The 57671-nt window shown below is 52.1% G+C and carries 49 protein-coding genes, 3 tRNA genes and 3 rRNA genes (2 of these 55 cut by a window edge); 32 read left to right on the top strand and 23 right to left on the bottom strand.

What is annotated here, in order from left to right:
• The 12 genes from atpD to asnC form a co-directional block, all read right to left on the bottom strand.
• Positions 1-233: the start of a F0F1 ATP synthase subunit beta gene (gene atpD, locus HV302_RS25845; RefSeq protein ID WP_003023806.1), read on the bottom strand. It extends 1150 nt beyond the left edge of the window; 233 of the gene's 1383 nt are visible here — the first part of the coding sequence; it begins with the start codon at positions 231-233; its stop codon lies beyond the left edge, outside the window.
• A gap of 26 nt (positions 234-259) precedes the next feature.
• Positions 260-1123: a F0F1 ATP synthase subunit gamma gene (gene atpG, locus HV302_RS25840; RefSeq protein WP_016155083.1), complete on the bottom strand. Its 864-nt coding sequence runs from the start codon at positions 1121-1123 to the stop codon at positions 260-262.
• Between the two features lie 50 nt (positions 1124-1173).
• Positions 1174-2715, bottom strand: coding sequence for a F0F1 ATP synthase subunit alpha (gene atpA / locus HV302_RS25835; RefSeq protein ID WP_003023802.1), 1542 nt, complete (start codon positions 2713-2715; stop codon positions 1174-1176).
• A 12-nt stretch (positions 2716-2727) separates the two neighbouring features.
• Positions 2728-3261 (bottom strand): F0F1 ATP synthase subunit delta, encoded by a 534-nt coding sequence (gene atpH / locus HV302_RS25830; protein WP_006687767.1) that lies wholly within the window; start codon positions 3259-3261, stop codon positions 2728-2730.
• A gap of 14 nt (positions 3262-3275) precedes the next feature.
• A complete protein-coding gene (gene atpF, locus HV302_RS25825; protein WP_003827022.1) occupies positions 3276-3746 on the bottom strand; it encodes a F0F1 ATP synthase subunit B in 471 nt (156 codons plus the stop codon).
• Between the two features lie 59 nt (positions 3747-3805).
• Entirely contained in the window at positions 3806-4045 is a 240-nt protein-coding gene (gene atpE, locus HV302_RS25820) for a F0F1 ATP synthase subunit C (RefSeq protein WP_003023794.1), read from the bottom strand.
• A gap of 46 nt (positions 4046-4091) precedes the next feature.
• The gene (atpB, locus tag HV302_RS25815; protein ID WP_003023792.1) at positions 4092-4907 is read right to left on the bottom strand and encodes a F0F1 ATP synthase subunit A; all 816 of its coding nucleotides are present in this window, start codon (positions 4905-4907) and stop codon (positions 4092-4094) included.
• Between the two features lie 7 nt (positions 4908-4914).
• Positions 4915-5295: a F0F1 ATP synthase subunit I gene (gene atpI / locus HV302_RS25810; RefSeq protein WP_003023790.1), complete on the bottom strand. Its 381-nt coding sequence runs from the start codon at positions 5293-5295 to the stop codon at positions 4915-4917.
• A gap of 614 nt (positions 5296-5909) precedes the next feature.
• Complete coding sequence (gene rsmG / locus HV302_RS25805; RefSeq protein ID WP_047358453.1) at positions 5910-6533, bottom strand: 16S rRNA (guanine(527)-N(7))-methyltransferase RsmG; 624 nt, start codon at positions 6531-6533, stop codon at positions 5910-5912.
• Between the two features lie 103 nt (positions 6534-6636).
• Entirely contained in the window at positions 6637-8526 is a 1890-nt protein-coding gene (gene mnmG / locus HV302_RS25800; protein ID WP_181626754.1) for a tRNA uridine-5-carboxymethylaminomethyl(34) synthesis enzyme MnmG, read from the bottom strand.
• Positions 8527-8898: 372 nt separating this feature from the next.
• Positions 8899-9348 carry an FMN-binding protein MioC gene (gene mioC, locus HV302_RS25795; RefSeq protein WP_016155086.1) on the bottom strand — a complete coding sequence of 150 codons (450 nt, stop codon included), beginning with the start codon at positions 9346-9348 and terminating at the stop codon, positions 8899-8901.
• Between the two features lie 88 nt (positions 9349-9436).
• On the bottom strand, positions 9437-9895 hold the full coding sequence (asnC, locus tag HV302_RS25790; protein WP_003023780.1) for a transcriptional regulator AsnC: 459 nt from the start codon (positions 9893-9895) through the stop codon (positions 9437-9439).
• A 151-nt stretch (positions 9896-10046) separates the two neighbouring features.
• Here asnC and asnA point away from each other — a divergent pair, with 151 nt between their 5' ends.
• On the top strand, positions 10047-11039 hold the full coding sequence (gene asnA, locus HV302_RS25785) for an aspartate--ammonia ligase (RefSeq protein WP_016155087.1): 993 nt from the start codon (positions 10047-10049) through the stop codon (positions 11037-11039).
• A gap of 3 nt (positions 11040-11042) precedes the next feature.
• On the opposite strand, the gene viaA is transcribed toward asnA, so the two are convergent.
• Both viaA and ravA read right to left on the bottom strand, forming a co-directional pair.
• Complete coding sequence (viaA, locus tag HV302_RS25780; protein WP_181598716.1) at positions 11043-12494, bottom strand: ATPase RavA stimulator ViaA; 1452 nt, start codon at positions 12492-12494, stop codon at positions 11043-11045.
• Positions 12488-13984 carry an ATPase RavA gene (gene ravA, locus HV302_RS25775; protein ID WP_181626753.1) on the bottom strand — a complete coding sequence of 499 codons (1497 nt, stop codon included), beginning with the start codon at positions 13982-13984 and terminating at the stop codon, positions 12488-12490. Before ravA ends, viaA begins: the two co-directional genes overlap by 7 nt.
• 330 nt (positions 13985-14314) lie before the next feature.
• On the opposite strand from ravA, the gene kup reads away from it, so the two are divergent.
• The 7 genes from kup to rbsR all read left to right on the top strand — a co-directional run bounded on the left by kup (position 14315) and on the right by rbsR (position 22261).
• On the top strand, positions 14315-16183 hold the full coding sequence (gene kup, locus HV302_RS25770) for a low affinity potassium transporter Kup (protein WP_003023768.1): 1869 nt from the start codon (positions 14315-14317) through the stop codon (positions 16181-16183).
• Between the two features lie 192 nt (positions 16184-16375).
• Entirely contained in the window at positions 16376-16795 is a 420-nt protein-coding gene (gene rbsD / locus HV302_RS25765) for a D-ribose pyranase (protein ID WP_181626752.1), read from the top strand.
• 7 nt (positions 16796-16802) lie between these two features.
• Positions 16803-18308, top strand: a complete 1506-nt coding sequence (gene rbsA, locus HV302_RS25760) for a ribose ABC transporter ATP-binding protein RbsA (protein ID WP_003023764.1) — start codon at positions 16803-16805, stop codon at positions 18306-18308.
• 5 nt (positions 18309-18313) lie between these two features.
• Complete coding sequence (gene rbsC / locus HV302_RS25755; protein ID WP_003023762.1) at positions 18314-19279, top strand: ribose ABC transporter permease; 966 nt, start codon at positions 18314-18316, stop codon at positions 19277-19279.
• Between the two features lie 24 nt (positions 19280-19303).
• The gene (gene rbsB, locus HV302_RS25750) at positions 19304-20194 is read left to right on the top strand and encodes a ribose ABC transporter substrate-binding protein RbsB (protein WP_016155091.1); all 891 of its coding nucleotides are present in this window, start codon (positions 19304-19306) and stop codon (positions 20192-20194) included.
• A gap of 141 nt (positions 20195-20335) precedes the next feature.
• Positions 20336-21265 carry a ribokinase gene (gene rbsK / locus HV302_RS25745; protein ID WP_131380387.1) on the top strand — a complete coding sequence of 310 codons (930 nt, stop codon included), beginning with the start codon at positions 20336-20338 and terminating at the stop codon, positions 21263-21265.
• Positions 21266-21268: 3 nt separating this feature from the next.
• Positions 21269-22261 carry a ribose operon transcriptional repressor RbsR gene (rbsR, locus tag HV302_RS25740; protein ID WP_016155093.1) on the top strand — a complete coding sequence of 331 codons (993 nt, stop codon included), beginning with the start codon at positions 21269-21271 and terminating at the stop codon, positions 22259-22261.
• Here rbsR and mdtD read toward each other — a convergent pair.
• Together mdtD and HV302_RS25730 are read right to left on the bottom strand one after the other, a co-directional pair.
• The gene (mdtD, locus tag HV302_RS25735) at positions 22227-23654 is read right to left on the bottom strand and encodes a multidrug transporter subunit MdtD (protein WP_016157827.1); all 1428 of its coding nucleotides are present in this window, start codon (positions 23652-23654) and stop codon (positions 22227-22229) included. The two genes, rbsR and mdtD, sit on opposite strands and share 35 nt — an antisense overlap.
• A 1-nt stretch (position 23655) precedes the next feature.
• Positions 23656-24360, bottom strand: coding sequence for a FadR/GntR family transcriptional regulator (locus HV302_RS25730; protein WP_016155095.1), 705 nt, complete (start codon positions 24358-24360; stop codon positions 23656-23658).
• Positions 24361-24837: 477 nt separating this feature from the next.
• Between HV302_RS25730 and HV302_RS25725 the strand changes: the two genes are divergently transcribed.
• The 6 genes from HV302_RS25725 (at position 24838) to HV302_RS25700 (ending at position 30137) form a co-directional block, all read left to right on the top strand.
• Positions 24838-26379: ribosomal RNA gene (locus tag HV302_RS25725) — 16S ribosomal RNA — on the top strand.
• Positions 26380-26464: 85 nt separating this feature from the next.
• A tRNA-Glu gene (locus HV302_RS25720) sits at positions 26465-26540 on the top strand.
• A 220-nt stretch (positions 26541-26760) separates the two neighbouring features.
• Positions 26761-29667 (top strand): 23S ribosomal RNA (locus HV302_RS25715).
• Between the two features lie 94 nt (positions 29668-29761).
• Positions 29762-29877, top strand: a 5S ribosomal RNA gene (gene rrf / locus HV302_RS25710).
• Together the 16S, 23S and 5S rRNA genes with 3 tRNA genes alongside form the textbook arrangement of a ribosomal RNA operon.
• Before the next feature lie 55 nt (positions 29878-29932).
• Positions 29933-30009 (top strand) — tRNA-Asp (locus tag HV302_RS25705).
• A 52-nt stretch (positions 30010-30061) separates the two neighbouring features.
• Positions 30062-30137: transfer RNA gene (locus HV302_RS25700), tRNA-Trp, on the top strand.
• Between the two features lie 99 nt (positions 30138-30236).
• Here HV302_RS25700 and hdfR read toward each other — a convergent pair.
• Positions 30237-31082, bottom strand: coding sequence for an HTH-type transcriptional regulator HdfR (hdfR, locus tag HV302_RS25695; RefSeq protein WP_085951100.1), 846 nt, complete (start codon positions 31080-31082; stop codon positions 30237-30239).
• 106 nt (positions 31083-31188) lie between these two features.
• Here hdfR and maoP point away from each other — a divergent pair, with 106 nt between their 5' ends.
• A complete protein-coding gene (gene maoP, locus HV302_RS25690) occupies positions 31189-31527 on the top strand; it encodes a macrodomain Ori organization protein MaoP (protein ID WP_003018025.1) in 339 nt (112 codons plus the stop codon).
• Positions 31528-31552: 25 nt separating this feature from the next.
• Here maoP and HV302_RS25685 read toward each other — a convergent pair whose 3' ends face one another.
• Positions 31553-33073 carry a YifB family Mg chelatase-like AAA ATPase gene (locus tag HV302_RS25685; RefSeq protein ID WP_181626751.1) on the bottom strand — a complete coding sequence of 507 codons (1521 nt, stop codon included), beginning with the start codon at positions 33071-33073 and terminating at the stop codon, positions 31553-31555.
• A gap of 353 nt (positions 33074-33426) precedes the next feature.
• Between HV302_RS25685 and ilvL the strand changes: the two genes are divergently transcribed.
• The 6 genes from ilvL to ilvA all read left to right on the top strand — a co-directional run bounded on the left by ilvL (position 33427) and on the right by ilvA (position 40075).
• Positions 33427-33525, top strand: coding sequence for an ilv operon leader peptide (gene ilvL / locus HV302_RS25680; RefSeq protein ID WP_001311244.1), 99 nt, complete (start codon positions 33427-33429; stop codon positions 33523-33525).
• A 139-nt stretch (positions 33526-33664) separates the two neighbouring features.
• Positions 33665-35311 (top strand): acetolactate synthase 2 catalytic subunit, encoded by a 1647-nt coding sequence (gene ilvG, locus HV302_RS25675; RefSeq protein ID WP_016157831.1) that lies wholly within the window; start codon positions 33665-33667, stop codon positions 35309-35311.
• Complete coding sequence (gene ilvM, locus HV302_RS25670; protein ID WP_003018017.1) at positions 35308-35571, top strand: acetolactate synthase 2 small subunit; 264 nt, start codon at positions 35308-35310, stop codon at positions 35569-35571. Before ilvG ends, ilvM begins: the two co-directional genes overlap by 4 nt.
• A 17-nt stretch (positions 35572-35588) precedes the next feature.
• On the top strand, positions 35589-36518 hold the full coding sequence (locus HV302_RS25665; protein WP_003829030.1) for a branched-chain amino acid transaminase: 930 nt from the start codon (positions 35589-35591) through the stop codon (positions 36516-36518).
• Between the two features lie 156 nt (positions 36519-36674).
• Positions 36675-38525 (top strand): dihydroxy-acid dehydratase, encoded by a 1851-nt coding sequence (gene ilvD, locus HV302_RS25660; protein WP_016157832.1) that lies wholly within the window; start codon positions 36675-36677, stop codon positions 38523-38525.
• Positions 38526-38530: 5 nt separating this feature from the next.
• Positions 38531-40075, top strand: coding sequence for a threonine ammonia-lyase, biosynthetic (ilvA, locus tag HV302_RS25655; RefSeq protein WP_181626750.1), 1545 nt, complete (start codon positions 38531-38533; stop codon positions 40073-40075).
• Between the two features lie 63 nt (positions 40076-40138).
• On the opposite strand, the gene fabV is transcribed toward ilvA, so the two are convergent.
• On the bottom strand, positions 40139-41332 hold the full coding sequence (gene fabV / locus HV302_RS25650) for an enoyl-ACP reductase FabV (RefSeq protein WP_016155101.1): 1194 nt from the start codon (positions 41330-41332) through the stop codon (positions 40139-40141).
• Positions 41333-41507: 175 nt separating this feature from the next.
• On the bottom strand, positions 41508-42410 hold the full coding sequence (gene ilvY, locus HV302_RS25645; RefSeq protein WP_016155102.1) for an HTH-type transcriptional activator IlvY: 903 nt from the start codon (positions 42408-42410) through the stop codon (positions 41508-41510).
• Between the two features lie 152 nt (positions 42411-42562).
• Here ilvY and ilvC point away from each other — a divergent pair, with 152 nt between their 5' ends.
• Complete coding sequence (gene ilvC / locus HV302_RS25640) at positions 42563-44038, top strand: ketol-acid reductoisomerase (protein ID WP_016157835.1); 1476 nt, start codon at positions 42563-42565, stop codon at positions 44036-44038.
• 53 nt (positions 44039-44091) lie between these two features.
• Here the strand turns inward: ilvC and ppiC are convergent, their stop codons facing one another.
• Complete coding sequence (gene ppiC, locus HV302_RS25635) at positions 44092-44373, bottom strand: peptidylprolyl isomerase PpiC (RefSeq protein ID WP_016155104.1); 282 nt, start codon at positions 44371-44373, stop codon at positions 44092-44094.
• A gap of 145 nt (positions 44374-44518) precedes the next feature.
• Here ppiC and rep point away from each other — a divergent pair, with 145 nt between their 5' ends.
• Entirely contained in the window at positions 44519-46540 is a 2022-nt protein-coding gene (gene rep, locus HV302_RS25630; protein WP_046274877.1) for a DNA helicase Rep, read from the top strand.
• Positions 46541-46587: 47 nt separating this feature from the next.
• On the opposite strand, the gene gppA is transcribed toward rep, so the two are convergent.
• Positions 46588-48072 carry a guanosine-5'-triphosphate,3'-diphosphate diphosphatase gene (gene gppA / locus HV302_RS25625; protein WP_016157837.1) on the bottom strand — a complete coding sequence of 495 codons (1485 nt, stop codon included), beginning with the start codon at positions 48070-48072 and terminating at the stop codon, positions 46588-46590.
• Positions 48073-48080: 8 nt separating this feature from the next.
• Entirely contained in the window at positions 48081-49349 is a 1269-nt protein-coding gene (rhlB, locus tag HV302_RS25620; protein WP_003829013.1) for an ATP-dependent RNA helicase RhlB, read from the bottom strand.
• 143 nt (positions 49350-49492) lie between these two features.
• On the opposite strand from rhlB, the gene trxA reads away from it, so the two are divergent.
• The 9 genes from trxA to rfbA form a co-directional block, all read left to right on the top strand.
• A complete protein-coding gene (trxA, locus tag HV302_RS25615; RefSeq protein ID WP_001280776.1) occupies positions 49493-49822 on the top strand; it encodes a thioredoxin TrxA in 330 nt (109 codons plus the stop codon).
• 130 nt (positions 49823-49952) lie between these two features.
• On the top strand, positions 49953-50072 hold the full coding sequence (locus HV302_RS25610) for a rho operon leader peptide (RefSeq protein WP_049259789.1): 120 nt from the start codon (positions 49953-49955) through the stop codon (positions 50070-50072).
• A gap of 87 nt (positions 50073-50159) precedes the next feature.
• Positions 50160-51419, top strand: a complete 1260-nt coding sequence (gene rho, locus HV302_RS25605; RefSeq protein WP_002437993.1) for a transcription termination factor Rho — start codon at positions 50160-50162, stop codon at positions 51417-51419.
• Positions 51420-51658: 239 nt separating this feature from the next.
• Positions 51659-52762, top strand: coding sequence for a UDP-N-acetylglucosamine--undecaprenyl-phosphate N-acetylglucosaminephosphotransferase (wecA, locus tag HV302_RS25600; protein WP_016155107.1), 1104 nt, complete (start codon positions 51659-51661; stop codon positions 52760-52762).
• Between the two features lie 12 nt (positions 52763-52774).
• Positions 52775-53821: an ECA polysaccharide chain length modulation protein gene (gene wzzE, locus HV302_RS25595; RefSeq protein ID WP_016155108.1), complete on the top strand. Its 1047-nt coding sequence runs from the start codon at positions 52775-52777 to the stop codon at positions 53819-53821.
• A 55-nt stretch (positions 53822-53876) separates the two neighbouring features.
• Complete coding sequence (gene wecB, locus HV302_RS25590) at positions 53877-55007, top strand: non-hydrolyzing UDP-N-acetylglucosamine 2-epimerase (protein WP_181626749.1); 1131 nt, start codon at positions 53877-53879, stop codon at positions 55005-55007.
• The gene (gene wecC, locus HV302_RS25585) at positions 55004-56266 is read left to right on the top strand and encodes a UDP-N-acetyl-D-mannosamine dehydrogenase (protein ID WP_181221004.1); all 1263 of its coding nucleotides are present in this window, start codon (positions 55004-55006) and stop codon (positions 56264-56266) included. The genes wecB and wecC overlap by 4 nt, the downstream gene beginning before the upstream one ends.
• Complete coding sequence (rffG, locus tag HV302_RS25580) at positions 56266-57333, top strand: dTDP-glucose 4,6-dehydratase (protein ID WP_181626748.1); 1068 nt, start codon at positions 56266-56268, stop codon at positions 57331-57333. Before wecC ends, rffG begins: the two co-directional genes overlap by 1 nt.
• Before the next feature lie 28 nt (positions 57334-57361).
• Positions 57362-57671, top strand: the start of a protein-coding gene (gene rfbA, locus HV302_RS25575) for a glucose-1-phosphate thymidylyltransferase RfbA (RefSeq protein WP_016155112.1). The gene runs 572 nt beyond the window's last position; 310 of the gene's 882 nt are visible here — the first part of the coding sequence; the start codon lies at positions 57362-57364; its stop codon lies off the right edge, out of view.

Here is a 57671-nt window from a genome sequence, read left to right as displayed (position 1 = left end):
ACTTCGATCGGGTGCTCGAGATCTTTGACTTCCAGACCACGACGCAGACCGTCGGAAGAACCCATGGCGATGGTACGTACGATACCGCCGCCGAGCTGCTGCTGAACTTCCAGCACCAGGCTCTCTTTACCATTCATAACCTCAAGAGCATCGTACACGCGCGGTACGGCATCCTGAGGGAATTCGACGTCAACCACGGCGCCGATTACCTGGACAATTTTTCCAGTAGCCATCTTGAATCCTCTACGAATTAACCTGGTTATACCGCGGATGCACCACCGACGATTTCGGTGAGTTCCTGAGTAATGCTGGCCTGACGAGCTTTGTTGTATACCAACTGCAGCTCTTTAATCAGGCTGCCGCCATTGTCGGTCGCGGCTTTCATCGCCACCATACGTGCGGCCTGCTCGCTGGCCAGGTTTTCTACCACGCCCTGATAAACCTGAGACTCGACATAACGACGCAGCAGGGTATCCAGCAGCGCTTTCGGGTCTGGCTCATACAGGTAATCCCAGGATTTACGCTTCAATTCATCATCATCTGATGCCGGCAGAGGCAGCAGTTGGGTGATGGTTGGCGTCTGAGACATGGTGTTAATAAATTTGTTGCTGACAACGTACAGTCTGTCCAGACGACCTTCATCGTAGGCCTGCAGCATCACTTTAACCGGACCGATCAGTTCGGACAGGGAAGGGTTATCCCCCATGCCGGTTACCTGAGCAATCACATTACCGCCAACGGAGTTAAAGAAAGACACGCCCTTAGAGCCGATCATTGCGATATCGCACTGAACGCCTTTATCGGACCATGCTTTCATATCCGCCAGCAGCTTTTTGAACAGGTTAATGTTCAAGCCACCGCACAGACCACGGTCGGTCGACACCACCAGGTAGCCCACGCGCTTAACGTCGCGTTCTTCCAGGTAAGGGTGCTTATATTCCAGATTACCATTCGCAAGGTGACCAATCACTTTGCGCATGGTCTCTGCATAAGGACGGCTGGCCGCCATGCGATCCTGCGATTTACGCATTTTGGAAGCGGCGACCATCTCCATCGCTTTAGTGATCTTCTGCGTGTTCTGGACGCTTGCGATCTTACTACGTATCTCTTTTGCGCCGGCCATGAGCTTCTCCTCAATGCCTTGCGGTCCGCCCTAAAGCAGACCGCCAGACGTTACCAGGACTGGGTTGCCTTGAAGGAATCGAGGATAGCTTTCAGCTTGCCTTCGATTTCATCGTTATAGCCACCGGACTGGTTGATCTCTTGCATCAGCGGAGCGTGGTCACGGTCAACGTAAGCCAGCAGAGCGGCTTCAAAGCTACCGATTTTCGCCAGTTCCACATCTTCGAGGTAACCGCGTTCAGCCGCAAACAGCACCACACCCTGCTGTGCTACAGACATTGGGGCGTACTGTTTCTGCTTCAGCAGTTCAGTTACTTTCTGACCGTGGCTCAGCTGCTTACGAGTAGCTTCATCCAGGTCGGAAGCGAACTGAGAAAACGCTGCCAGTTCACGATACTGCGCCAGTGCGGTACGAATACCACCGGACAGTTTCTTGATGATCTTGGTCTGCGCTGCACCACCTACACGAGATACGGAGATACCCGGGTTAACTGCCGGACGAATACCGGAGTTGAACAGGTTGGTTTCCAGGAAGATCTGACCATCTGTAATGGAAATTACGTTGGTCGGAACGAACGCAGAAACGTCACCCGCCTGGGTTTCGATAATCGGCAGAGCGGTCAGGGAGCCGGTTTTACCTTTAACTTCACCATTGGTGAACTTCTCAACGTATTCCGCGTTTACGCGGGATGCGCGCTCCAGCAGACGGGAGTGGAGGTAAAATACGTCGCCCGGGAATGCTTCACGTCCTGGTGGACGACGGAGCAGCAGGGAAACCTGACGGTAAGCAACAGCCTGTTTAGACAGGTCATCGTAAACGATCAGCGCGTCTTCACCGCGGTCACGGAAGTATTCGCCCATTGCGCAACCGGCATATGGCGCCAGGTATTGCAGAGCAGCAGATTCAGACGCGGTCGCCACAACAACGATGGTGTTGGACAGTGCGCCGTGTTCTTCCAGTTTACGAACCACGTTAGAAATGGTGGACGCTTTCTGGCCGATAGCCACGTACACACATTTGATACCGGAATCACGCTGGTTGATGATGGCATCGATTGCCATCGCAGTTTTACCTGTCTGACGGTCACCGATGATCAGCTCACGCTGGCCACGACCGATTGGGATCATGGCATCAACAGATTTATAACCTGTCTGTACTGGCTGGTCGACGGACTGACGTTCGATTACGCCTGGTGCGATAACTTCGATTGGCGAGAAGCCATCGTTATCAACCGGACCTTTACCGTCAATTGGGGAACCCAGAGTATTCACCACACGACCCAGCAGGCCACGGCCAACCGGAACTTCCAGAATACGACCCGTACACTTAACCTTCATGCCTTCGGCGAGGTCAGCGTATGGACCCATCACAACGGCACCTACGGAGTCGCGCTCCAGGTTCAGTGCGATAGCGTAACGGTTACCCGGCAGGGAAATCATCTCACCCTGCATACAATCGGCCAGGCCGTGAATGCGGATAACACCGTCACTTACAGAAACAATAGTACCTTCGTTGTGAGCTTCGCTCACAACATTGAACTGAGCAATGCGCTGCTTGATCAGTTCGCTGATTTCGGTGGAATTCAGTTGCATGCTCCAGTCCCCTTAAGACTGCAAGACGTCTGCAAGGCGCTCAAGACGGCCGCGTACGCTGCCATCAATGACCATATCACCCGCTCGGATGATTACGCCTGCCATTACAGACTTATCGATTTTGCAATTCAGCTTAACTTTGCGTGACAGACGTTTTTCCATCGCTGCACTAATCTTCGTAAGCTGTTCATCACTCAGTGCATTGGCAGAAGTGACTTCTACCTCAGAGATAGCCTCACTGGCTGCACGCAGATGAATAAACTGCTCAAGAACATCCGGGAGCGCATTCAGACGGTTATTTTCAGCCATTACCCTAATCAGGTTTTGGCCGCTTTCGTCCAGCTGCTCACCGCACACGGCGATAAACGACTCAGCGAGCGTTTCCGGCGCCAGCGCGCCAGAGAGAAGCTCTGCCATTTGTTCGTTTTTCGTCACCTCAGCGGCAAACGTCAGCATATCCTGCCAACGGTCAACGCTTTGGTGCTCAACGGCAAAGTCAAAAGCTGCTTTGGCGTAGGGGCGAGCTACCGTAATAAATTCAGACATCAGCCCCTCCCTCCTTACAGTTCAGCGACAAGTTTGTCCACGATGTCGCTATTAGCAGCTTCATCCACGGAACGTTCGATGATCTTCTCGGCGCCAGCAACAGCCAGGATAGCAACTTGCTTACGCAGTTCTTCGCGAGCACGTTTACGCTCGGCGTCAATTTCCGCCTGCGCCTGTGCCACGATTTTAGTACGTTCCTGCTCTGCTTCAGTTTTAGCTTCGTCCAGGATCTGAGCACGGCGTTTGTTCGCCTGCTCAATGATTACCTGAGCTTCCGCCTTCGCTTTTTTCAGCTGGTCGGTCGCGCTGGCCTTTGCAAGGTCAAGATCCTTATGTGCTCGTTCTGCAGAAGCAAGGCCGTCAGCAATTTCTTTTTGACGTTTTTCGATGGCAGCCATTAAAGGCGGCCATACGTACTTCATGCAGAACAGAACGAACAGGACAAACGCGATGGCCTGGCCGAGGATTGTTGCGTTAAGATTCACAGCACAATGCCTCTATCTAGTTAACGTTCTGATATTGCTCTTAATTCAAGCAACGCTTACTACGCGACAGCAAACATCACGTACAGACCCAGACCTACAGCGATCATTGGGATTGCATCCACCAGACCCATAACGATAAAGAACTGAGTACGCAGCAGAGGAATCAGATCCGGTTGACGCGCTGCGCCTTCCAGGAATTTACCCCCGAGGATGCCGATACCGATCGCAGCACCGATTGCCGCCAGACCCATCATCACAGCGGCAGCAATGTACAGCAGATCCATATTCAGGTTTTCCATGACAGTCTCCAGTTTGTTTCAGTTAAAACGTAGTAGTGTTGGTAAATTAATGCTCTTCAGATGCCATCGACAGATAGACAATCGTCAGAACCATAAATATGAAGGCTTGCAGCGTGATAATCAGTATGTGGAAAATGGCCCATGGCACATTCAGGATCCACTGTGACCACCACGGCAACAGACCAGCAATCAGAATGAAAATCAGCTCACCGGCATACATGTTGCCGAACAGTCGCAGACCAAGAGAAATTGGTTTGGACAGCAGGCTTACCCCTTCAAGGATTAAGTTGACAGGGATGAACGCCCAGTGATTGAACGGCTGCAGCGTCAACTCTTTCGCGAAGCCGCCGATGCCTTTCATTTTGATGCTGTAGAACAGAATAAGGATAAATACGCCCAGCGCCATCGACAGGGTGATGTTTACGTCAGCAGACGGAACCACACGCAGAGCCGGCAGGCCAAAGATATGCTCACCGATGTACGGCAGCAGGTCGATAGGCAGTAAATCCATCAAGTTCATCAGGAATACCCAGACGAAAATCGTCAGGGCCAGCGGAGCAATCAGCTTGCTTTTGCCATGGTACATGTCTTTCACGCTACCATGCACAAAGCCGATTACCAGCTCAATCGCGGTCTGAAATTTACCTGGTACGCCGCTGGTCGCCTTTTTAGCTACGCTACGGAACATAAGCAGGAACAACAGACCCAGAACCACCGAGAAGAAAATGGAGTCAATATTGAGCGTCCAGAAGGTGGCTGGGGGGTTGTGCGGATCCACCAGCGAGAATGTACGTAGGTCCAACTGAAGGTTATTCAGATGGTGTCCTATGTAATCCTGCGGCGTCATATTTTCTGAAGCCATGATGCCTTTACCCTTTGTTGTTAATTACAGCCGGCGCCAGTATCTGAACCACCAGCACCAAAACCCACGTAACGATCAGCGGCATGAATACCGCTTTCAAAACAGCCAACGCCACCACCAGCAAAACCAGCATAGCTAACACCTTGAAGGCTTCGCCGAAGGCGAACGTCCAGGCTACTCGGCCTTTAGCTGGTGTATGCGCCTGGTGACGCCAGGCAAATATCATAAACAACACATTAGGCAGTAACACTGCCAATCCACCGCACAATGCGGAGATGCCCCAGAAAGGGTCTTTGAGGCTAAACAGCAATCCACTTGCTATTACCGCCAGAAACTGTGTGAGCAAAAGCTTACGAGCAACGTTTCGACTCAAGAGCGACATAGACATCACGTTTTTACTCCTGCTCCCTTCGAGGTATGCCGCGTGTCGTATAAAACGTTCTTTATGGCTTAGAGTCAAGCATCAAAAAGCGGTCAAATTATACGGTGCGCCTTCGTGATTTCAAACAATAAGTAGCTAAAAAGTGAATAAATGTTTAAATATTTTTCGCTACCCCACATTTATCACTTTTAAGCAAACTGTGAACGATCATGCAAAACTGCAAATGCCGCGTAAATACTGGCGGCAAAGCGTGCACCAGATCACATATTGAACATATTCACCTTCGCATAATTTATTTACGTGGCAAATGATGCCTTTTCATCTTTTTGATATTTAAGCGTAAAAATAGCCACTATTTCAAAAACAACAGCTAACAACAAAAAAACCACGCATTGACATTTATAATAAAAAATTAACACAACGGGTGGTTCTTACGTTCTATTTTTAGCAGACTGATATTTTCACAGCTGACTTGTTTCGCTTTTAACAAAAAACGGTACGTTATAGTTATGATGCAAAACCGTAAGGCGCTAGTGAATTGTAACGACATTTAACCACACTATTCCCTATGACTTTTAACACCTGAATAGCCGTTTTTTTTCTATTTTTTTTGATAAAAATTAAATTTTGTTTGGCTTAATAACCACCAGATGACGTTCACCATCCAGTTGCGGAACGCGTAATTTTTCGACCGACTCGACGCTGAATTCTGCAGGCAACGAAGCAATTTCATCTTCAGGCAACTGCCCTTTTAGCGCATAAAAACGCCCATCCATGCCAGGCAAATGATGGCACCAACTCACCATATCAGTAAGTGACGCGAACGCACGGCTAATGACCCCATCGAACGGCGGCTCTGAAGGGAATTCTTCAACGCGACTTTGCACAGGAGTGATGTTAGTAAGCGCAAGCTCATGCTGCACCTGACGCAAGAAACGGACGCGTTTTCCCAGACTATCCAGCAGTGTGAAATGCGCTTCAGGGCGCACGATAGAGAGAGGAATACCCGGCAGGCCCGGTCCCGTACCCACGTCAATAAAACGCTCCCCCTTCAGATACGGCGCGACGACAATACTGTCCAGAATATGGCGCACCAGCATTTCGTTGGGATCCCGTACCGACGTCAAGTTGTACGCTTTGTTCCATTTGTGCAGCATATCGACATACGCAATCAGCTGATTTTTCTGGTGATCGGTAAGAGAAATACCAGCATCAGCCAGCAGACGAGAGAGTTTGTTGAGCACGGTCGTTACCTGTTCATAATCAATTTCCCGATGCGCTATAGCTTATCGGGACTACAAATTTGTAGGGCGGGCAGGCGAAGCGCCCACCGCCAAAATAGTGTTATCAAGCGCTGCGGCGCAGCATACCTTGTTTCTTCAGCCATACCAGCAGAATGGAAATGGCGGCAGGCGTTACGCCAGAAATACGCGATGCCTGGCCGATCGATACCGGTTTGTGATCGTTCAGCTTGGCGATAACTTCATTCGACAAGCCTGAGACCTGACGATAATCCAGCGTTGCAGGCAACAGGGTGTTCTCATTACGCTGTTGTCTTTCGATTTCTTCCTGCTGACGGGCGATATACCCTTCGTATTTCACCTGAATCTCAACCTGTTCCGCGGCCTGAGCATCGTCGAGCGCTGGTGCGAACGCAGATAAAGAGGTCAACTGAGCATAGGTCATATCCGGGCGGCGCAGAAGATCTTCACCGCTGGCTTCACGTGACAAAGGCGTAGCCAGGTGAGCATTCACTTCTGCTGCAGATTCCGCTAACGGATTTACCCAGGTTGATTTGAGACGCTGACGTTCCTGTTCGATACGCTCCAGCTTCTCGTTGAAACGAGCCCAGCGCTCGTCGTCCACCAGACCCAGTTCACGACCAATTTCGGTCAGACGCAGGTCGGCGTTATCTTCGCGCAGCATCAAACGGTATTCTGCGCGTGAGGTGAACATACGGTACGGTTCTTTGGTGCCAAGCGTACACAGATCGTCCACCAGTACACCAAGATAAGCCTGATCGCGACGCGGTGCCCAACCGTCTTTCTCAGCAGACAAGCGCGCGGCGTTCAGACCCGCCAACATCCCTTGCGCGGCAGCTTCTTCGTAACCGGTAGTACCGTTAATCTGGCCCGCAAAGAACAGACCCTGGATGAATTTGCTTTCCAGAGTGGGTTTCAGGTCGCGCGGATCGAAGAAATCATACTCAATCGCGTAGCCAGGACGGACGATTCTGGCATTTTCCATTCCCTGCATGGAGCGGACAATTTGCATCTGCACATCGAACGGCAAGCTGGTGGAGATACCATTCGGATAAATTTCGTTAGACGTCAGTCCTTCCGGTTCGAGGAAGATCTGATGCTGATTACGATCGGCAAAGCGCATCACTTTGTCTTCGATCGACGGGCAGTAGCGCGGACCGATACCTTCGATCACGCCTGCGTACATCGGGCTACGATCGAGGTTATTGCGGATCACGTCATGGGTTCTCTCATTGGTATGCGTGATGTAACACGGCATCTGACGCGGATGTTGAGAAGCATCGCCCAGGAATGAGAAGACCGGCATCGGGTTATCGCTGTTTTGCTGGCCGAGCACGCTGAAATCAATAGTGCGTGCATCGATACGCGGCGGCGTACCGGTTTTCAGGCGGCTGACGCGTAACGGCAGTTCACGCAGACGGCGTGACAGCGGGATAGACGGCGGATCGCCAGCACGGCCGCCGCTGTAGTTGTCCAGACCAATATGAATTTTGCCGTCAAGAAAAGTCCCTACGGTTAACACAACCGCTTTGGCACGGAACTTCAGTCCCATTTGGGTCACTGCACCCACAACACGATCGTTTTCAACAATCAGATCTTCAACTGCCTGTTGGAAGATCATCAGATTGGGTTGATTCTCGAGTGCGGTGCGTACAGCCTGGCGATAGAGCACACGGTCGGCCTGAGCTCGGGTAGCACGAACGGCTGGCCCTTTGCTGGCGTTTAGTATCCTAAACTGGATACCTGCATGGTCGATCGCTTTTGCCATCAACCCACCAAGCGCATCCACTTCTTTTACCAGGTGTCCCTTCCCAATACCGCCGATCGCCGGGTTGCAGCTCATCTGTCCCAGTGTGTCGATATTGTGTGTCAAAAGCAGAGTCTGTTGACCCATTCGCGCCGCGGCCATTGCGGCCTCGGTGCCTGCATGACCCCCGCCAATGATGAGGACGTCAAAAGGATCCTGATAAAACATGGTAATTGCCTCGCATAACGCGGTGTGAAAGTGGATTGAAGCCCGGGCCGTGGATTCTACTCAACTTTAGTCGATCGAGAAAGCCCTGGGATCCTGGGTATTAAAAAGAAGATCTTTTTATTTAGAGATCTGTTTTATTGTGATCTCTTATTAGGATCGCAACTTTCTGTGGATAAGGGCGATCCTTTGAATAAGATCAACAGGTTGTTGAGGATCATTAGCTGTGAATGATCGGTGATCCTGGCCCGTATAAGCTGGGAACAGAATGAAGGGTTATACACAACTCAAAAACTGAACAACGGTTGTTCTTGGGATAACTACCGGTTGATCCAAGCTTTTAACCAGAGTTATCCACATAAAAAAGTACGATCTTTACAAATCTCTGAGCAATGGATGCCAGGATCCCAGCCAAATTTCAGCCGGATCTTCCGGAATTTCATGTTCCAGTACGTTGATCCTGAGCGTTTCGCCGATCTGTTTTGCCCCGCAGGCTTTCAGTTCGGCTTCCAGCTTGTCGATTGCGCCGCAAAAGGTGTCATATTCACGACTGCCGATCCCGATTGCACCAAAGTGCACTTGTGAAAGGTCCGGTTTTTGCTCGCATAAGGCATCATATAAAGGCTGCAGGTTGTCAGGGATGTCTCCCGCACCGTGCGTGGAGCTAATAATCAGCCAGATCCCATCAGTCGGGACCTCTTCAAGCATTGGCCCATGCAGTATTTCGCTGGAAAAACCCGCGTCGTCCAGTTTTTCAGCCAGATGCTCTGCTACATATTCCGCACTGCCAAGCGTGCTGCCGCTGATAAGAGTGATTTCTGCCATGATCGCCCACCTTTATAAAGAGGGCGTATTGTACGCTGTGAGCGAGCTGGGATCTACCTGTGGAAAAATAGGGGATTAAAAAAAGCGATCATGGCTTGATGGTACGCATGATCGGGTTTTGCAGGACGATCAGGGTCTCCGTGGACTGAATTTCATCAATTGTTTGGATCTTGTTGATAAGTACCTGCTGTAACGCGTCGATCGACTTGCACATCACCTTTATAAAGATGCTGTAGTGCCCGGTGGTGTAATACGCTTCGGTCACCTCATCGAGGCTTTCCAGTCTGGCCAACGCTGACGGATAGTCTTTCGCACTTTTCAGGATGATGCCGATAAAGCAGCCGACGTCATAGCCCAACTGTTTGGGACTAACATCAATCCGTGCGCCGGTAATAATCCCGGCCTGCTTCATCTTCTCTACGCGAACGTGAATTGTCCCCGGGCTCACGCCGAACTGTTTGGCCAATTCGGCATAGGCCGTTCGGGCATTTTCCATCAGGGCGTCAAGAATGCCGCGGTCCAGATTGTCGATCTGATAATTTTCCATAGGTTTTTCTTATGTAGATTAATGATTCCCTCTATTTTAGACGTTAATTTTAACGAATCAAAATCGAAGTCGGCTTTTTGTTTGTTGATTATTGAATATTACCTACATTCTGTTGCTTAATCATAGGCAACAGGACACAGGAGTACACATAATGAAAACCGCTTACATTGCCAAACAACGTCAAATTAGCTTCGTAAAATCTCATTTTTCTCGTCAGCTGGAAGAGCGTTTAGGTCTGATCGAAGTTCAGGCTCCGATCCTCAGCCGCGTAGGAGATGGCACGCAAGATAACTTGTCGGGCTGTGAAAAAGCGGTGCAGGTGAAGGTTAAAGCATTGCCAGACGCTCAATTCGAAGTGGTTCATTCACTGGCGAAGTGGAAGCGTCAAACATTAGGACAACACGACTTTAGCGCAGGCGAAGGGCTGTACACGCATATGAAGGCCCTGCGTCCTGATGAAGACCGCCTTTCCCCGCTGCACTCAGTGTATGTTGACCAGTGGGACTGGGAGCGCGTGATGGGCGACGGCGAGCGTCAATTCTCCACTCTGAAAAGCACGGTAGAGGCTATCTGGGCGGGAATTAAGGCTACCGAAGCTGCGGTGAGCAAAGAGTTTGGTCTGGCACCGTTCCTGCCAGAGCAGATCCACTTTGTTCATAGCCAGGAACTGTTATCTCGTTATCCTGGTCTTGACGCAAAAGGTCGTGAACGTGCGATCGCTAAGGAGCTGGGCGCGGTATTCCTGGTGGGGATCGGCGGCAAGCTCAGCGACGGTCACCGCCATGATGTACGTGCGCCGGATTATGATGACTGGAGTTCAGCGTCCGAGCTGGGTCACGCCGGTCTGAACGGTGATATTCTGGTCTGGAACCCGGTACTGGAAGATGCGTTTGAGCTGTCTTCTATGGGGATCCGTGTGGATGCTGACGCTCTGAAACATCAGCTTTCTCTGACCGGAGATGAAGATCGTCTGAGTCTGGAATGGCACCAGGCGCTGCTGCGCGGTGAAATGCCACAGACGATTGGTGGAGGAATTGGGCAGTCGCGTCTGACCATGCTGTTGCTGCAATTACCACACATTGGTCAGGTTCAGTGTGGCGTATGGCCGGCACAGGTACGTGAAAGCGTCGCCTCTCTGTTGTAAGAATTAACGCCGCCAGCGTCTGAGCAGGCGGCTTCGCATCCCGGTATCAAAGCGCCAGATATGATCGAAAATGCGCATGATACTGGGTTTACCATGTGCTGACATCGCCACCGCGTGAAAACGGTGCTGGTGCACCCGCTGTAATTCCCCCACTTTGCTGACAACCTCATCGGGCAATCGCTGAGCGATAAAATCTGAGATCACCACCGCATCAGCATCAAACCATTCCCGACCCTGCATGCGCTCAGTAATGGCGCGAAAACAGCTGGCAATATCGGTACCACCGCGAAAGCGCTGACTTAAAAAACGGATCGCCTGTTCAATGCCCTCCGGGCCGGATAGCTCATAGCGCACTACTTCTGTTGAAAACAGCATGATGAAACAGCGTCGGTTATCGGCAAGGGCGACGCGCATTAGCGCCAGGCAAAAGGCTTTCGCACACTGCTCATTAAAGCCGCCCATCGATCCCGAAGTATCAACGCAGACGATAAACGGTCCGCGCGGTTGCTCGTCAAAATCCTGATGCACCACGGGGCGTTCCGTGACTTTCTCACGCCATGCTTCGCCGTGCAGGCGATAGGTCAACAGCTGCTTTTCCACCAGTCGTCGGTAGAACTCGTATTCCAGTTCGGTAATGCCCAGCGTGGCCAGTTCCGGCGGCAGCAGGCGCAGGATATCGTCGCTTTGCTGGATGCCATCTACTTGCTCCGGGACGGTTGCCGGTTCGCGCACCAGGGTGCGGAAGGTTTCCATTGGCGCATCTTTACGCGGTACGGATTTCGCTTCTCTGGAACGGCCTAACTGCTCAGCCAGACGCTGGAGTTCAGGTTGTTGCGTCAGGAATTCGCCATATTTCACCATCAACTGATAATCACCGCGCTTGATTTGACCTGCGCTCATATCCCACAACCGGCCTGCTGCGTTGTCATTTTCTGCCAGTACGGGTTCCAGTTGCCCGCTGAGGGTCATCCGTTCCTGTACTTCACTGAGCAAATGCTCGCGCTCTTCTTCCAGCAGTTGCTGATTCAGCGTTGTGGTTTGCACCACCAGGCTCAGGCGCCAGCGCTGGAGAAAAAGCGTATGTAGGGCAGGCGTAAACGCGCTGTTGTCATTGACCAGTTGCTGCGCTTGTCCGGCCCATGGCGAATGGAGGTGGTGCAATAGCGACAATATTTGCGGTAGCTGGACGATAAACTGCGCATGAGAGAGGAGCTGGCTTTGTTGATAGCATATAACCTCTTCCGCTAACTCCGGCGGTACATGGGTATCTTTGAGGCGGCTACGCAAAGATTCACGCCAGCGGGGAATATCGTCAGTGATCGCTTTTTTAAGACGAGGGAATTTGTTAAAAAATACCACCATCTTCGGAGAAGCCAGTAGGGCGACGATCATCTCTTCGATCATCGCTTCTTCACTGACCGCCAGCATGATGTTGAGTGTATCAAGGGTCAGCATTGTTGCGCCTGGCGGATTTGTGCCCCGACATCCTGCAGACTGGCCTCAATGCGGCCTAACCAGTCGCTATGAATAAACAGACATTTTTGCTGCTCGCTAAATGCGCTGTGCTGCTGATGCCACTCGTTATCGAGCGCTTCAAGCTCCTGTTTTATTTCAGCGGGCATACTCTCTTGTGATGTTCCGGGCAATGCCAGGCGAGAGCCTTGTAAGCTGACGTCGCGTACAACCAGGTGCTGCGCGCTATCCACTTCCATGTTCAGCGTCTGGGCAAAACCGATGCCGTTTAATTTTCCGCGGATCTCACCGCCTTTGGTTAACCACAGTTCCAGCGCGCTACGTTCGAAAGCAATATGGATTACTTCCATATCATGCAGCTTTAAGGGCTTTTGCAGTAGTAATGTCACGACGGAAGACGTGGCCTCCGGCGGTAAATCATAATGAGGACGACGGCTGAACATGCCGCCCTGACGGATCACGGTGAATGCTGTTTTATCGCTTTGCTGCTGCTGGAGCTGAATGCGGCGCTGCACAATACTGCCCAGACGGGTCAGCATGGCTTGCTGTTGCCATGCGTGTCCGGTCATCAATATTTCCAGCTGCTGCTGCATCAGATTCAGGCTTTGTGCGTCGTACCACAGGCAGTCTTTCAGCAGGATCAGGTCGATGGGAACTACCGCATCACGTCCGCTAAAGAAGGCGCTGGCCTGGAGCAAGCGAATGGCTTTTTTCCAGCGACGATCGGACACGTAGGGGGCATTCGGTAGCGTGTCCAACTGCTGGCGCAGCATGAAAATAAGCTCAAACACGCGATCGGGAAGCGTGATGGCGCCAATGTCCTTTTGCCACTGGTAATACTCTTCATCCATCACCTGTAACGATGCCGGGACCGGATTGTCGCTTTCATCCTGCTGACTTAACAGCATCGAGCGGAAGTTGGCCTTGTCCTGGACTTTATCCAGCCACAGACGAATCAGCATACGGTCGTACAGCGCTTCCAGGCTGCTGTCTGCTTCAGGCAGTTCGTTGGAGGCTGCCACCAGCAGGCGCATCGGGATTTTCTCTTCATGCGCGCCGTTGCGGAAGTGGCGTTCGTTGATGGCGGTCAGCAGGGTGTTAAGAATCGCCGGTCCCGCCTTCCAGATTTCATCGAGAAAGACGATTTCAGCTTCAGGCAGATAGCCTGCCGTTAAGCGTTCATAGCGACCTTCGTCTTTTAACGCCTGAATGGACAGCGGGCCGAAAACCTCTTCCGGCGTAGAGAAGCGCGTCATCAGATATTCGAAGGCGCGAGCATTTTGAAAGGCAAATTTCAGTCTGCGGGCAATTAAGCTTTTCGCGATCCCGGGAGGACCTAATAAGAAAACGCTCTCGCCGCTAAGTGCAGCCAGCAGACACAGACGAATGGCGTGGCTACGTTCATAAAGTCCCTTTTCCAGCGCATTGCTCAGACGGGAAATTCTTTCCGCTAATAAATGTGGGTGAGCCATAATGAAGTGGCGTCCTTTCGCCAAATGTACTGCATAAACAGCGAGTATAGATGCTTCACACCAGTGCAGTAATAGACTGAAGGTGCGCTTATTTTTCTTTGAGCCAGATTAATCTGGTCTCATTTAGGGGTACGATTTTGCGATTAATCGTGCATACTGTGCGCCTTTTTGTGGGCCAAGGGACGACGCACACATTTCTTATATATACACCAAATCAATCAAGCTGCACCAAGGCGGCAATGGAGTTTTCTTCTGGGATGGGGGGAATAACGAATGCAGCCCACGCGGAGGTGGCTTGAAAGATGATGTGTATAAACGAAAGACGAGTCTATGAGCACTGATAATAAACAATCATTGTCTGCGATTACCCTTGCGGCCATTGGGGTTGTCTACGGTGATATTGGTACCAGCCCACTTTATACGCTTCGTGAATGTTTGTCCGGCCAGTTTGGTTTTGGCGTTGAACGTGACGCCGTATTTGGCTTTCTCTCGCTGATTTTCTGGCTGCTGATCTTTGTTGTCTCCATTAAATACCTGACGTTTGTCATGCGCGCGGATAACGCCGGAGAAGGCGGGATCCTGACGCTGATGTCATTGGCCGGGCGTAATACTTCAGCACGAACAACCTCCATGCTGGTGATTATGGGGTTGATTGGCGGCAGCTTCTTCTATGGAGAAGTGGTGATAACGCCTGCTATCTCTGTGATGTCGGCGATTGAAGGTCTGGAGATCATTGCCCCGCAACTGGATACCTGGATTGTTCCGCTCTCGATAATCGTACTGACCCTGCTGTTTTTGATTCAAAAACACGGTACCGGCATGGTCGGTAAGCTGTTTGCGCCGATTATGCTGTTGTGGTTCCTGACGCTGGCGGTGTTAGGCGTGCGCAGTATTATTGGCAATCCGGAAGTGCTGCAGGCGCTCAATCCATATTGGGCGGTGCATTTCTTCCTCGAATTCAAAACGTTGTCCTTTATTGCGCTGGGTGCGGTGGTGTTGTCGATTACCGGTGTTGAAGCGCTGTATGCGGATATGGGCCACTTCGGTAAGTTGCCGATTCGCCTGGCATGGTTCTCCGTGGTATTGCCTTCGCTGGTACTCAACTATTTTGGTCAGGGGGCGTTGCTGTTAAAGCATCCTGAAGCGATTAAAAACCCGTTCTTCCTGCTGGCGCCGGACTGGGCGTTGATACCGCTCCTGATCCTCGCCGCGCTGGCAACGGTTATCGCTTCACAGGCGGTTATCTCCGGCGTCTTCTCACTGACGCGTCAGGCCGTGCGTCTGGGGTATTTATCGCCGATGCGTATCATCCATACCTCGGAAATGGAATCGGGCCAGATCTACATTCCTTTCGTTAACTGGATGCTCTATTTCGCAGTGGTTATTGTGATTGTGAGCTTTGAACACTCCAGCAATCTGGCTGCGGCGTACGGGATTGCGGTGACGGGGACGATGGTGCTGACCTCAATTCTGTCGACCACCGTGGCGCGCAAAAACTGGCACTGGAATAAATACTTCGTCTTCCTGATCCTGGTGGCGTTCTTGTGCGTCGATGTTCCGCTGTTCTCCGCGAACCTCGATAAACTGATTTCCGGCGGTTGGCTGCCTCTGACGCTGGGTCTGGTGATGTTCACCATCATGACCACCTGGAAAAGCGAGCGTTTCCGTCTGCTGCGTCGCATGCATGAGCACGGCAACTCTCTGGAGGCGATGATTGCCTCTCTGGAGAAATCACCACCGGTACGCGTGCCGGGAACGGCGGTGTACATGTCTCGTGCATTGAACGTCATCCCGTTTGCGCTACTGCATAACCTCAAACATAACAAGGTTCTGCATGAACGCGTTATTCTGCTGACGCTGCGAACGGAAGATGCGCCATATGTTCACAATGTGCGTAGGGTGCAGATTGAGCAGTTATCGCCCACCTTCTGGCGCGTGGTGGCCAGCTACGGTTGGCGCGAAACGCCGAACGTTGAAGAAGTGTTCCATCGCTGCGGTCTGGAAGGCTTAAGCTGTCGGATGATGGAAACCTCGTTCTTCATGTCGCACGAGTCGTTGATTGTTGGAAAACGACCATGGTATCTGCGTCTGCGCGGCAAGCTGTATCTGCTACTACAACGCAATGCGCTGCGCGCCCCGGACCAGTTTGAAATCCCACCGAACCGGGTTATTGAGCTCGGTACTCAGGTCGAGATTTAATCTCATCGACGCCCTCTTTCATCGCGAAAGGGGGCGTTTTGTTTTGTCCCTCCCAGTTTTCATTTCATCGAATGATAATCCTTGCGAAACGTTTCGATGACGATCACATTTTCGTAACTTCGCGGTGGTTTTATCTCCACTCTTCGCTCTACACTTATCTTCAGCGAAACGTTTCGCTAGTGGGGAAAGAAAATGAAGAAAGGCACGGTACTCAACTCTGAAATTTCATCGGTGATCTCCCGTCTGGGGCATACCGATACGCTGGTGGTGTGTGATGCAGGTTTACCCATCCCGAATAGCACAACGCGTATCGATATGGCATTAACCCAGGGCGTACCTTCTTTTATGCAGGTACTGGATGTGGTGACATGTGAAATGCAGGTCGAGGCGGCCATTCTCGCGACGGAAATTAAACAACATAATCCGCAACTCCACGAAACGTTGCTCAGCCACATTGAGCAACTGCAACAACACCAGGGAAACACCATAGAAATTCGTTACACCACGCATGAACAATTCAAAAAACAAACCGCAGACAGTCAGGCGGTAATTCGCAGCGGAGAGTGTTCTCCGTATGCGAATATCATTCTCTGTGCTGGCGTCACGTTCTGAGGCCATCATGAACGCATTACTGCAACTCAAAGGGATCGATAAAGCGTTCCCGGGCGTAAAAGCGCTATCCGGCGCCGCGCTGAATGTCTACCCAGGCCGCGTAATGGCGCTGGTGGGCGAAAACGGCGCGGGCAAATCCACCATGATGAAAGTGCTGACCGGGATCTATACCCGTGATGCCGGTTCTTTATTGTGGTTGGGAAAAGAGACCACCTTTAACGGCCCTAAATCCTCCCAGGAAGCCGGAATCGGTATCATCCACCAGGAGCTGAATTTGATCCCGCAACTCACTATCGCCGAGAACATTTTTCTTGGCCGTGAGTTCGTTAATCGCTTTGGCAAAATTGACTGGAAGAAGATGTACGCCGAAGCCGATCTGCTGCTTGCCAAACTGAATCTGCGCTTTAAAAGCGACAGACTGGTCGGTGAACTGTCGATTGGCGATCAGCAGATGGTTGAAATTGCCAAAGTGCTGAGCTTTGAATCGAAGGTCATCATTATGGATGAACCGACGGATGCGCTCACCGATACCGAAACCGAATCCCTGTTCCGCGTCATTCGCGAACTGAAATCCCAGGGACGCGGCATTGTCTATATTTCTCACCGCATGAAAGAGATCTTCGAGATTTGTGACGACGTGACCGTTTTTCGCGACGGGCAGTTTATTGCCGAGCGTGAAGTCGCCTCGCTGACCGAAGACTCGCTGATTGAAATGATGGTGGGACGTAAGCTGGAAGATCAATACCCGCGCCTGGAAAAAGCGCCGGGTGATATTCGCCTAAAGGTCGATAACCTGTGCGGCCCTGGCGTAAACGATGTTTCATTCACGCTACGTAAAGGCGAGATCCTTGGCGTATCGGGGCTGATGGGTGCCGGACGTACCGAGCTGATGAAAGTGTTGTACGGCGCATTGCCGCGCACCAGCGGTTACGTCACGCTTGATGGCCATGAAGTGGTCACCCGTTCGCCGCAGGATGGGTTGGCTAACGGCATCGTCTATATTTCTGAAGACCGTAAACGCGATGGTTTAGTGCTGGGCATGTCGGTGAAAGAGAACATGTCACTAACCGCGCTGCGTTATTTCAGTCGCGCTGGTGGAAGCCTTAAACATAAAGACGAGCAGCAGGCGGTAGGTGATTTTATTCGTCTGTTCAATGTTAAAACGCCATCGATGGAACAGGCTATCGGCCTGCTTTCTGGCGGTAATCAGCAGAAAGTGGCGATTGCGCGCGGTCTGATGACCCGACCAAAAGTCCTGATCCTCGATGAACCAACGCGCGGCGTTGACGTTGGGGCTAAGAAAGAAATCTATCAGCTTATCAACCAGTTTAAGGCCGATGGGCTGAGCATCATTCTGGTCTCCTCTGAGATGCCAGAAGTATTGGGCATGAGCGATCGAATTATCGTTATGCATGAAGGGCATCTCGGCGGTGAGTTCACTCGCGAGCAGGCCACTCAGGAAGTATTAATGGCTGCCGCTGTGGGCAAGCTTAATCGCGTGAATCAGGAGTAAAAAAGATGACTACCCAGGCTGTTTCTGGTCGCCGTTATTTCACTAAAGCATGGCTTCTGGAGCAAAAGTCGCTCATCGCTCTGTTAGTGCTGATCGCGATTGTTTCCACCATGAGCCCTAACTTTTTTACCGTTAATAACCTGTTCAACATTCTCCAGCAAACGTCGGTGAACGCCATCATGGCCGTTGGCATGACGCTGGTTATCCTGACGTCGGGGATTGATCTGTCTGTCGGTTCTTTGCTGGCGCTTACCGGTGCGGTTGCGGCTTCCATTGTAGGGATTGAAGTCAATGCGCTGGTGGCTGTCGCTGCGGCTCTGGCGCTCGGCGCTGCTATTGGCGCGGTAACCGGGGTGATTGTCGCGAAAGGCCGGGTACAGGCGTTTATCGCGACCCTGGTGATGATGCTGCTGCTGCGTGGTGTGACCATGGTATACACCAACGGCAGTCCGGTTAATACCGGGTTTACTGACAATGCCGATCTGTTTGGCTGGTTTGGTATTGGTCGTCCGTTAGGCGTCCCTACGCCTGTTTGGATTATGGGGATTGTCTTCCTCGCGGCGTGGTACATGCTGCACCACACTCGTCTGGGTCGTTATATCTATGCGCTGGGCGGTAACGAAGCGGCAACGCGCCTGTCCGGTATCAGCGTAAGTAAAATCAAAATTATCGTTTATTCCCTGTGTGGTCTGCTGGCATCGCTGGCGGGCATCATTGAAGTAGCGCGCCTCTCCTCTGCGCAACCGACGGCAGGTACTGGCTATGAGCTGGATGCTATCGCCGCGGTGGTGTTAGGTGGTACCAGCCTGGCGGGTGGTAAAGGACGTATTGTTGGGACGCTGATCGGCGCATTGATTCTTGGTTTCCTCAATAATGGTTTGAATTTGTTAGGTGTATCCTCCTATTACCAGATGATCGTCAAAGCGGTGGTGATTTTGCTGGCGGTACTGGTAGACAACAAAAAGCAGTAACAACGATTACAGGACATCTTAAATATGAACATGAAAAAACTGGCTACCCTGATTTCTGCTGTTGCGCTGAGCGCCACCGTGAGCGCGAATGCGATGGCGAAAGATACCATTGCGCTGGTGGTCTCCACCCTCAACAACCCGTTCTTTGTTTCTTTGAAGGATGGGGCGCAAAAAGAGGCCGATAAGCTGGGCTACAACCTGGTGATTCTGGACTCACAGAACAACCCGGCGAAAGAGCTGGCTAACGTTCAGGATTTAACGGTTCGTGGAACTAAAATTCTGCTGATTAACCCGACGGACTCCGATGCTGTTGGTAACGCTGTGAAGATGGCTAACCAGGCGAAAATTCCGGTTATCACCCTTGACCGCGTTGCGTCCAAAGGCGAAGTAGTAAGCCATATTGCATCTGATAACGTGCTGGGCGGTAAGATTGCGGGCGATTACATCGCGAAGAAAGCGGGTGAAGGCGCGAAAGTTATCGAACTGCAGGGTATTGCCGGTACTTCAGCGGCGCGTGAGCGTGGCGAAGGTTTCCAGCAGGCTGTTGCGGCACACAAATTTAACGTACTGGCCAGCCAGCCGGCCGACTTCGACCGCACCAAAGGTCTGAACGTCATGCAGAACCTGCTTACCGCGCATCCTGACGTGCAGGCCGTATTTGCCCAGAACGATGAAATGGCGTTGGGTGCGCTGCGCGCACTGCAAACTGCGGGTAAATCTGATGTGATGGTGGTTGGATTTGACGGTACTCCAGATGGCGAAAAAGCAGTAAATGATGGCAAACTGGCTGCGACCATTGCTCAGCTGCCGGATCAGATCGGCGCGAAAGGCGTTGAGACTGCGGATAAAGTCCTGAAAGGCGAGAAGGTTCAGGCTAAATATCCGGTTGACCTGAAGCTGGTCATCAAGCAGTAATACCGATTCAGGTCGCTCGCGGCCTGATGGAGACATAAAGACGCCATCCCCGTATCGGGTTTTGGGGATGAAAGCGTAAAAAGAAAAGCAGGGCACGCGCCACCCTAATCCGGTGGCGCACTTTGACTTGGAACACCAAATATGAAAACCGCAGGCAACCTCGTTGTTCTTGGCAGTATCAATGCCGATCACATCCTCAACCTTAACTCTTTCCCGACACCTGGTGAAACCGTAACCGGTAACCATTATCAGGTCGCATTTGGTGGTAAAGGCGCGAATCAGGCTGTTGCTGCGGGGCGTAGTGGCGCGAATATCGCATTTATTGCCTGTACGGGTGATGATGATATTGGCGAAAGTGTTCGTAAACAGTTAGCCAAAGATAATATCGATATTGCGCCGATTAGCGTAATTTCGGGGGAATCGACCGGTGTGGCGTTGATTTTTGTGAATGGTGAAGGTGAGAACGTCATTGGCATTCATGCTGGTGCGAACGCGGCACTTTCGCCTGCGCTGGTGGAAGCTCAGCATGAGCGTATTGCCAAGGCGTCTGCCTTACTGATGCAGTTAGAGTCGCCGATCGAAAGCGTACTGGCTGCGGCAAAGATTGCACATCAAAATAAGACCACGGTAGCCCTTAACCCGGCCCCGGCACGTGAACTTTCTGACGAACTGCTGGCGCTGGTGGATATTATTACCCCGAATGAAACCGAGGCTGAAAAGCTCACGGGGATCCGGGTTGAAAACGATGAAGACGCGGCCAAAGCTGCGCAGGCACTGCACGCGAAGGGGATCCATACTGTACTGATTACCTTAGGCAGTCGCGGGGTGTGGGCCAGCGTAAATGGTGAAGGTCAGCGTGTGCCTGGGTTTAAAGTGGACGCTGTTGATACCATCGCCGCTGGGGATACCTTTAACGGCGCGTTAATTACAGCGTTACTGGAAGAGACCCCGCTGCCTGAAGCTATCCGATTTGCACATGCCGCTGCGGCGATTGCGGTCACCCGTAAGGGCGCACAGCCTTCCGTTCCATGGCGCGAAGAAATAGAAGCGTTTTTAAGTCAACAGAGGTAACGCTTGGCTACAATGAAGGACGTCGCCCGCCTGGCGGGGGTTTCCACGTCGACGGTTTCTCACGTCATTAATAAAGATCGCTTTGTCAGTGAGTCTGTCACTGACAAAGTTGAAGCGGCGATTAAAGAGCTTAACTACGCGCCCTCAGCGCTGGCGCGTAGTCTCAAGTTAAACCAGACCCACACTATTGGCATGTTAATCACTGCCAGTACCAACCCCTTTTATTCTGAGCTGGTGCGCGGCGTTGAACGTAGTTGTTTTGAACGCGGCTACAGCCTGGTGCTGTGCAACACTGAAGGTGATGAACAGCGCATGAACCGTAATCTGGAAACGTTAATGCAAAAACGGGTGGACGGCTTGCTGCTGCTCTGCACGGAAACACATCAACCTTCCAGGGAGATCATGCAACGCTATCCTTCTATACCGACCGTCATGATGGACTGGTCGCCTTTTGATGGTGAAAGCGATCTGATCCAGGATAACTCCCTGTTGGGCGGGGATTTAGCCACTCAACATCTTATCGAAAAAGGTTTTACGCGCATTGCCTGCATCACCGGGCCGCTGGATAAAACTCCGGCGCGTTTGCGTCTGGAAGGATATCGGGCGGCAATGAAGCGGGCGGGGTTGCCGGTCCCGGAAGGTTACGAGATTACCGGTGACTTTGAGTTCGGCGGCGGCTTTGAAGCTATGCAAACGTTGCTGTCGCATAAACAGCGACCGCAGGCCGTTTTTACCGGCAATGATGCCATGGCGGTTGGCGCGTATCAGGCTCTGTACCAATCGGGATTGCGCATTCCGCAGGATATGGCGGTGGTGGGTTATGATGATATCGAGCTGGCGCGCTATATGACGCCGCCGCTGACGACCATCCATCAACCAAAAGATGAACTGGGCGAACTGGCCATCGATGTATTAATCCACCGGATGGCGCAGCCCGCATTACAGCAACAGCGCCTGCAACTTACTCCTGTTTTGATGGAGCGGGGGTCGGTTTAGGATTATGTCGCTCTTTAATCAGATTACGTCCATCTTTTGCTTTTAGCAGCATGAACATCAGCGCAGACACTACCGTGATAGCGCCCATCGTCATAAAGGTGTAGTGGAACTGCTCGACCGTATTGGTTCCTTCCATACCTTCATAGATACGCAGAACGGCAGCGCTGATGGCGACCCCTAAACTGATTGATAACTGCTGAGTAACGGCCAGCACACTGTTGCCGCTGCTGGCGTTTTCATCGGTCAGGTCCGCCAGAGTGATGGTATTCATGGAGGTAAACTGGGTGGACATCGCCATACCCAAAATGAACAACGGCAGGATCAACATCCAGACCGGCATGGCGGGAGATTGCAATGCGAACTGCGCAATCATCAGGCCGATAAATACCGTAACACCCACCAGTGTGGTTCTGTAGCCGAGCCGGCGCAGCACCTGCGTCACCATTGATTTCGCCAGTATTGATCCCAGCGCCGTTGGCGCCATCATGCAACCGGCTATCAGCGCCGGGTATCCAAAGCCTACCTGCAACATCAGCGGCATTAAGAAGGGCACGCACCCTGTACCCAGACGAGTGGCAAGGTTTCCGGCGATCCCGACGGAAAAAGTTCGGGTCTTAAATATAGGAAGCGATATTAGCGGCGTTGGGTGACGACGCGCGTGGCGAATGTAGGCGAGCAGTAACAGAATGCTGGCAAGAATAATGCTGAGTGCTATCCAGGTCTCGACAAGCTTCTCACCGAACAGCTCTACCCCGCTGGAAAACAACACCAGGCTCAAACCAAACAGAAAGAAACCGGTCATATCAAAACCGCGGCGCGGCGTGGTGAAGTTCGGCATATATTTGCGGGCATAGAATATACCGGCAACCCCAATTGGAATATTAATCAGGAAGATCCAGTGCCAACTGGCCCACGTGACCAGTACACCGCCCAATACTGGACCTAAAATCGGCCCCACAAGTCCAGGCATGGTTACGAAGTTAAGCACCGGAAGCAGTTCGCTGCGGGGGTAAGCACGTAATAATGCCAGACGGGCAACGGGCATCATCATAGCGCCGCCAATGCCCTGAATGATGCGGAAAATCACCAGTTCGCTTAGGGAGCTGGACAGCGCACAGGCCAGCGAACCCAGCGTAAACAGGCTAACAGCTATCATAAAGACGCGCCGGGTACCGAACCTGTCTGCCAGCCATCCACTCACCGGGATCAGCATCGCGACCGTCAGTGTGTAACTGATAATGGCCGACTGCATGGCGAGCGGAGAGCGGTTAAGGCTGTGTGCTATTGCGGGTAAGGCGGTATTGAGGATCGTGGCGTCTAGTGCCTGCATAAAAAAGGCCATGGCTGCTATCCACGGTAGCCCGGCCATACTGCGTGATTTCTTTTCTGACATATTATTTATCCGGTAGCACGTTCGGTGCTATCAGCAATGCCTGACAGGCAGCGAAGGCGCGATCGCCATCGCTCTCATCTATTGCGTCGACAATGGCCTGGTGTAAATCCAGCTTGACCACGTCGTTATAGGTAATAGAGGTAAAGTAGGTCTGGTAAACGGAATGGAAGAGTGACGCGAAGGAGATAAGGAACGGGTTCGCACTCATTTCATAGATGTGTTCATGCCAGGCGATATCAACCTCAATCCAACGCTCGCGTCTGAAGTTTCTTTTCAGCTCGACCATTTCTTCCATCAGCGTGTTGAGATGCGCTTTCTGTTCTGCCGTACCTATAGTCGCCGCCAGTAAACACGCCTGAGGCTCCAGGCTGATACGCATCACCAGAAAATGTTTAATGACCTGAGAGAAATTATCTTCTGTCATCCACCAGGTGAGCAGCTCCTGGTCGAGGAAGTTCCAGTTTGCCTGCGGCATGACGCGTGTACCAATACGCGGGCGCGGTAATACCATACCTTTTGCCGTTAACGTCTTTACCGCTTCTCTTACCGCGGTACGACTTACGCCAAACAGATCGCCCAGCTCTATTTCGCCAGGCAATATAGCGCCCGGTGCGTATTCACCTTTTAATATTCGCTGAGCCAGCTTTTCGGCCAGAACGTAGGACAGGTTTTTCTGTGCGGCTAGCTGTTGGGCATTTAACGGCATGAATGGTTTTCCTTACTTTATTTCCTATTCATTAGTATGCCACCTGGAAGTGTTATTGCGGCTGCAAAAACGGCAATTTGCTTATTTTATGGCATGTTAATGGTGGTTTTGCTGAAAAAACACGCACTCGGAAAGTTATTTTAAATTTCCCCTTGTCAGCCTGAAATAACTCCCTATAATGCGCCTCCACTGACACGGAACAACGGATTACACGCCGCCGGGTCAGCGGGGTTCCACTGAGAATCTTGCGGAGAAAAGCAAAAATAAATGCTTGACTCTGAATGAGGAAAACGTAATATACGGGACCTCGCGACAGAGCGCTAAAGCGCGTCGCAACTGCTCTTTAACAATTTATCAGACAATCTGTGTGGGCACTCGAAGATACGGATTCTTAACGTCGCAAGACGAAAAATGAATACCAAGTCTCTGAGTGAACACGTAATTCATTACGAAGTTTAATTCACGAGCATCAAACTTAAATTGAAGAGTTTGATCATGGCTCAGATTGAACGCTGGCGGCAGGCCTAACACATGCAAGTCGAACGGTAGCACAGAGGAGCTTGCTCCTTGGGTGACGAGTGGCGGACGGGTGAGTAATGTCTGGGAAACTGCCCGATGGAGGGGGATAACTACTGGAAACGGTAGCTAATACCGCATAACGTCGCAAGACCAAAGAGGGGGACCTTCGGGCCTCTTGCCATCGGATGTGCCCAGATGGGATTAGCTAGTAGGTGGGGTAACGGCTCACCTAGGCGACGATCCCTAGCTGGTCTGAGAGGATGACCAGCCACACTGGAACTGAGACACGGTCCAGACTCCTACGGGAGGCAGCAGTGGGGAATATTGCACAATGGGCGCAAGCCTGATGCAGCCATGCCGCGTGTATGAAGAAGGCCTTCGGGTTGTAAAGTACTTTCAGCGAGGAGGAAGGTGTTGTGGTTAATAACCGCAGCAATTGACGTTACTCGCAGAAGAAGCACCGGCTAACTCCGTGCCAGCAGCCGCGGTAATACGGAGGGTGCAAGCGTTAATCGGAATTACTGGGCGTAAAGCGCACGCAGGCGGTCTGTCAAGTCGGATGTGAAATCCCCGGGCTCAACCTGGGAACTGCATCCGAAACTGGCAGGCTAGAGTCTTGTAGAGGGGGGTAGAATTCCAGGTGTAGCGGTGAAATGCGTAGAGATCTGGAGGAATACCGGTGGCGAAGGCGGCCCCCTGGACAAAGACTGACGCTCAGGTGCGAAAGCGTGGGGAGCAAACAGGATTAGATACCCTGGTAGTCCACGCCGTAAACGATGTCGACTTGGAGGTTGTGCCCTTGAGGCGTGGCTTCCGGAGCTAACGCGTTAAGTCGACCGCCTGGGGAGTACGGCCGCAAGGTTAAAACTCAAATGAATTGACGGGGGCCCGCACAAGCGGTGGAGCATGTGGTTTAATTCGATGCAACGCGAAGAACCTTACCTACTCTTGACATCCAGAGAACTTAGCAGAGATGCTTTGGTGCCTTCGGGAACTCTGAGACAGGTGCTGCATGGCTGTCGTCAGCTCGTGTTGTGAAATGTTGGGTTAAGTCCCGCAACGAGCGCAACCCTTATCCTTTGTTGCCAGCGATTCGGTCGGGAACTCAAAGGAGACTGCCAGTGATAAACTGGAGGAAGGTGGGGATGACGTCAAGTCATCATGGCCCTTACGAGTAGGGCTACACACGTGCTACAATGGCATATACAAAGAGAAGCGACCTCGCGAGAGCAAGCGGACCTCATAAAGTATGTCGTAGTCCGGATTGGAGTCTGCAACTCGACTCCATGAAGTCGGAATCGCTAGTAATCGTGGATCAGAATGCCACGGTGAATACGTTCCCGGGCCTTGTACACACCGCCCGTCACACCATGGGAGTGGGTTGCAAAAGAAGTAGGTAGCTTAACCTTCGGGAGGGCGCTTACCACTTTGTGATTCATGACTGGGGTGAAGTCGTAACAAGGTAACCGTAGGGGAACCTGCGGTTGGATCACCTCCTTACCTTAAAGAACCGACCTTTGTAGTGCTCACACAGATTGTCTGATGAAAAGTAAATAGCAAGGCGTCTTGCGATTGAGACTTCAGTGTCCCCTTCGTCTAGAGGCCCAGGACACCGCCCTTTCACGGCGGTAACAGGGGTTCGAATCCCCTAGGGGACGCCACTTGCTGGTATGTGTGAGTGAAAGTCGCCGACCGAAGTATCTCAAAACAGACTTTCGAGTCTCGTTTGAGATATTTGCTCTTTAAAAATCTGGATCAAGCTGAAAATTGAAACGACACACTGTTTCATTTCTCCGTAAACAAGAAATGAAAAGCGGTGTGTCCGAGTCTCTCAAATTTTCGCAATACTGAAGTGTTTTACGAAACATCTTCGGGTTGTGAGGTTAAGCGACTAAGCGTACACGGTGGATGCCCTGGCAGTCAGAGGCGATGAAGGACGTGCTAATCTGCGATAAGCGTCGGTAAGGTGATATGAACCGTTATAACCGGCGATTTCCGAATGGGGAAACCCAGTGTGATTCGTCACACTATCATTACGTGAATACATAGCGTAATGAAGCGAACCGGGGGAACTGAAACATCTAAGTACCCCGAGGAAAAGAAATCAACCGAGATTCCCCCAGTAGCGGCGAGCGAACGGGGAGCAGCCCAGAGTCTGAATCAGCATGTGTGGTAGTGGAACGGTCTGGAAAGTCCGACGGTACAGGGTGATAGTCCCGTACACAAAAGTGCATGTGTTGTGAACTCGAAGAGTAGGGCGGGACACGTGGTATCCTGTCTGAATATGGGGGGACCATCCTCCAAGGCTAAATACTCCTGACTGACCGATAGTGAACCAGTACCGTGAGGGAAAGGCGAAAAGAACCCCGGCGAGGGGAGTGAAAAAGAACCTGAAACCGTGTACGTACAAGCAGTGGGAGCCTCTTTATGGGGTGACTGCGTACCTTTTGTATAATGGGTCAGCGACTTATATTCTGTAGCAAGGTTAACCGAATAGGGGAGCCGAAGGGAAACCGAGTCTTAACTGGGCGTTAAGTTGCAGGGTATAGACCCGAAACCCGGTGATCTAGCCATGGGCAGGTTGAAGGTTGGGTAACACTAACTGGAGGACCGAACCGACTAATGTTGAAAAATTAGCGGATGACTTGTGGCTGGGGGTGAAAGGCCAATCAAACCGGGAGATAGCTGGTTCTCCCCGAAAGCTATTTAGGTAGCGCCTCGTGAATTCATCTTCGGGGGTAGAGCACTGTTTCGGCTAGGGGGTCATCCCGACTTACCAACCCGATGCAAACTGCGAATACCGAAGAATGTTATCACGGGAGACACACGGCGGGTGCTAACGTCCGTCGTGAAGAGGGAAACAACCCAGACCGCCAGCTAAGGTCCCAAAGTCATGGTTAAGTGGGAAACGATGTGGGAAGGCACAGACAGCCAGGATGTTGGCTTAGAAGCAGCCATCATTTAAAGAAAGCGTAATAGCTCACTGGTCGAGTCGGCCTGCGCGGAAGATGTAACGGGGCTAAACCATGCACCGAAGCTGCGGCAGCGACACTATGTGTTGTTGGGTAGGGGAGCGTTCTGTAAGCCGTTGAAGGTGGCCTGTGAGGGTTGCTGGAGGTATCAGAAGTGCGAATGCTGACATAAGTAACGATAATGCGGGTGAAAAACCCGCACGCCGGAAGACCAAGGGTTCCTGTCCAACGTTAATCGGGGCAGGGTGAGTCGACCCCTAAGGCGAGGCCGAAAGGCGTAGTCGATGGGAAACAGGTTAATATTCCTGTACTTGGTGTTACTGCGAAGGGGGGACGGAGAAGGCTATGTTAGCCGGGCGACGGTTGTCCCGGTTTAAGCATGTAGGCGGAGATTCCAGGTAAATCCGGAGTCTTGTTAACGCTGAGGTGTGATGACGAGGCACTACGGTGCTGAAGTAACAAATGCCCTGCTTCCAGGAAAAGCCTCTAAGCATCAGGTAACACGAAATCGTACCCCAAACCGACACAGGTGGTCAGGTAGAGAATACCAAGGCGCTTGAGAGAACTCGGGTGAAGGAACTAGGCAAAATGGTGCCGTAACTTCGGGAGAAGGCACGCTGATATGTAGGTGAAGTGATTTACTCATGGAGCTGAAATCAGTCGAAGATACCAGCTGGCTGCAACTGTTTATTAAAAACACAGCACTGTGCAAACACGAAAGTGGACGTATACGGTGTGACGCCTGCCCGGTGCCGGAAGGTTAATTGATGGGGTTATCCGTAAGGAGAAGCTCTTGATCGAAGCCCCGGTAAACGGCGGCCGTAACTATAACGGTCCTAAGGTAGCGAAATTCCTTGTCGGGTAAGTTCCGACCTGCACGAATGGCGTAATGATGGCCAGGCTGTCTCCACCCGAGACTCAGTGAAATTGAACTCGCTGTGAAGATGCAGTGTACCCGCGGCAAGACGGAAAGACCCCGTGAACCTTTACTATAGCTTGACACTGAACACTGGTCCTTGATGTGTAGGATAGGTGGGAGGCTTTGAAGTGTGGACGCCAGTCTGCATGGAGCCAACCTTGAAATACCACCCTTTAATGGCTGGTGTTCTAACGTAGACCCGTGATCCGGGTTGCGGACAGTGTCTGGTGGGTAGTTTGACTGGGGCGGTCTCCTCCTAAAGAGTAACGGAGGAGCACGAAGGTTAGCTAATCCTGGTCGGACATCAGGAGGTTAGTGCAAAGGCATAAGCTAGCTTGACTGCGAGAGTGACGGCTCGAGCAGGTGCGAAAGCAGGTCTTAGTGATCCGGTGGTTCTGAATGGAAGGGCCATCGCTCAACGGATAAAAGGTACTCCGGGGATAACAGGCTGATACCGCCCAAGAGTTCATATCGACGGCGGTGTTTGGCACCTCGATGTCGGCTCATCACATCCTGGGGCTGAAGTAGGTCCCAAGGGTATGGCTGTTCGCCATTTAAAGTGGTACGCGAGCTGGGTTTAGAACGTCGTGAGACAGTTCGGTCCCTATCTGCCGTGGGCGCTGGAGAATTGAGGGGGGCTGCTCCTAGTACGAGAGGACCGGAGTGGACGCATCACTGGTGTTCGGGTTGTCATGCCAATGGCATTGCCCGGTAGCTAAATGCGGAAGAGATAAGTGCTGAAAGCATCTAAGCACGAAACTTGCCCCGAGATGAGTTCTCCCTGACCCTTTAAGGGTCCTGAAGGAACGTTGAAGACGACGACGTTGATAGGTCGGGTGTGTAAGCGTAGCGATACGTTGAGCTAACCGATACTAATGAACCGTGAGGCTTAACCTTACAACGCCGAAGGTGTTTTGGCGAAGAGACACGAAATTCAGCTTGATTACAGATGACATCGACATGCGAAAAGCGTGTTGATAAACAGAATTTGCCTGGCGGCTGTAGCGCGGTGGTCCCACCTGACCCCATGCCGAACTCAGAAGTGAAACGCCGTAGCGCCGATGGTAGTGTGGGGTCTCCCCATGCGAGAGTAGGGAACTGCCAGGCATCAAATTGCAGTAAACCGGGATGAATAATCCGGGTAGTGACAAAGAAATTCGGTGGAGCGGTAGTTCAGTTGGTTAGAATACCTGCCTGTCACGCAGGGGGTCGCGGGTTCGAGTCCCGTCCGTTCCGCCACTTATTAGAAAGTTAAGCCTGCTACCAAGCAGGCTTAATGATAAGAAAATTTAGGGGCGTAGCTCAGTTGGTAGAGCACCGGTCTCCAAAACCGGGTGTCGCGAGTTCGAGTCTCTCCGCCCCTGCCAGAAACAATCCTTAGCATTTTTGCTAAGGATTTTTTTTACCTGCAATTTGAATTATGCCTTCCTGCTGTTTTACTCCCGGCATCCTTGCCTATATTTTCTTTAATTTTCCAGAATATTTGTTCTCAGCAGATCGCAAATTAGTCCATTTTTATCGCTGTTTTGCAGCCAAACTGCATATAAAGGACGTGAAAGCGTTGTACTGTCGGTAACCGTATGGAGATCGCTTTTGGTTTTGGCCCAGTTGACGGGAAGCCAGCTAAAGCCCTTAATCACTGAAAGTTGCTGCCTGGCCAATTCTGCCGAACTGGTGGTGAGTACCGGCACTTCATCTCCCGCTATTAGTCCCGCTTCGTGTTGTTGAAAATCGGGTCCCCATTCCAGGCGTAAATAATTCAGCTCATCTTTGGTTTGCGACGGAGAGCTGCAATAGAGCGCCAGCGTGAAATATCCCAACAGTTGGCTGCTAAATTCGTCCATTTTGGGTGTTTCGGTAGTAATCAGTAGATCAAGCTGTCGTTCATGAAGCTGTTTTACTAACGACTGGCGCTGAGCGATCCTCGCTTCAAACTGCAGGCTGGATTGTGGCTCCTGAGATTGATACAAACGCCTCAACCAGTCATTAAGCATGCACTCCCAGAGAGATGCGCTGGCACCGATAGAAAACTCGTTATGCCGCGAGGTATTCGCGACTTCCTTACGTGCTGCCTGCCACGTATTCATCAACGTTTCGGCGTAAGGCAATAATTTTTCACCTGCAGCGGTTAAACGGATATTGTTTCTGTGTCGGGTGAACAGGTTTACACCCAATTGATTTTCCAGTTGTCTGATCCGGAAACTAACCGCTGATTGGGTCAGGTAGAGCGCTTCAGCAGCCCTGCCAAAGTGGCGTGTCCGGCTAACTTCCAGGAAAGTTTTTAACAATTCCGTATCCACAACTCGCTCCATAAAATTATTTGTCGTTATGATTTAAATCTTTTGTTTGACGCTCTGTCAAGCGTAACTAATACTCCGCGCCATAAATAGCTCGGCCAAAGAATTAGGAGCGTGCAGGATGGCGGAAAGCTTTACGACGACTAATCGATATTTCGATAATAAATATTATCCCCGCGGATTCTCCCGTCATGGTGATTTCACCATTAAAGAAGCACAACTGCTTGAGCGTCACGGTTATGCTTTCAACGAGCTGGATCTGGGCAAGCGTGAGCCGGTAACTGAAGAAGAAAAACTGTTTGTTGCGGTATGCCGTGGTGAACGTGAGCCGGTTACCGAAGCTGAACGTGTGTGGTCTAAATACATGACGCGTATTAAGCGTCCAAAACGCTTCCACACCTTATCGGGTGGGAAACCTCAGGTGGAAGGCGCAGAAGACTACACCGAATCAGATGATTAATAAAAAAAGGGCGAAAGCCCTTTTTTTATGTCAGTAGTTTCTGCAGATGAATGAGTAACCTGTCTATCGCTCGGTACCCAACGGCCTCCTGTAAATGCTGGCGAGAGATGTGATCACATTGTTCGATATCCGCAATCGTTCGAGCGACCTTAATCAGGCGCAGCCAGGCGCGGATAGACAATCCGAGATGCGCGAGCGTTTCTTCAAGCCACTGTGCATCGTCGCTACGCAGTAGGCAGTATTTATGAATATCCTGACTGTCCAGATGTGCGTTTAACTTATTTTGCCGCTGATACTGACGCTCTCGCGCTGCCATAACACGTTGCTTCACCGTTGCGCTATTTTCCCCTTTCATCGCGCTCTGGCTGAGTATACCGGGCGGCGGTAAGGGAATTTCGAGGGAGAGGTCGAAGCGGTCAAGAAATGGACCTGACAATCGATTTAGGTAGCGCAGCGTCTGTTCTGGGGTACAGCGGTTATGGTTCCCCTGATAATGGCCCGTCGGGCTTGGATTCATCGCAGCTATGAGTTGAAAGCGTGCGGGATAGGTTATTTTTGCTCTGGTGCGGGATAGATGGATCTGCCCGGACTCGATGGGTTCGCGCAGTGCATCCAGCGTGCGCCGCTCAAACTCGGGTAGTTCATCCAGAAACAGTATGCCGTTGTGCGCTAAAGAGATCTCTCCTGGCGCAGGAATAGAGCCTCCACCGACCATGGCGGTTAATGAAGCACTGTGATGTGGCGAGCGAAAAGGGCGTTGCTTCCACTGTTTTTTTATCGTGTCGGAATGGATCAGACTGAGTATCGCGGCACTTTCCAGCGCTTCATCGTTGCTAAGTGGAGGGAGCAGCCCTCTGAGTCGACTGGCTAGCATAGTCTTTCCCGTACCCGGCGGGCCGATGAGCAAGAGATTGTGGCCGCCTGCTGCGGTAAGCTCCAGCCCGCGTTTACCCTGTTCCTGGCCGATAACATCGCTCAGATCATCAGCTAATGCGTTAGGCGTAAAATCTGCGGATGATGGCCTGTCTAAATCATGCTTACCTTCGAGAAATGCGCATACGGTCTGCAGGTGATCGGCGATCAGGCACCCTTCGCCGTGTATCAGTCCAACTTCAGCGGCATTCTCTTTTGCGACAATAATTCGCCTGCCTGCACGAATGGCCTCGGTTGCGCTTGATATCGCGCCGGGAACGCCGCGTAGCGCGCCTGTAAGCGCTAATTCACCTACCAGCTCGTAGGTGTCGAGATTGTGGGGTGTAAGCTGCTCAGAAGCGGCCAGAAGCGCAACAGCGATAGGTAAATCATATCGCCCCCCTTCTTTCGGGAGATCGGCCGGAGCGAGGTTTATAGTTATTTTCTTTGCCGGGAATTCATAACCGCTATTAATAATCGCACTGCGTACCCGATCGCGAGCCTCTTTCACCGTCGTTTCGGGCAGCCCCACCATGGTTAAACCAGGCAGGCCGTTGCTGATATGTACCTCGATGGTAATGGCTGGCGCATTCACGCCTAGCGCGGCGCGTGTGTGAACAATCGATAGTGACATAATTCCTCCTGATAAAAGTATTATGTCGCAATACATCGCGGCAAGATTTCACATAATTACGGTTTTTAGATGCTGATTCCCGTATTTTTGCGCAACGTATAATTGCTTGCATTAAGCCTGGAATGACGCCCGCAAATGCTTTTGAATGGTGTTTGTATTGGGGATCGGGTTACCGAGGATCGCCTGAAGCGTGAAATATTTTCATTTTTGATTTTTTTGTATAAAAAACAACGGTATTTATCTAAACCGTTAACGACGTCAGAAAAACGAATAAAAAAATATCTTGTGTCATTTGCAAATTCTATGGTAACTCTTTAGGTATTCCTTCGAACAAGATGCAAGAAAATACAAAAATGACAGCCCTTCTACGAGTGATTAGCCTGGTCGTGATTAGCGTGGTGGTGATTATTATCCCACCGTGCGGGGCTGCACTTGGACGAGGAAAGGCTTAGAAAACAAGCCTTAACGAACTAAGACCCCCGCACCGAAAGGTCCGGGGGTTTTTTTTGACCTTAAAAACATACACGAGGAGCAGAAAGTGAACGGCAGCATAAAATTCTGTTTCTCAAGATTTACGGCGGGGATGTAACTATGAATGGGGCACAGTGGGTGGTACATGCGTTGCGTGCACAAGGGGTTCAAACCGTCTTTGGTTATCCTGGTGGCGCAATTATGCCAGTTTACGATGCGTTGTATGACGGCGGCGTAGAGCACCTGTTGTGCCGACATGAGCAGGGTGCGGCAATGGCGGCGATTGGATATGCCCGTGCGACCGGTAAAACCGGCGTTTGTATCGCTACTTCCGGCCCTGGCGCAACTAACCTGATCACGGGCCTTGCCGATGCGCTGTTAGATTCTGTTCCAGTAGTGGCGATCACCGGTCAGGTGGCATCACCTTTCATCGGAACGGATGCGTTCCAGGAAGTGGACGTGCTGGGGATGTCTCTGTCCTGCACCAAACACAGCTTCCTGGTACAGTCACTCGAAGAGTTGCCGCGTATCATGGCTGAGGCTTTCGCCGTGGCGAATTCCGGTCGTCCGGGTCCGGTTCTGGTTGATATCCCGAAAGACATCCAATTAGCCAGCGGTACGCTGGAGCCATATTTTACGACCGTCGAAAACGTAGAGACGTTTCCGCACGCAGACGTTGAGCAGGCACGTAAAATGCTGGCGCAGGCGCAAAAGCCCATCCTGTACGTAGGTGGTGGCGTAGGTATGGCGCAGGCGGTCCCGGCCCTGCGTGAATTTATCGCGATAACCCAAATGCCGGTCGCCTGCACGCTGAAAGGTCTGGGCGCAGTAGATGCTGACTACCCGTACTATTTGGGCATGTTGGGAATGCACGGTACTAAAGCCGCGAATTTCGCGGTGCAAGAGTGCGATTTACTGATTGCGGTTGGCGCACGTTTTGATGACCGGGTGACTGGCAAGCTGAATACCTTCGCACCGAACGCCAGCGTAATCCACATGGACATCGATCCAGCGGAAATGAACAAACTGCGCCAGGCCCACGTGGCGCTGCAGGGGGATTTAAATTCTCTGCTGCCAGCATTACAGCAATTGATGAAGATTGACGAATGGCGTCAGCACAGCGCTGAACTGCGCGCAGAACATACCTGGCGCTACGACCATCCGGGGGAAGCTATCTATGCGCCACTGTTGTTAAAGCAGTTATCCGATCGCAAACCTGCGGATAGCGTAGTGACAACGGATGTTGGCCAGCATCAGATGTGGTCGGCACAGCATATGACCTACACTCGCCCTGAAAACTTCATCACGTCGAGCGGTCTGGGGACGATGGGCTTTGGCCTGCCAGCAGCGGTTGGCGCGCAGGTTGCTCGCCCGAATGATACGGTAATCTGTATCTCCGGTGACGGTTCCTTCATGATGAATGTACAGGAATTGGGCACCGTAAAACGCAAGCAGTTGCCGCTGAAGATAGTTTTACTCGACAACCAGCGGTTAGGCATGGTGCGACAATGGCAGCAGCTGTTTTTCCAGGAACGTTATAGCGAAACCACCCTTACCGATAACCCCGATTTCCTCATGTTGGCCAGAGCCTTCGGCATTCCTGGTCAACACATCACCCGTAAAGACCAGGTTGAAGCGGCACTCGACACCATGCTGAACAGCGAGGGGCCATACTTGCTTCATGTCTCAATCGACGAACTTGAGAATGTCTGGCCTCTGGTGCCACCTGGCGCCAGTAACTCAGAAATGCTGGAGAAATTATCATGATGCAACATCAGGTCGCCGTTGAGGCTCGTTTCAATCCGGAAACGTTAGAACGTGTTTTACGCGTGGTACGCCATCGTGGTTTTCAGGTGTGCTCCATGAATATGGAAGCCGCCAGCGATGCGCAGAATATAAATATCGAATTGACCGTTGCCAGTCCCCGGTCGGTCGACTTACTGTTTAGTCAGTTAAGTAAACTGGTAGATGTTGCACATGTTGCTATCTGCCAGAGCACAACCACATCACAACAAATCCGCGCCTGAGCGCAAAAGGAAGAAAAATGACGACGAAAAAAGCTGATTACATTTGGTCTAATGGCGAGATGATTCGTTGGGAAGACGCGAAGGTCCACGTGATGTCCCACGCGCTGCACTACGGTACTTCTGTATTTGAAGGGATCCGTTGCTACGATTCTCACAAAGGGCCGGTAGTGTTCCGTCATCGCGAACATATGCAGCGTCTGCGTGATTCAGCCAAGATCTATCGTTTTCCCGTTTCTCAGAGCGTTGATGAGCTGATGGAAGCTTGCCGTGAGGTGATTCGTAAAAACAACCTGACCAGCGCCTATATCCGTCCGCTGGTGTTTGTTGGCGACGTAGGGATGGGCGTTAACCCGCCTGCGGGATACACCACTGATGTGATAATCGCCGCGTTCCCATGGGGGGCTTACCTCGGTGCTGAAGCGCTGGAGCAGGGGATCGACGCGATGGTTTCTTCCTGGAACCGCGTTGCGCCGAACACGATTCCTACCGCTGCTAAAGCAGGTGGTAACTACCTGTCTTCGCTGCTGGTGGGTAGTGAAGCGCGTCGTCATGGCTACCAGGAAGGCATTGCGCTGGATGTGAATGGCTACATCTCCGAAGGCGCGGGCGAAAACCTGTTTGAAGTAAAAGACGGCATTCTGTTTACCCCGCCATTTACCTCTTCCGCGCTGCCGGGTATCACCCGTGACGCGATCATTAAGCTGGCGAAAGATCTCGATATCGAAGTGCGTGAGCAGGTGCTGTCTCGTGAATCGCTGTACCTGGCCGACGAAGTGTTCATGTCCGGTACCGCGGCCGAAATCACCCCAGTACGCAGCGTCGATGGTATTCAGGTGGGCGAAGGCCGCTGCGGTCCGGTCACCAAACGCATCCAGCAGGCCTTCTTTGGCCTCTTCACCGGTGAAACGGAAGATAAATACGGCTGGTTGGATTCAGTAAACCAATAACAAAATTAATATTTCCCCAAAATAGTTCACGTTGCAGGAAGATGGCAACGCAGCGAGCCCCAGGAGCTTACTTTAGTAGGTGACTGGGGGGAGCGAGGCAGCCCTCAGCAGCGGCGTGAAATATGCAGGGGAAAGACAGACGGGAGTTAATCAAGCATGCCTAAGTATCGTTCTGCTACCACCACCCACGGCCGCAATATGGCGGGTGCCCGCGCACTGTGGCGCGCCACCGGGATGACCGATGATGACTTCGGTAAACCGATTATCGCTGTGGTGAACTCCTTTACCCAGTTTGTGCCGGGCCACGTCCACCTGCGCGATCTCGGTAAGCTGGTTGCCGAACAAATCGAAGCCTCAGGCGGCGTGGCGAAAGAGTTCAACACCATCGCCGTGGATGATGGTATCGCCATGGGTCATGGCGGCATGCTTTATTCACTGCCGTCGCGTGAGCTGATCGCCGATTCAGTGGAATATATGGTTAACGCCCACTGCGCCGATGCGATGGTCTGCATCTCTAACTGCGATAAAATCACCCCCGGGATGTTAATGGCCTCTCTGCGGCTGAATATTCCGGTGATCTTTGTTTCCGGCGGCCCAATGGAAGCCGGGAAAACCAAGCTCTCTGACCAAATCATCAAGCTTGATCTGGTTGATGCGATGATTCAGGGGGCAGACCCGAAAGTCTCCGACTCGCAGAGCGAGCAGGTTGAACGTTCGGCCTGTCCGACCTGCGGCTCGTGCTCCGGGATGTTCACCGCCAACTCGATGAACTGTCTGACCGAAGCGCTGGGTTTGTCGCAGCCGGGTAACGGTTCGCTGTTGGCGACTCATGCCGACCGTAAAGAGCTGTTCCTCAACGCAGGTAAACGCATCGTTGAGCTGACCAAACGCTACTACGAGCAGGATGACGCTTCAGCCCTGCCGCGCAACATTGCCAGCAAGGCGGCGTTTGAGAACGCCATGACGCTGGATATCGCGATGGGCGGCTCCACCAACACCGTTCTGCACCTGCTGGCGGCCGCGCAGGAAGCGGAAATCGACTTCACCATGAGTGATATTGATAAGTTGTCCCGCAAAGTCCCGCAACTGTGTAAAGTTGCGCCGAGTACGCAGAAATACCATATGGAAGACGTGCACCGCGCGGGCGGCGTACTGGGCATTTTAGGTGAGCTGGATCGCGCCGGGCTACTGAACCGCGACGTGAAAAACGTGCTGGGGCTGACTCTGCCGCAAACGCTCGATAGTTATGACGTTATGCTGACCAAAGACGACGCGGTGAAAAAAATGTTCCGCGCAGGTCCGGCTGGCATCCGTACCACCCAGGCGTTCTCGCAGGATTGTCGTTGGGACACCCTAGATGATGACCGCGCAGAAGGTTGCATTCGCTCGTTGGAACATGCTTACAGCAAAGACGGCGGCCTGGCAGTCCTGTACGGTAACTTCGCGGAAAACGGCTGTATCGTAAAAACCGCTGGTGTGGATGACAGCATCCTGAAATTCACCGGCCCGGCAAAAGTGTATGAAAGCCAGGACGATGCGGTTGAAGCTATCCTCGGCGGTAAAGTGGTTGCCGGCGACGTGGTGGTGATTCGCTACGAAGGGCCGAAGGGCGGGCCAGGCATGCAGGAAATGCTCTACCCAACCACCTTCCTGAAATCGATGGGTCTCGGTAAGGCCTGCGCGCTGATTACCGACGGTCGCTTCTCTGGCGGTACTTCGGGGCTTTCCATTGGTCACGTTTCTCCTGAAGCGGCCAGCGGCGGTAATATCGCAATTATCGAAGATGGCGACATGATTGCTATCGATATCCCGAATCGTGGCATTCAACTGCAACTGAGCGATGCGGAAATCGCTGCGCGCCGTGAAGCGCAAGAAGCTCGTGGTGACAAAGCCTGGACGCCAAAAGATCGTCAGCGTCAGGTCTCCTTTGCGCTGCGCGCTTACGCCAGCCTGGCAACCAGCGCCGACAAAGGTGCGGTGCGCGATAAGTCGAAACTAGGGGGATAATGACCATGGCGGATTCTCAACCCCTCTCCGGCGCTCCAGAAGGCGCCGAGTATCTCAGAGCAGTGCTGCGTGCGCCGGTATACGAAGCGGCGCAGGTCACACCGCTACAAAAAATGGAAAAACTCTCTTCGCGCCTCGATAACGTGATCTTGGTGAAGCGCGAAGACCGTCAACCCGTTCACAGCTTCAAGCTGCGCGGTGCCTATGCCATGATGGCCGGTCTGACCGAAGAGCAAAAAGCGCATGGCGTAATCACCGCATCGGCGGGTAATCATGCTCAGGGTGTAGCTTTCTCTTCTGCGCGATTAGGCGTGAAGGCGCTGATTGTCATGCCTACGGCTACCGCCGATATCAAAGTCGATGCCGTTCGCGGTTTCGGTGGTGAAGTACTGCTACACGGCGCGAATTTTGATGAAGCCAAAGCCAAAGCGATTGAGCTGTCGCAGCAGCAGGGTTTTACCTGGGTTCCTCCGTTCGACCATCCGATGGTGATTGCCGGGCAGGGTACGCTGGCACTGGAGTTATTGCAGCAGGATGCCCACCTTGATCGTGTATTCGTGCCGGTGGGCGGTGGCGGATTAGCGGCAGGTGTGGCGGTGCTGATCAAACAGTTGATGCCGCAGATCAAAGTGATTGCCGTTGAAGCTGAAGACTCAGCCTGCCTGAAAGCGGCGCTGGATGCCGGTCAACCGGTCGATCTTCCGCGTGTTGGCCTCTTTGCTGAAGGCGTGGCGGTGAAACGTATCGGCGACGAAACCTTCCGTTTGTGCCAGGAGTATCTCGACGACATCATCACTGTCGATAGCGACGCTATCTGCGCGGCAATGAAAGATCTGTTCGAGGATGTGCGCGCGGTGGCGGAACCTTCCGGTGCGCTGGCGCTGGCGGGGATGAAAAAGTACATTGCCCAGCACAACATTCGCGGCGAACGTCTGGCGCATATCCTTTCCGGCGCTAACGTTAACTTCCATGGCCTACGTTATGTTTCCGAACGTTGCGAGCTGGGCGAACAGCGCGAAGCGTTGCTGGCAGTAACTATTCCGGAAGAAAAGGGCAGCTTCCTGAAGTTTTGCCAGCTGTTGGGAGGACGCTCGGTTACCGAGTTTAACTACCGATTTGCTGATGCGAAAGACGCCTGTATTTTTGTTGGCGTCCGTCTGAGCCGTGGGCTGGAAGAGCGTAAGGAAATCCTCCAGTTGCTTAACGAGGGTAGCTACAGCGTAGTGGATTTGTCCGACGACGAAATGGCGAAGTTGCACGTGCGCTACATGGTCGGTGGGCGCCCGTCGAAACCCTTGCAGGAGCGGCTGTACAGCTTCGAATTCCCGGAATCTCCGGGGGCGTTGCTCAAATTCCTGCATACCTTGGGGACGCACTGGAATATTTCGTTGTTCCACTACCGTAGTCACGGAACCGATTATGGTCGCGTACTGGCGGCGTTTGAGTTGGGTGAGCACGAGCCTGATTTCGAAACGCGACTGAACGAACTGGGTTATGACTGTCATGATGAAACGCATAACCCGGCGTTCAGGTTCTTCCTGGCGGGTTAGCGGCAGCCATTAAAAAAGGGTTCATGTAAAAACATGAACCCTTTTTGCAACTGTATCAGCAGATTACAGCGTGATGACTTCGAATTCGACTTCGGTGTTTACATCCGCATCGTAATCCACTTCGTCGAGACCAAAACCGAACAGATTCAGGAATTCCTGCTTATATCCTGCATAGTCCGTTTTTTGCGCCAGGTTTTCGGTGGTGATCAGCGGCCACAGATCGCGGCATGCCTGCTGAATGTCTTCACGCAGTTCCCAGTCATCCATACGGATACGCTGGTTGTCATCAAGCGCCACTTTATCGCCGTACAGGCTGGTGGTCATCAGACGGTTGATCTGCTCGATGCAGCCTTCATGAATGCCCTGTTCTTTCATCAGCTTGAAGACCATGGATATGTACAGCGGCATCACCGGAATAGCAGAAGAGGCCTGCGTGATAACGGATTTCAGTACAGCAACGTTAGCGGAACCGTTCAGCGGAGCCAGTTGATTACGCAGCGCGCCTGCCGCGCGGTCGAGATCTTCTTTTGCTTTGCCCAGCGCGCCGTGCCAGTAGATTGGCCAGGTCAGGTCGGTACCGATGTAGGAGTAGGCAACGGTTTTCACGCCGTCAGCCAGCACGCCTGCTTCGCTCAGCGCGCCCATCCACAGTTCCCAGTCTTCGCCGCCCATAACGGTGACGGTGTTCTGAACTTCTTCTTCGGTTGCCGGCTCAATGCTGGCGGTTATGATCTGATCTTTGTTGGTATCGATCGCTTTAGAGGTATAAACCTCACCGATTGGCTTCAGCGCAGAACGGACGATTTCACCGGTTTTCGGCATTTTACGTACCGGAGATGCCAGTGAGTAAACCACCAGGTCAATCTGACCCAGGTCTTCTTTGATCAGTTTGATAACTTCGTCGCGACACTCGTCGGAGAACGCGTCGCCGTTGATACTTTTGGAATACAGACCTTCACGTTTTGCGGCCTCATCGAAGGCTGCAGAGTTATACCAGCCCGCGGAACCTGGCTTGGTTTCCGTGCCTGGTTTTTCGAAAAATACGCCGATAGTGGCGGCTCCGCTGCCAAACGCGGCGGAAATTCTGGAAGCAAGGCCGTAACCGGTGGAAGCACCGATGACCAGCACGCGGGAAGGGCCGTTAGCGATTTTCCCGTTTTTCTTCACATAATCGATCTGTTTTTCCACATTGACTTTGCAGCCAGTCGGATGGGTCGTTGTACAGATGAATCCACGAATTTTTGGTTTGATTATCATAATGATGGCTAATTAAGTTTGTATTTTCGCTGTCAAGTGCGCAATGACACCGTCTGTTCTGGCTTGCTAAACGTGATGGTTAACAAGCCCCCCACATCTATTATGGCACGGGACATTATACAGAAAAGGAGCGCCAATACTGAATCTACCACTGATTTTAGGCCTGACGCTGGCGCTACTCGGCGGATTTACGCTCCAGAACAATCTTCCAGAACGCGTCTATGAGCGGCTCATGCAGCCGTTTTTTCGGCGCGCAGACACCCAGCTCGAACGGTGTTTTTTCGTCGCTGCGTTCTAAAATCATCACGCGATTCCGTACCGGCTCCGGGCTATTTTCCAGCACCACTTCCGGCAGCAGAGCCACGCCGCAGCCCAGCGCCACCATCGAGACCATCGCTTCGTGCCCCCCGACCGTGGCGTAAATCGATGGGTTGCTGATTTTGTGACGGCGGAACCACAACTCGATGCGGCGGCGTACCGGCCCCTGGTCGGCCATGATAAACGGCACCGTCGACCAGTCCGGCTTATCGACCGAAACCTGATTCCGTACCGGGCAAGGCAATGCTGGTGCGATCAACACTACCGTTAAATTCTCCAGCATCGAGAATGCTACTGCGCCGGGCAGCGTCTCCGGCTTACCCGCTATTGCCAGATCGGCCTCTCCGGTGACCACTTTGTCCATTGCGTCAGCGGCATCGCCGGTGGTGAGCTTAATTTCAACCGAGGGGTGCTCGGCGCGAAAGCGGTCGAGAATTGGCGGCAGGTGGCTGTAGGCGGCGGTAACCGAGCAGAAGATATGCAGCTCACCCGACAGCGACGGTCCCTGTTGATCGAGGGTGTGGCGCAATTGTTGATACTGCAACAGCGTCTGCTGGGCAAACACTCGCAGCTCTTCGCCTGCTTCGGTCAGCGTGACAGTACGGTTATCGCGCACAAACAGCGCCTGGCCGAGATCTTCTTCCAGCCGTTGGATCTGGCGTGAGAGTGTGGAGGGGCTGACGTGCATTGCCCGCGCACTGCGGCCAAAGTGGCGGCTTTCCGCCAGATGCAGGAACATTTTCAGATCGCGTAAATCCACGGACGAGCCTCCGATTTTCTACGTTGCAGATATTGCAATGTGATGTTGTGAATATATCAATTTCCGCAATAAATTTCCTGTTGTAATGTGGGTTCATTCTCGCTGAAACGCGAACCGAACAATAAGACAGTACAACATCACGAGGTATCACCATGGCTAACTACTTTAATACACTGAACCTGCGCCAGCAGCTGGCGCAGCTGGGCAAATGTCGCTTTATGGGGCGCGACGAATTCGCCGATGGCGCAAGCTACCTTCAGGGTAAAAAAGTGGTCATCGTCGGGTGCGGTGCTCAGGGGCTGAACCAAGGCCTGAACATGCGCGACTCCGGTCTGGATATCTCCTACGCCCTGCGTAAAGAAGCGATTGCTGAGAAGCGCGCTTCGTGGCGCAAAGCGACCGAAAATGGCTTCAAAGTAGGTACTTATGAAGAACTGATCCCGCAGGCAGATCTGGTGGTTAACCTGACCCCGGACAAACAGCACTCCGACGTTGTACGTTCCGTACAGCCGCTGATGAAAGATGGCGCGGCGCTGGGCTACTCCCACGGTTTCAACATCGTCGAAGTGGGCGAGCAGATCCGTAAAGATATCACTGTGGTGATGGTTGCGCCGAAGTGTCCGGGTACCGAAGTGCGTGAAGAGTACAAACGTGGTTTTGGTGTTCCAACCCTGATCGCCGTTCACCCGGAAAACGATCCGAAAGGCGAAGGCATGGCGATTGCCAAAGCATGGGCTGCGGCCACTGGCGGTCACCGTGCAGGCGTGCTGGAATCGTCCTTCGTTGCGGAAGTGAAATCTGACCTGATGGGCGAGCAGACAATTCTGTGCGGTATGCTGCAGGCAGGCTCTCTGCTGTGCTTCGACAAGCTGGTGGAAGAAGGTACTGACCCGGCTTACGCCGAAAAACTGATTCAGTTCGGCTGGGAAACCATCACCGAAGCGCTGAAGCAGGGCGGTATCACCCTGATGATGGATCGTCTGTCTAACCCAGCGAAACTGCGTGCTTATGCGCTGTCCGAACAGCTGAAAGAGATCATGGCGCCGCTGTTCCAGAAACACATGGATGACATCATCTCCGGCGAATTCTCTTCAGGCATGATGGCTGACTGGGCCAACGACGATAAGAAACTGCTGACCTGGCGTGAAGAGACCGGCAAAACCGCGTTCGAAACCGCGCCGCAGTTTGAAGGAAAAATTGGCGAGCAGGAGTACTTCGATAAAGGCGTGCTGATGATCGCGATGGTGAAGGCTGGCGTTGAGCTGGCGTTTGAAACCATGGTGGATTCCGGCATCATCGAAGAGTCTGCTTACTACGAATCACTGCACGAGCTGCCGCTGATCGCGAACACCATCGCCCGTAAGCGTCTGTACGAAATGAACGTAGTCATTTCCGATACCGCAGAATACGGTAACTACCTGTTCTCTTACGCGTGCGTACCGCTGCTGAAAGAGTTCATGACCACCCTGCAAACCGGAGATCTGGGCAAAGCGATTGCCGAAGGTGCGGTAGACAACGCGCAGCTGCGCGACGTAAACGATGCTATTCGCGGCCATGCTATCGAGAAAGTTGGCCAGAAACTGCGTGGCTATATGACGGATATGAAACGTATTGCTGTAGCTGGCTAAGAGGCTGCCATTCGGCAAAAAAAGCCCGGTGTTTGAACACACCGGGCTTTCTATTAGTTACGGTACAGCACTTTAATGATGTGATAACCGAACTGAGTGTGCAGTGGGCCGGTTGGCTCCAGCACCGGGCAGGAGAACACCACTTTATCAAACGCCGGAACCATCTGGCCCTGGCGGAATTCGCCTAAATCGCCGCCGCGTTTGCCCGACGGGCAGATAGAGTGTTTCTTCGCCAGTTTACCAAAATCGGCGCCATTTTTGATTTGTTCCAGAAGATCGAGAGCCAGTTTCTCTTCTTTAACAAGGATATGCACTGCTGATGCTGTTTTTGCCATGGTTTGCGCTCTGAGTTGAGTGATAAATCAGGGCGCAATAGTAGCATGTAATCCGTGGTCTTCGGCGATGGGCTATGACCGATCCCCCTGGCGTCACTTTCTGCTACAATCCACATCCCCGTGTTTACAGATTGAGCAATCCTCTATGCGTTTGAACCCCGGACAACAACAAGCCGTCGAATTCGTCACCGGACCTTGCCTGGTGCTGGCGGGAGCGGGTTCCGGTAAGACGCGTGTTATCACTAACAAAATCGCACATCTGATCCGTGAATGTGGCTATCAGGCACGACATATTGCGGCAGTAACCTTTACCAATAAGGCTGCGCGCGAGATGAAAGAGCGTGTGGCGCAAACGTTGGGTCGTAAAGAAGCGCGCGGGTTGATGATCTCTACTTTCCACACTCTGGGACTGGATGTCATTAAGCGTGAATACGCCGCGCTAGGGATGAAGTCGAACTTCTCGTTATTTGATGATACTGACCAGGTGGCCCTGCTTAAGGAATTGACCGAAGGGCTAATTGAAGACGATAAACTTATCCTTCAACAGTTGATTTCAACGATCTCCAACTGGAAAAACGATCTGATGACCCCAGCGCAGGCGGCAGCCAGTGCAAAGGGTGAACGCGATCGTATTTTTGCCCACTGCTATGGTCTGTATGACGCGCATATGAAGGCGTGTAACGTCCTCGATTTTGACGATCTGATCCTGCTCCCCACGCTGCTGTTGCAGCGCAATGAAGAGGTGCGCGAGCGCTGGCAGAACAAAATCCGCTACCTGCTGGTGGATGAATATCAGGATACCAACACCAGCCAGTACGAGTTGGTGAAGTTGCTGGTGGGGAAACGCGCGCGCTTTACCGTCGTGGGTGATGACGATCAGTCGATCTACTCCTGGCGCGGTGCACGTCCGCAGAACCTGGTACTGTTAAGCAAAGATTTTCCGGCGCTGCAGGTGGTGAAGCTGGAGCAAAACTATCGTTCATCAGGGCGTATCCTGAAGGCGGCGAACATCCTTATTGCTAACAACCCACACGTCTTTGAAAAACGGCTCTTTTCTGAGCTGGGCTACGGCGCTGAGCTGAAGGTTTTGAGTGCGAATAATGAAGAGCACGAAGCAGAACGCGTGACCGGGGAACTGATTGCCCATCACTTTGTGAACAAGACGCAGTATAAAGACTACGCCATCCTGTATCGCGGTAATCATCAGTCGCGAGTGTTCGAAAAATTTCTTATGCAGAACCGCATCCCGTACAAAATTTCCGGCGGGACGTCGTTCTTCTCACGTCCGGAGATTAAAGATTTGCTGGCCTATCTGCGCGTGCTCAGCAACCCGGATGATGACAGTGCATTTTTGCGCATCGTAAATACGCCAAAGCGTGAAATCGGTCCGGCCACGCTGCAAAAGTTGGGGGAATGGGCGATGACGCGTAATAAAAGCCTGTTTACCGCCAGCTTTGATATGGGACTTAGCCAGACGCTAACCGGGCGTGGATATGATTCTCTGACCCGCTTTACGCACTGGCTGGGTGACATTCAACGTCTGGCGGAGCGCGAGCCGGTTGCCGCCGTACGCGATCTGATCCACGGCATTGATTACGAATCCTGGCTGTATGAAACCTCGCCGAGCCCGAAAGCGGCCGAAATGCGTATGAAAAACGTCAACACGCTGTTCAGCTGGATGACGGAGATGCTGGAAGGTAGTGAGCTGGAAGAGCCAATGACCCTGACTCAGGTCGTTACCCGCTTTACCCTGCGCGACATGATGGAGCGCGGAGAGAGCGAAGAAGAGTTGGATCAGGTGCAGTTGATGACGCTGCATGCTTCAAAAGGACTGGAGTTCCCGTACGTATTTATGGTGGGAATGGAAGAAGGATTTTTGCCGCACCAGAGCAGCATCGATGAAGATAACATCGACGAAGAGCGTCGTCTGGCTTACGTCGGGATTACGCGTGCGCAGAAAGAACTTATCTTCACGCTGTGTAAAGAGCGCCGCCAGTACGGTGAACTGGTTCGACCGGAACCGAGCCGTTTCCTGTTGGAACTACCACAAGATGACGTTATCTGGGAACAGGAACGTAAAGTGGTGAGTGCCGAGGAGCGGATGCAAAAAGGGCAGGCCAGCATTGCTAACATTCGGGCAATGATGGCGAAAGCCAAAGAGAAATAGGTATTTTGTAGGCCGGATAAGCGTAAGCGCTATCCGGCAGCCAGCATCTAATGCACTTCCAGCGGCCAGTGGACATAACTTTGCCACTGTATTTCCTGATCGATTAACTCTGTACCTAATGGATGATGTTCCAGCCAGCCTTCCGGTAGCGTTAACGTCAGATTCTCATCCTGAGCTTGCAGGGTGATATGTGGCACTAAATCGTCGCGACGGCGAGCGGCGAAAATGATCGCCAGGCGTAGCAAACGGCAAAGGTGCTCCGCGATGCGTGGTGGCACAGCGTTTTGCTGGTGGAGTGAAGAGAGATCGACTGGATTAGTTTGGTTGAGCAACAGCGTGGCTAACAGTTTTTTCTGCGCGGGAGTAAAGCCCGGGAGATCGAGATTACGTACCAGCCAGGCGGCATGCAGTGGCGCCTGCTTATACTCTACGCTCAGTCCTATTTCATGCAACTGACAGGCACTTTGCAGCAGTTCACGACTAATAGCTTCAAGATGCCACTCATCTTTCACCTGTTCGAGTAAATGTACAGCCAATTGCGTGACGCGATTCGCCTGATCGGTGTCGACCATAAATCGACGCTGAATATTACGCAGCGTACGGCTGCGAATGTCCTGATCAACTGGCAAGTGCAGCATGCCGTAGACCAGACCTTCGCGTAGTGCGCCGCCGGCCAGAGTCATGCATTGAATATTCAGTTCGGTGAAAATGGCGATCAGAATGGCCAGTCCGCTGGGAAAAACCAGTGCGCGTTCGAGCGTTAACCCTTCTATTTCCAGCTCTTCCAGACGACCACAATGAATGGCGCGCTGTTTAAGCTGCTGAAGCTTGGCCAACGTAATGCGCTCATCCATGCCTTGCGCCATCATGATTTCCTGTAACGCCTGGACGGTGCCAGAGGCGCCAACGCAAACTTTCCAGCCATGAAAACGCAGTTTGTCGGCGACCGGGCGCAGAACTTCGCGAGCCGCTTTCTCTGCTTCGTCAAAGTTTTCCTGTGCCAGATTACGATTGGTGAAATACCTTTCGAGCCAGGTGACGCAGCCCATTGACAGGCTGAACAGAGAGGTGGTTTGCGCGCCGGAGCCGGTAACCAGTTCAGTGCTGGCACCGCCAATATCAACGACAAGACGCTGATCGGCACCGCCGGTGGTGTGGGCAACACCTTGATAAATCAGCCGCGCTTCTTCTTCGCCGCTGATGACCTGGACAGGACAGCCGAGGATCTCTTGCGCTTTGGCGATAAACTCATCGGCGTTTACCGCGATGCGTAATGTTGCCGTGGCGACCACGCGGATTTGCGGCTGAGGGATATCCTGCAGGCGTTCAGCAAACAGGCGCAGGCATTGCCAGCCGCGCTCCATAGCTTCAGCGGAAAGAACGTTGTCGCTGTTGAGGCCAGCGGCCAGACGCACCTTGCGTTTAATACGCGTGAGTGTCTGAATGCTTCCCGCCACCTCGCGTACAACCAGCATATGAAAACTATTCGAGCCTAAATCAATTGCGGCGTACAGCGAAGTGGTTGTGAGCATATCTAACGTTAACCTGAACGACGACGATTACGCGGAGCACCACCGGTACGGCGTGGGCCATTGCCTGTGCGCGGACGCGTTAAGCGTAACGGCTTCGGCAGATCGGTCATCAGCGCATCCGGGTTATACTTGCTGACCGGGATCGAGTGACCGATATAGGTCTCGATTGCTGGTAAATTCAGCGCGTATTCTTCACAGGCCAGGCTGATAGAGTGACCGCTTGCTCCGGCGCGACCGGTACGGCCGATACGGTGAACGTAATCTTCACAGTCATCCGGCAGGTCATAGTTAAATACGTGCGTTACGGCTGGGATATGCAGACCACGCGCGGCGACATCCGTCGCAACGAGAATGTCGAGATCGCCACGGGTGAACTCATCAAGGATACGCAGACGTTTTTTCTGCGCCACGTCACCGGTCAACAGACCGACGCGATGACCGTCAGCGGCAAGGCTACCCCAGATATCTTCACAACGATGCTTAGTGTTAGCAAAGACGATGGCGCGATCTGGCCACTCTTCTTCAATCAGCGTTTGCAGCAAACGCATTTTCTCTTCGTTGGAAGGATAGAAGAGCTCTTCTTTAATGCGGTGACCTGTCTTCTGTTCCGGTTCGACTTCAACGTACTCGGCGTTATTCATCTGTTCGAACGCCAGTTCGCGAACGCGGTAAGAGAGGGTTGCAGAAAACAGCATGTTCAGACGTTGGGTGGTTGGCGGCATACGACGGAACAGCCAACGGATATCTTTGATAAAGCCCAGATCGTACATACGATCGGCTTCATCCAGCACCACGACCTGAATCGCGCCCAGGTTAATGTGGTTCTGTTTTGCATAGTCGATGAGACGACCGGTCGTGCCGATAAGAATATCGACGCCGCTTTCCAGCACTTTCAGCTGTTTGTCATAACCGTCGCCGCCATAAGCCAGGCCTAATTTCAAACCGGTGGTCTGTGCCAGCGGCTCGGCGTCAGCGTGGATCTGCACGGCTAACTCACGCGTTGGCGCCATAATTAACGCACGCGGTTGGTTCACCTTGCGATCGGCAATCGCGGGATGAGAGAGAAGATAATGAAACGTTGACGTCAGGAACGCCATCGTTTTTCCGGTACCGGTTTGCGCCTGCCCTGCAACATCACGACCTGCCAGCGTTAGCGGCAGCGCGAGGGCCTGAATGGGCGTGCAGTTATGAAAGCCTTTATTTTCAAGGGCTTCTATCACCTTTGGGTGCAGGGCGAAGTCGGAAAACTTCTGTTCTGTTAAATGTGTTTTGCTCATAGTGTGGTAGAATATCAGCTTACTATTGCTTTACGAAAGCGTATCCGGTGAAATAAAGTCAACCTTTAGTTGGTTAATGCTACATCAACACGTCGTTGATTAAGAGTACACCAACGCACCAGGCTTATTCCTGTGGAGTTAATATGAGCGATAAAATTATTCACCTGACTGACGACAGTTTTGACACGGATGTACTCAAAGCGGACGGAGCTATCCTCGTTGATTTCTGGGCAGAGTGGTGCGGTCCGTGCAAAATGATCGCTCCAATTCTGGATGAAATCGCTGACGAATATCAGGGCAAATTGACGGTTGCTAAACTGAACATTGACCAAAACCCAGGCACCGCGCCGAAGTATGGTATCCGTGGCATCCCGACCCTGCTGCTGTTTAAAAACGGCGAAGTTGCGGCGACTAAAGTCGGCGCACTATCCAAAGGTCAGTTGAAAGAATTCCTCGACGCTAATTTAGCGTAAGGAAGTCTCATGATCGGGCGACCATACTTCGAAATGATTCGGATGACTGGACGCCCGACTTGAGTCGTGCTAAGTTAGTGTTGACTTCGTATTAAACATACCTTATTAAGTTTGAATCTAGTTATATCCAATACTTCCCGTTGTTTCTCGCGCGAGAAGTGGACAGATTCCTGGCTTGTCACTCAATCCGTCTTGTCGTTTCAGTTCTGCGTACTTTCCTGTGACCAGACAGCGAACAGACATGAGTTGATGGCCGTAAACAGGCATGGATGACCCTGCCATACCATTCACAACATTAAGTTCGAGATTTACCCCAAGTTTAAGAACTCACACCATTATGAATCTTACCGAATTAAAGAATACGCCGGTTTCTGAGCTGATCACTCTCGGCGAAAATATGGGCCTTGAAAACCTGGCTCGTATGCGCAAGCAGGACATTATTTTTGCCATCCTGAAGCAGCACGCAAAGAGTGGCGAAGATATCTTTGGTGACGGTGTGCTGGAGATATTGCAGGATGGATTTGGTTTCCTCCGCTCTGCAGACAGCTCCTACCTCGCCGGTCCTGATGACATCTACGTTTCTCCCAGCCAAATCCGCCGTTTCAACCTCCGCACTGGTGATACCATCTCTGGTAAGATTCGCCCGCCGAAAGAAGGTGAACGCTACTTTGCGCTGTTGAAAGTTAACGAAGTTAACTACGACAAACCAGAAAATGCCCGTAACAAAATCCTCTTTGAGAACTTAACTCCGCTGCACGCAAACTCTCGTCTGCGTATGGAACGTGGTAACGGTTCTACTGAAGACTTAACGGCGCGTGTACTGGATTTGGCATCACCGATCGGTCGTGGCCAACGTGGTCTGATTGTTGCTCCGCCGAAAGCAGGTAAAACCATGCTGCTGCAGAACATCGCGCAGAGCATTGCTTACAACCATCCGGACTGCGTGCTGATGGTGCTGCTGATTGACGAACGTCCGGAAGAAGTTACCGAGATGCAGCGTCTGGTGAAAGGTGAAGTGGTTGCGTCTACCTTTGACGAACCAGCCTCCCGCCACGTTCAGGTTGCGGAAATGGTTATCGAGAAGGCGAAACGTCTGGTTGAACACAAGAAAGACGTTATCATTCTGCTCGATTCCATCACCCGTCTGGCGCGTGCTTACAACACCGTGGTTCCGGCTTCCGGTAAAGTTCTGACCGGTGGTGTTGATGCCAACGCCTTGCATCGTCCGAAGCGTTTCTTCGGTGCGGCGCGTAACGTGGAAGAGGGCGGTAGCCTGACCATCATCGCGACTGCCCTGATCGATACCGGCTCTAAAATGGATGAAGTTATCTACGAAGAGTTTAAAGGTACCGGCAACATGGAACTGCATCTCTCTCGTAAGATTGCTGAAAAACGCGTCTTCCCGGCTATCGACTACAACCGTTCCGGTACCCGTAAAGAAGAGCTGCTCACCACTCAGGAAGAGCTGCAGAAAATGTGGATCCTGCGCAAAATCATCCATCCGATGGGTGAAATTGATGCCATGGAATTCCTCATTAACAAGCTGGCGATGACCAAGACTAACGACGACTTCTTCGATATGATGAAGCGTTCGTAATTCAGGTCTCATCCGAAAACGCCACGTTTTTACGTGGCGTTTTGCTTTTGTGGCTGTAATCTTAACGACACAATAACGATAATACGGTATGAAGTACCAACAAGTAGAAAAAGATTCGTAATCTGTTTCTTGTGGTTGATAATTATACAAAACCATTGGGTATGAAGTCGGGTTTCCCTTCTGAATATAGGTCTTCGTGGTTATACTTCTGCTATTAATATTCTCTGAGAGCATGCATTGTGAATTTACTGACAGTAAGCACTGATCTCATCAGTATTTTCTTATTCACAACACTGTTTCTTTTCTTTGCCCGCAAGGTCGCAAAAAAGATTGGTTTAGTGGATAAACCCAACTTCCGTAAACGGCATCAGGGATTGATTCCGTTGGTTGGAGGGATTTCGGCTTACGCAGGTGTATGTTTTACGTTTGCCATTGCTGACTACTACATCCCGCATGCTTCTCTCTTTCTGGCCTGTGCTGGTGTATTAGTTTTGGTCGGCGCGTTAGACGATCGCTTTGATATCAGTGTAAAAATCCGTGCGATTATCCAGGCCGCGATCGGCATTATTATGATGTCGGTTGGCAAACTCTATCTTCTTAGCCTTGGGTATATTTTTGGCCCCTGGGAGATGGTGCTCGGTCCGTTCGGCTATTTACTCACGCTGTTTGCCGTCTGGGCGGCAATAAACGCCTTCAATATGGTGGATGGGATTGATGGTCTGCTAGGTGGGTTGTCCAGCGTTTCATTTGCGGCGATGGGATTCATTTTGTGGTTTGATGGTCAGACGAGTCTGGCTATCTGGTGTTTTGCCATGATCGCCGCCATTCTGCCTTATATCCTGCTAAATCTGGGCATCCTTGGACGTCGCTATAAAGTTTTTATGGGTGACGCGGGCAGTACACTGATTGGCTTCACCATTATTTGGATCCTGCTGGAGACTACGCAGGGCAAAACTCACCCCATTAGCCCGGTAACTGCACTGTGGATTATTGCCATTCCATTGATGGATATGGTGGCAATCATGTACCGACGTTTGCGAAAAGGCATGAGCCCTTTCTCCGCGGATCGTCAACACATACATCATTTGGTGATGCGGGCAGGGTTTACTTCCCGACAAGCATTTGTTCTGATTACGCTGGCTGCGGCGGTACTGGCGTCTATCGGCGTGTTGGCTGAATATTTTCGCTTAGTCCCTGAATGGGCCATGTTGTTGCTTTTTTTACTGGCCTTTGGCCTCTACGGTTACTGTATCAAGCGTGCCTGGAAGGTAGCGAGATTTATCAAGCGAGTGAAGCGCAGATTGCGAAGAATTCGTGAAGGCAAACCAAACTTAACCAAGTAAATTGAGGATGCGATGAGACAACCATTACCGGGGGAAGACGCCGTGAGCGCTGAAAATGAACTGGATATCCGTGGGTTGTTTCGTACCTTGTGGTCAGGGAAGGTGTGGATCGTCGGTATGGCTCTCGCCTTCGCGATAGCGGCCCTCGCCTATACGTTTTTTGCGCGTCAGGAGTGGAGCGCCACGGCGATTACTGACAGGCCAACGGTCAATATGTTGGGTGGCTTTTACTCTCAACAACAGTTTTTACGCAACCTGGATATTAAGGCCAGTCTTGCGTCCACGGACCAACCGTCAGTAATGGATGAGGCCTATAAAGAATTCATTATGCAGCTTGCCTCCTGGGATACACGCCGAGAATTCTGGCAGCAGACTGATTACTATAAGCAGCGTATGGTCGGTAATAGTAAAGCCGATGCGGCGATGCTGGATGAACTGATCAATAACATTCAGTTTTTACCTGGCGATGCGCTACGTAATACCAATGACAGCGTGAAGCTGATTGCCGAGACGGCTCCTGATGCCAACAATTTGCTGCGCCAGTACGTCGCGTTTGCCAGCCAACGCGCGGCACGTCATCTGAATGATGAGTTAAAAGGCGCATGGGCCGCACGCACTGTGCAGATGAAAGCGCAGGTCAAACGTCAGGAAGAAGTGGCAAAATCCATTTTCTCTCGCCGCGTCCACAGCATTGAACAAGCGCTTAAAATTGCTGAGCAGCATAATATTTCGCGTACTTCCACAGATGTTCCAGCTGATGAATTACCGGATTCAGAATTGTTCTTACTCGGACGTCCTATGTTGCAGGCGCGACTTGAGAATCTGCAGTCAATTGGTCCGGATTTCGATCTGGACTATTTCCAGAACAGGGCAATGCTGAACACCCTGAACGTTGGACCAACTTTAGATCCGCGTTTTCAGACCTATCGTTATTTGAGAACGCCGGAAGAGCCGGTAAAACGTGACAGCCCTCGTCGCGCCTTCCTGATGATTATGTGGGGTATCGTTGGGGCTCTGATCGGTGCTGGTGTAGCGTTAACCCGTCGCCGTACGATTTAGCAATGCCGTTGCAGTGAGGGGCTGGGCCCTCGCTGCCAATCCGAAGAGAATCGATGTGAAAGTACTGACTGTATTTGGTACGCGACCGGAGGCCATTAAGATGGCTCCTCTGGTTCATGCGCTGGAAAAAGATCCTGATTTTGAGGCGAAAGTTTGCGTTACGGCGCAGCATCGGGAGATGCTCGATCAGGTGTTGAATCTTTTTTCCATTGTACCTGACTACGATCTCAATATTATGCAGCCAGGTCAGGGACTAACAGAAATAACCTGCCGCATCCTGGAAGGGTTAAAGCCTATTTGGGCTGAATTCAAACCCGATGTGGTGTTGGTTCATGGTGATACCACAACCACGATTGCTACCAGTCTGGCCGCGTTCTATCAGCGCATCCCGGTGGGGCATGTAGAGGCTGGTTTACGTACAGGCGATCTCTATTCACCATGGCCGGAAGAGGCTAATCGTACGCTGACCGGGCGTCTGGCAATGTATCATTTTGCCCCAACAGAAAACTCGCGCCAAAATCTGTTACGAGAAGCTATCCCTGATGATCGTATTTTCGTCACGGGTAATACGGTTATTGACGCGTTGATCTGGGTTCGGGATCGCGTACTGGGAAATGAGACGCTGCGTGCGGATCTGGCCGAACGTTATCCTTTCCTGGATGCTGATAAAAAGATGATCCTGGTGACCGGTCATCGTCGGGAAAGCTTCGGTCGCGGTTTTGAGCAAATCTGTCATGCCCTGGCGGAAATAGCCGCGTCTAACCAAAATGTGCAGATTGTCTATCCGGTACACCTGAACCCTAACGTCAGTGAGCCGGTCAATCGCATCCTGGGTCACGTTGAAAATGTGGTGTTGATTGAACCTCAGGACTACCTGCCATTCGTATGGCTGATGAATCACGCCTGGTTGATCCTTACTGATTCCGGCGGGATTCAGGAAGAAGCGCCGTCTCTGGGGAAACCTGTGCTGGTGATGCGTGAAACAACGGAGCGCCCGGAAGCTATTACCGCAGGGACTGTACGTCTGGTAGGTACAGACCCACAGCGGATTGTTGAAGAAGTCACGCGTTTGCTGCATGACGACAATGAATATCAGATCATGAGCCGCGCCCATAATCCGTATGGAGACGGGCTGGCATGTGACCGCATTTTAGATGCATTAAAAAATAATCGGATATCGCTATGAGTTTTACGACCATTTCTGTCATTGGGCTGGGTTATATCGGACTGCCAACGGCGGCTGCCTTTGCTTCCCGTCAAAAACACGTAATTGGCGTAGATATAAATCAACATGCGGTGGATACCATTAATCGCGGTGAAATTCACATCGTTGAGCCCGATCTGGGGGCGGTGGTGAAAACGGCGGTCGAAAATGGGTTTTTACGTGCGAGCGCGACACCCGTAGATGCTGATGCGTATCTGATTGCGGTGCCTACCCCGTTCAAGGGAGATCATGAACCCGATATGGTCTACGTAGAAGCCGCGGCGAAATCTATTGCGCCAGTTTTGAAAAAAGGCGCATTGGTGATTCTGGAATCCACCTCACCTGTCGGGGCAACTGAACAGATGGCCGCATGGCTTGCAGAAATGCGGGCTGACCTGACTTTCCCGCAGCAGGTCGGTGAACAGGCGGACGTTAACATTGCTTATTGCCCAGAGCGCGTACTGCCGGGTCAGGTAATGGTCGAACTGATTAAAAACGATCGGGTGATTGGAGGAATGACCTCCGTCTGTTCCGCGCGCGCCAGCGAGCTGTACAACATCTTTCTCGAAGGCGAATGTGTGGTAACCAACGCCCGCACCGCAGAAATGTGTAAGCTGACGGAAAATAGCTTTCGCGATGTCAATATCGCCTTCGCCAATGAACTGTCGCTGATTTGTGCCGATCAGGGGATCAACGTCTGGGAACTGATTCGCCTGGCAAACCGCCATCCACGCGTGAATATTTTGCAGCCCGGCCCTGGCGTAGGTGGACACTGTATCGCGGTCGATCCGTGGTTTATCGTGGCGCAGAACCCGCAGCAGGCGAAATTGATCCGTACTGCACGTGAGGTAAACGATGGTAAACCGCATTGGGTGGTCGATCGGGTAAAGGCTGCCGTAGCCGACTGTCTGGCGGATACCAACAAACGGGCTAGCGAAGTGAAAATTGCCTGTTTTGGTCTGGCATTCAAACCCAATATTGACGATTTGCGTGAAAGCCCGGCGATGGGAATTGCGCAGAATATTGCGCAATGGCACAAAGGCGAAATGCTGGTGGTGGAACCGAACATCCATCAACTGCCGAAAAAACTGGATGGTCTTTGCCAACTGGCGACGCTGGACGATGCTCTGGCACGTGCTGATGTGTTGGTCATGTTAGTTGACCATAATGAATTTAAAGCCATCAAAGGCGATGCGGTTCAACAGCAGTACATCGTTGATACCAAAGGGGTCTGGCGCTAATGAAACGAATTCTGGTTACCGGTGGAGCGGGATTTATCGGCTCGGCGGTTGTGCGACACATCATTCATGATACCGAGGATGCGGTGGTTGTGGTCGATAAGCTGACCTACGCCGGAAATCTGATGTCGCTGGAGTCGGTTGCGCAGAATTCCCGTTTTGCCTTTGAGAAAGTGGATATTTGCGATCGGGCATCGCTCGACAAGGTGTTTCAACAATATCAGCCGGCCTGCGTGATGCATCTGGCTGCAGAAAGCCATGTCGATCGTTCCATTGATGGTCCGGCCGCCTTTATCGAAACCAACATTGTGGGAACCTACACGCTGTTGGAAGCGGCGCGCGCTTACTGGAGTACATTAGCCAGCGAGGAAAAATTGGCGTTTCGTTTCCACCATATCTCGACTGACGAGGTGTATGGCGATCTCCATTCCACAGATGATTTCTTCACCGAAACCACGCCGTATGCGCCGAGCAGCCCTTATTCCGCGTCGAAAGCCAGCAGCGATCATCTGGTTCGCGCTTGGCTGCGTACCTACGGTCTGCCAACGCTGATTACCAACTGTTCCAATAACTATGGTCCGTACCATTTCCCGGAAAAACTGATTCCGCTGATGATCCTCAACGCACTGGCGGGCAAACCGTTGCCGGTATACGGCAATGGTCAACAGATCCGTGACTGGTTGTATGTAGAAGATCACGCCAGGGCGCTCTATTGCGTGGCGACGACGGGCGCGGTTGGGGAAACCTATAATATTGGTGGCCATAACGAGCGTAAAAACCTGGATGTTGTCGAAACGGTTTGCAGCCTGTTGGAAGAGCTGGCTCCGCATAAACCGCAGGGCATCGCGCAGTACCGCGACTTGATCGCTTTTGTGGACGATCGCCCAGGCCATGATTTGCGTTACGCCATTGACGCTTCAAAAATTGCGCGTGAACTCGGGTGGATGCCGCAGGAAACGTTTGAAAGTGGAATGCGCAAAACCGTGCAGTGGTACCTGGATAATCAGCCATGGTGGAAACCCGTGCAGGACGGCAGTTACCAGGGCGAACGTTTAGGTCTGAAGGGCTAACAGCCTGGTTTTGCGGAGGAGACAACGCATGAAAGGTATCATTCTGGCGGGTGGCTCAGGTACTCGCCTGTATCCCATTACGCGGGGCGTATCGAAGCAACTATTACCCATTTACGATAAGCCGATGATTTACTACCCGCTATCGGTACTGATGCTGGCGGGAATTCGCGAAATCCTGATTATCACCACTCCGGAAGATAAAGGCTATTTCCAGCGTTTGCTGGGCGATGGATCTGAGTTCGGCATTGAACTGCACTATGCTGAGCAACCGAGCCCGGATGGATTAGCGCAGGCTTTTATTATCGGTGAAACGTTTCTTAACGGTGAACCATCGTGCC

Source organism: Citrobacter sp. RHBSTW-00859, from assembly GCF_013729795.1.
Taxonomy (GTDB): domain Bacteria; phylum Pseudomonadota; class Gammaproteobacteria; order Enterobacterales; family Enterobacteriaceae; genus Citrobacter; species Citrobacter braakii.
This window is presented reverse-complemented; position numbering and strand designations above follow the sequence as displayed.

Bases quoted from the DNA above. Each gene is read 5' to 3' on its own strand.
- atpG (WP_016155083.1), bottom strand. From the start codon at position 1,123: ATGGCCGGCGCAAAAGAGATACGTAGTAAGATCGCAAGCGTCCAGAAC.
- atpA (WP_003023802.1), bottom strand. From the start codon at position 2,715: ATGCAACTGAATTCCACCGAAATCAGCGAACTGATCAAGCAGCGCATT.
- atpH (WP_006687767.1), bottom strand. From the start codon at position 3,261: ATGTCTGAATTTATTACGGTAGCTCGCCCCTACGCCAAAGCAGCTTTT.
- atpE (WP_003023794.1), bottom strand. From the start codon at position 4,045: ATGGAAAACCTGAATATGGATCTGCTGTACATTGCTGCCGCTGTGATG.
- atpB (WP_003023792.1), bottom strand. From the start codon at position 4,907: ATGGCTTCAGAAAATATGACGCCGCAGGATTACATAGGACACCATCTG.
- atpI (WP_003023790.1), bottom strand. From the start codon at position 5,295: ATGTCTATGTCGCTCTTGAGTCGAAACGTTGCTCGTAAGCTTTTGCTC.
- mnmG (WP_181626754.1), bottom strand. From the start codon at position 8,526: ATGTTTTATCAGGATCCTTTTGACGTCCTCATCATTGGCGGGGGTCAT.
- mioC (WP_016155086.1), bottom strand. From the start codon at position 9,348: ATGGCAGAAATCACTCTTATCAGCGGCAGCACGCTTGGCAGTGCGGAA.
- asnC (WP_003023780.1), bottom strand. From the start codon at position 9,895: ATGGAAAATTATCAGATCGACAATCTGGACCGCGGCATTCTTGACGCC.
- asnA (WP_016155087.1), top strand. From the start codon at position 10,047: ATGAAAACCGCTTACATTGCCAAACAACGTCAAATTAGCTTCGTAAAA.
- viaA (WP_181598716.1), bottom strand. From the start codon at position 12,494: ATGCTGACCCTTGATACACTCAACATCATGCTGGCGGTCAGTGAAGAA.
- ravA (WP_181626753.1), bottom strand. From the start codon at position 13,984: ATGGCTCACCCACATTTATTAGCGGAAAGAATTTCCCGTCTGAGCAAT.
- kup (WP_003023768.1), top strand. From the start codon at position 14,315: ATGAGCACTGATAATAAACAATCATTGTCTGCGATTACCCTTGCGGCC.
- rbsD (WP_181626752.1), top strand. From the start codon at position 16,376: ATGAAGAAAGGCACGGTACTCAACTCTGAAATTTCATCGGTGATCTCC.
- rbsA (WP_003023764.1), top strand. From the start codon at position 16,803: ATGAACGCATTACTGCAACTCAAAGGGATCGATAAAGCGTTCCCGGGC.
- rbsC (WP_003023762.1), top strand. From the start codon at position 18,314: ATGACTACCCAGGCTGTTTCTGGTCGCCGTTATTTCACTAAAGCATGG.
- rbsB (WP_016155091.1), top strand. From the start codon at position 19,304: ATGAACATGAAAAAACTGGCTACCCTGATTTCTGCTGTTGCGCTGAGC.
- rbsK (WP_131380387.1), top strand. From the start codon at position 20,336: ATGAAAACCGCAGGCAACCTCGTTGTTCTTGGCAGTATCAATGCCGAT.
- mdtD (WP_016157827.1), bottom strand. From the start codon at position 23,654: ATGTCAGAAAAGAAATCACGCAGTATGGCCGGGCTACCGTGGATAGCA.
- HV302_RS25730 (WP_016155095.1), bottom strand. From the start codon at position 24,360: ATGCCGTTAAATGCCCAACAGCTAGCCGCACAGAAAAACCTGTCCTAC.
- hdfR (WP_085951100.1), bottom strand. From the start codon at position 31,082: ATGGAGCGAGTTGTGGATACGGAATTGTTAAAAACTTTCCTGGAAGTT.
- maoP (WP_003018025.1), top strand. From the start codon at position 31,189: ATGGCGGAAAGCTTTACGACGACTAATCGATATTTCGATAATAAATAT.
- HV302_RS25685 (WP_181626751.1), bottom strand. From the start codon at position 33,073: ATGTCACTATCGATTGTTCACACACGCGCCGCGCTAGGCGTGAATGCG.
- ilvL (WP_001311244.1), top strand. From the start codon at position 33,427: ATGACAGCCCTTCTACGAGTGATTAGCCTGGTCGTGATTAGCGTGGTG.
- ilvG (WP_016157831.1), top strand. From the start codon at position 33,665: ATGAATGGGGCACAGTGGGTGGTACATGCGTTGCGTGCACAAGGGGTT.
- ilvM (WP_003018017.1), top strand. From the start codon at position 35,308: ATGATGCAACATCAGGTCGCCGTTGAGGCTCGTTTCAATCCGGAAACG.
- HV302_RS25665 (WP_003829030.1), top strand. From the start codon at position 35,589: ATGACGACGAAAAAAGCTGATTACATTTGGTCTAATGGCGAGATGATT.
- ilvD (WP_016157832.1), top strand. From the start codon at position 36,675: ATGCCTAAGTATCGTTCTGCTACCACCACCCACGGCCGCAATATGGCG.
- ilvA (WP_181626750.1), top strand. From the start codon at position 38,531: ATGGCGGATTCTCAACCCCTCTCCGGCGCTCCAGAAGGCGCCGAGTAT.
- fabV (WP_016155101.1), bottom strand. From the start codon at position 41,332: ATGATAATCAAACCAAAAATTCGTGGATTCATCTGTACAACGACCCAT.
- ilvC (WP_016157835.1), top strand. From the start codon at position 42,563: ATGGCTAACTACTTTAATACACTGAACCTGCGCCAGCAGCTGGCGCAG.
- ppiC (WP_016155104.1), bottom strand. From the start codon at position 44,373: ATGGCAAAAACAGCATCAGCAGTGCATATCCTTGTTAAAGAAGAGAAA.
- rep (WP_046274877.1), top strand. From the start codon at position 44,519: ATGCGTTTGAACCCCGGACAACAACAAGCCGTCGAATTCGTCACCGGA.
- gppA (WP_016157837.1), bottom strand. From the start codon at position 48,072: ATGCTCACAACCACTTCGCTGTACGCCGCAATTGATTTAGGCTCGAAT.
- rhlB (WP_003829013.1), bottom strand. From the start codon at position 49,349: ATGAGCAAAACACATTTAACAGAACAGAAGTTTTCCGACTTCGCCCTG.
- trxA (WP_001280776.1), top strand. From the start codon at position 49,493: ATGAGCGATAAAATTATTCACCTGACTGACGACAGTTTTGACACGGAT.
- rho (WP_002437993.1), top strand. From the start codon at position 50,160: ATGAATCTTACCGAATTAAAGAATACGCCGGTTTCTGAGCTGATCACT.
- wzzE (WP_016155108.1), top strand. From the start codon at position 52,775: ATGAGACAACCATTACCGGGGGAAGACGCCGTGAGCGCTGAAAATGAA.
- wecC (WP_181221004.1), top strand. From the start codon at position 55,004: ATGAGTTTTACGACCATTTCTGTCATTGGGCTGGGTTATATCGGACTG.
- rffG (WP_181626748.1), top strand. From the start codon at position 56,266: ATGAAACGAATTCTGGTTACCGGTGGAGCGGGATTTATCGGCTCGGCG.